At 37.0% G+C, this 57,671-nt stretch carries 52 protein-coding genes, 1 pseudogene and 1 riboswitch (2 of these 54 cut by a window edge); of the genes and pseudogenes, 25 read left to right on the top strand and 28 right to left on the bottom strand.

Annotated elements, in window-relative coordinates:
- Positions 1-48, top strand: the 3' portion of a protein-coding gene (hldE, locus tag ACYIAJ_RS03190) for a bifunctional D-glycero-beta-D-manno-heptose-7-phosphate kinase/D-glycero-beta-D-manno-heptose 1-phosphate adenylyltransferase HldE (protein ID WP_483559608.1). 1,377 nt of this gene lie to the left of the window's left edge; the window shows 48 of its 1,425 coding nt (coding positions 1,378-1,425); its start codon lies beyond the left edge, outside the window; it ends in the stop codon at positions 46-48.
- Between the two features lie 289 nt (positions 49-337).
- Positions 338-1,690: a glutathione-disulfide reductase gene (gene gorA / locus ACYIAJ_RS03185; protein ID WP_483559606.1), complete on the top strand. Its 1,353-nt coding sequence runs from the start codon at positions 338-340 to the stop codon at positions 1,688-1,690.
- A gap of 89 nt (positions 1,691-1,779) precedes the next feature.
- On the opposite strand, the gene ACYIAJ_RS03180 is transcribed toward gorA, so the two are convergent.
- Entirely contained in the window at positions 1,780-3,141 is a 1,362-nt protein-coding gene (locus ACYIAJ_RS03180) for an MFS transporter (RefSeq protein WP_483559605.1), read from the bottom strand.
- A 237-nt stretch (positions 3,142-3,378) separates the two neighbouring features.
- On the opposite strand from ACYIAJ_RS03180, the gene ACYIAJ_RS03175 reads away from it, so the two are divergent.
- The 3 genes from ACYIAJ_RS03175 to mnmE all read left to right on the top strand — a co-directional run bounded on the left by ACYIAJ_RS03175 (position 3,379) and on the right by mnmE (position 6,057).
- Positions 3,379-3,951 carry a DNA-3-methyladenine glycosylase I gene (locus ACYIAJ_RS03175; RefSeq protein WP_483559603.1) on the top strand — a complete coding sequence of 191 codons (573 nt, stop codon included), beginning with the start codon at positions 3,379-3,381 and terminating at the stop codon, positions 3,949-3,951.
- On the top strand, positions 3,952-4,551 hold the full coding sequence (locus tag ACYIAJ_RS03170; RefSeq protein ID WP_483559601.1) for a YdcF family protein: 600 nt from the start codon (positions 3,952-3,954) through the stop codon (positions 4,549-4,551).
- A 144-nt stretch (positions 4,552-4,695) separates the two neighbouring features.
- Positions 4,696-6,057 (top strand): tRNA uridine-5-carboxymethylaminomethyl(34) synthesis GTPase MnmE, encoded by a 1,362-nt coding sequence (gene mnmE / locus ACYIAJ_RS03165; protein WP_483559599.1) that lies wholly within the window; start codon positions 4,696-4,698, stop codon positions 6,055-6,057.
- A 373-nt stretch (positions 6,058-6,430) separates the two neighbouring features.
- On the opposite strand, the gene ACYIAJ_RS03160 is transcribed toward mnmE, so the two are convergent.
- Positions 6,431-7,462, bottom strand: coding sequence for an AI-2E family transporter (locus tag ACYIAJ_RS03160; protein WP_483559597.1), 1,032 nt, complete (start codon positions 7,460-7,462; stop codon positions 6,431-6,433).
- Positions 7,463-7,994: 532 nt separating this feature from the next.
- Between ACYIAJ_RS03160 and ACYIAJ_RS03155 the strand changes: the two genes are divergently transcribed.
- From ACYIAJ_RS03155 to ACYIAJ_RS03145, 3 genes are all read left to right on the top strand, one after another.
- Positions 7,995-9,581, top strand: coding sequence for a hypothetical protein (locus tag ACYIAJ_RS03155; protein ID WP_483564333.1), 1,587 nt, complete (start codon positions 7,995-7,997; stop codon positions 9,579-9,581).
- 812 nt (positions 9,582-10,393) lie between these two features.
- Positions 10,394-11,032, top strand: a complete 639-nt coding sequence (locus ACYIAJ_RS03150; protein ID WP_483564332.1) for a hypothetical protein — start codon at positions 10,394-10,396, stop codon at positions 11,030-11,032.
- A 21-nt stretch (positions 11,033-11,053) separates the two neighbouring features.
- Positions 11,054-12,064: a hypothetical protein gene (locus ACYIAJ_RS03145; RefSeq protein WP_483564331.1), complete on the top strand. Its 1,011-nt coding sequence runs from the start codon at positions 11,054-11,056 to the stop codon at positions 12,062-12,064.
- Positions 12,065-12,958: 894 nt separating this feature from the next.
- Here the strand turns inward: ACYIAJ_RS03145 and ACYIAJ_RS03140 are convergent.
- Complete coding sequence (locus ACYIAJ_RS03140; protein ID WP_483564330.1) at positions 12,959-13,900, bottom strand: hypothetical protein; 942 nt, start codon at positions 13,898-13,900, stop codon at positions 12,959-12,961.
- A 128-nt stretch (positions 13,901-14,028) separates the two neighbouring features.
- Here ACYIAJ_RS03140 and ACYIAJ_RS03135 point away from each other — a divergent pair, with 128 nt between their 5' ends.
- Both ACYIAJ_RS03135 and ACYIAJ_RS03130 read left to right on the top strand, forming a co-directional pair.
- Entirely contained in the window at positions 14,029-14,232 is a 204-nt protein-coding gene (locus ACYIAJ_RS03135) for a heavy-metal-associated domain-containing protein (RefSeq protein ID WP_483559590.1), read from the top strand.
- Positions 14,233-14,410: 178 nt separating this feature from the next.
- Positions 14,411-14,869: an STY0301 family protein gene (locus ACYIAJ_RS03130; protein WP_483559589.1), complete on the top strand. Its 459-nt coding sequence runs from the start codon at positions 14,411-14,413 to the stop codon at positions 14,867-14,869.
- A gap of 72 nt (positions 14,870-14,941) precedes the next feature.
- Here the strand turns inward: ACYIAJ_RS03130 and thiD are convergent, their stop codons facing one another.
- From thiD to ACYIAJ_RS03065, 13 genes are all read right to left on the bottom strand, one after another.
- The gene (gene thiD / locus ACYIAJ_RS03125; RefSeq protein WP_483559588.1) at positions 14,942-15,736 is read right to left on the bottom strand and encodes a bifunctional hydroxymethylpyrimidine kinase/phosphomethylpyrimidine kinase; all 795 of its coding nucleotides are present in this window, start codon (positions 15,734-15,736) and stop codon (positions 14,942-14,944) included.
- An 11-nt stretch (positions 15,737-15,747) separates the two neighbouring features.
- A complete protein-coding gene (gene thiE / locus ACYIAJ_RS03120) occupies positions 15,748-16,389 on the bottom strand; it encodes a thiamine phosphate synthase (protein WP_483559586.1) in 642 nt (213 codons plus the stop codon).
- Positions 16,390-16,398: 9 nt separating this feature from the next.
- The gene (gene thiM / locus ACYIAJ_RS03115; RefSeq protein WP_483559584.1) at positions 16,399-17,187 is read right to left on the bottom strand and encodes a hydroxyethylthiazole kinase; all 789 of its coding nucleotides are present in this window, start codon (positions 17,185-17,187) and stop codon (positions 16,399-16,401) included.
- A gap of 54 nt (positions 17,188-17,241) precedes the next feature.
- Positions 17,242-17,343: riboswitch (TPP riboswitch) on the bottom strand.
- A gap of 39 nt (positions 17,344-17,382) precedes the next feature.
- Positions 17,383-18,744, bottom strand: coding sequence for a Trk system potassium transporter TrkA (gene trkA / locus ACYIAJ_RS03110; protein WP_483559583.1), 1,362 nt, complete (start codon positions 18,742-18,744; stop codon positions 17,383-17,385).
- Between the two features lie 108 nt (positions 18,745-18,852).
- Positions 18,853-19,848, bottom strand: a complete 996-nt coding sequence (trpS, locus tag ACYIAJ_RS03105; RefSeq protein ID WP_483559581.1) for a tryptophan--tRNA ligase — start codon at positions 19,846-19,848, stop codon at positions 18,853-18,855.
- 23 nt (positions 19,849-19,871) lie between these two features.
- Entirely contained in the window at positions 19,872-20,567 is a 696-nt protein-coding gene (locus tag ACYIAJ_RS03100) for a phosphoglycolate phosphatase (RefSeq protein WP_483559579.1), read from the bottom strand.
- Positions 20,560-21,237: a ribulose-phosphate 3-epimerase gene (gene rpe, locus ACYIAJ_RS03095; protein WP_483559577.1), complete on the bottom strand. Its 678-nt coding sequence runs from the start codon at positions 21,235-21,237 to the stop codon at positions 20,560-20,562. Before rpe ends, ACYIAJ_RS03100 begins: the two co-directional genes overlap by 8 nt.
- Before the next feature lie 38 nt (positions 21,238-21,275).
- Positions 21,276-22,097 carry a Dam family site-specific DNA-(adenine-N6)-methyltransferase gene (locus ACYIAJ_RS03090; RefSeq protein WP_483559575.1) on the bottom strand — a complete coding sequence of 274 codons (822 nt, stop codon included), beginning with the start codon at positions 22,095-22,097 and terminating at the stop codon, positions 21,276-21,278.
- Between the two features lie 48 nt (positions 22,098-22,145).
- Entirely contained in the window at positions 22,146-22,985 is an 840-nt protein-coding gene (locus ACYIAJ_RS03085) for an SPOR domain-containing protein (RefSeq protein ID WP_483559574.1), read from the bottom strand.
- A gap of 70 nt (positions 22,986-23,055) precedes the next feature.
- Positions 23,056-23,577, bottom strand: a complete 522-nt coding sequence (gene aroK, locus ACYIAJ_RS03080; RefSeq protein WP_091346226.1) for a shikimate kinase AroK — start codon at positions 23,575-23,577, stop codon at positions 23,056-23,058.
- A gap of 186 nt (positions 23,578-23,763) precedes the next feature.
- Positions 23,764-24,726, bottom strand: coding sequence for an arabinose-5-phosphate isomerase GutQ (gutQ, locus tag ACYIAJ_RS03075; RefSeq protein ID WP_483559572.1), 963 nt, complete (start codon positions 24,724-24,726; stop codon positions 23,764-23,766).
- Between the two features lie 166 nt (positions 24,727-24,892).
- On the bottom strand, positions 24,893-25,516 hold the full coding sequence (locus tag ACYIAJ_RS03070) for a LysE family translocator (protein WP_483559570.1): 624 nt from the start codon (positions 25,514-25,516) through the stop codon (positions 24,893-24,895).
- 8 nt (positions 25,517-25,524) lie between these two features.
- On the bottom strand, positions 25,525-26,967 hold the full coding sequence (locus tag ACYIAJ_RS03065) for an LTA synthase family protein (RefSeq protein ID WP_483559569.1): 1,443 nt from the start codon (positions 26,965-26,967) through the stop codon (positions 25,525-25,527).
- Positions 26,968-27,186: 219 nt separating this feature from the next.
- Here ACYIAJ_RS03065 and ACYIAJ_RS03060 point away from each other — a divergent pair, with 219 nt between their 5' ends.
- The 10 genes from ACYIAJ_RS03060 to ACYIAJ_RS03015 all read left to right on the top strand — a co-directional run bounded on the left by ACYIAJ_RS03060 (position 27,187) and on the right by ACYIAJ_RS03015 (position 36,743).
- Positions 27,187-27,819, top strand: coding sequence for a nitroreductase family protein (locus ACYIAJ_RS03060; RefSeq protein WP_483559567.1), 633 nt, complete (start codon positions 27,187-27,189; stop codon positions 27,817-27,819).
- A gap of 15 nt (positions 27,820-27,834) precedes the next feature.
- A complete protein-coding gene (locus tag ACYIAJ_RS03055) occupies positions 27,835-29,037 on the top strand; it encodes an FTR1 family iron permease (protein WP_483564329.1) in 1,203 nt (400 codons plus the stop codon).
- A 122-nt stretch (positions 29,038-29,159) separates the two neighbouring features.
- On the top strand, positions 29,160-29,723 hold the full coding sequence (locus tag ACYIAJ_RS03050) for an iron transporter (protein ID WP_091346214.1): 564 nt from the start codon (positions 29,160-29,162) through the stop codon (positions 29,721-29,723).
- A gap of 102 nt (positions 29,724-29,825) precedes the next feature.
- Positions 29,826-31,085, top strand: coding sequence for a Fe-S-containing protein (locus tag ACYIAJ_RS03045; protein WP_483559563.1), 1,260 nt, complete (start codon positions 29,826-29,828; stop codon positions 31,083-31,085).
- A gap of 22 nt (positions 31,086-31,107) precedes the next feature.
- Positions 31,108-32,394, top strand: a complete 1,287-nt coding sequence (locus ACYIAJ_RS03040) for an ABC transporter permease (protein WP_483559562.1) — start codon at positions 31,108-31,110, stop codon at positions 32,392-32,394.
- Between the two features lie 17 nt (positions 32,395-32,411).
- Positions 32,412-33,554, top strand: a complete 1,143-nt coding sequence (locus ACYIAJ_RS03035; RefSeq protein ID WP_483564328.1) for an ABC transporter permease — start codon at positions 32,412-32,414, stop codon at positions 33,552-33,554.
- 10 nt (positions 33,555-33,564) lie between these two features.
- Positions 33,565-34,224, top strand: coding sequence for an ABC transporter ATP-binding protein (locus ACYIAJ_RS03030; protein WP_483564327.1), 660 nt, complete (start codon positions 33,565-33,567; stop codon positions 34,222-34,224).
- Positions 34,225-34,244: 20 nt separating this feature from the next.
- The gene (locus ACYIAJ_RS03025; protein WP_483564326.1) at positions 34,245-34,778 is read left to right on the top strand and encodes a DUF4418 family protein; all 534 of its coding nucleotides are present in this window, start codon (positions 34,245-34,247) and stop codon (positions 34,776-34,778) included.
- Between the two features lie 85 nt (positions 34,779-34,863).
- Complete coding sequence (locus ACYIAJ_RS03020; RefSeq protein ID WP_483564325.1) at positions 34,864-36,075, top strand: ABC transporter permease; 1,212 nt, start codon at positions 34,864-34,866, stop codon at positions 36,073-36,075.
- Positions 36,076-36,077: 2 nt separating this feature from the next.
- Complete coding sequence (locus ACYIAJ_RS03015) at positions 36,078-36,743, top strand: ABC transporter ATP-binding protein (protein WP_483559553.1); 666 nt, start codon at positions 36,078-36,080, stop codon at positions 36,741-36,743.
- A gap of 24 nt (positions 36,744-36,767) precedes the next feature.
- Here the strand turns inward: ACYIAJ_RS03015 and ACYIAJ_RS03010 are convergent, their stop codons facing one another.
- Positions 36,768-37,349: a Maf family protein gene (locus tag ACYIAJ_RS03010; RefSeq protein WP_483564324.1), complete on the bottom strand. Its 582-nt coding sequence runs from the start codon at positions 37,347-37,349 to the stop codon at positions 36,768-36,770.
- A gap of 1 nt (position 37,350) precedes the next feature.
- Entirely contained in the window at positions 37,351-37,755 is a 405-nt protein-coding gene (locus tag ACYIAJ_RS03005) for a GNAT family N-acetyltransferase (RefSeq protein ID WP_483559549.1), read from the bottom strand.
- Between the two features lie 128 nt (positions 37,756-37,883).
- Here ACYIAJ_RS03005 and ACYIAJ_RS03000 point away from each other — a divergent pair, with 128 nt between their 5' ends.
- Positions 37,884-38,312 carry a universal stress protein gene (locus ACYIAJ_RS03000; protein WP_174786922.1) on the top strand — a complete coding sequence of 143 codons (429 nt, stop codon included), beginning with the start codon at positions 37,884-37,886 and terminating at the stop codon, positions 38,310-38,312.
- Positions 38,313-38,551: 239 nt separating this feature from the next.
- Here the strand turns inward: ACYIAJ_RS03000 and ACYIAJ_RS02995 are convergent, their stop codons facing one another.
- Together ACYIAJ_RS02995 and rlmKL are read right to left on the bottom strand one after the other, a co-directional pair.
- Complete coding sequence (locus ACYIAJ_RS02995; protein ID WP_483564323.1) at positions 38,552-39,628, bottom strand: hypothetical protein; 1,077 nt, start codon at positions 39,626-39,628, stop codon at positions 38,552-38,554.
- Positions 39,629-39,880: 252 nt separating this feature from the next.
- Entirely contained in the window at positions 39,881-42,001 is a 2,121-nt protein-coding gene (gene rlmKL / locus ACYIAJ_RS02990) for a bifunctional 23S rRNA (guanine(2069)-N(7))-methyltransferase RlmK/23S rRNA (guanine(2445)-N(2))-methyltransferase RlmL (RefSeq protein ID WP_483564322.1), read from the bottom strand.
- 197 nt (positions 42,002-42,198) lie between these two features.
- On the opposite strand from rlmKL, the gene ACYIAJ_RS02985 reads away from it, so the two are divergent.
- Positions 42,199-42,951, top strand: a complete 753-nt coding sequence (locus ACYIAJ_RS02985) for a hypothetical protein (RefSeq protein ID WP_483564321.1) — start codon at positions 42,199-42,201, stop codon at positions 42,949-42,951.
- Between the two features lie 564 nt (positions 42,952-43,515).
- On the opposite strand, the gene ACYIAJ_RS02980 is transcribed toward ACYIAJ_RS02985, so the two are convergent.
- The 6 genes from ACYIAJ_RS02980 to glmU all read right to left on the bottom strand — a co-directional run bounded on the left by ACYIAJ_RS02980 (position 43,516) and on the right by glmU (position 51,616).
- Entirely contained in the window at positions 43,516-43,851 is a 336-nt protein-coding gene (locus ACYIAJ_RS02980; RefSeq protein ID WP_483564320.1) for a hypothetical protein, read from the bottom strand.
- Positions 43,852-44,325: 474 nt separating this feature from the next.
- The gene (locus tag ACYIAJ_RS02975) at positions 44,326-44,877 is read right to left on the bottom strand and encodes an MltR family transcriptional regulator (protein WP_483564319.1); all 552 of its coding nucleotides are present in this window, start codon (positions 44,875-44,877) and stop codon (positions 44,326-44,328) included.
- A 6-nt stretch (positions 44,878-44,883) separates the two neighbouring features.
- A complete protein-coding gene (locus ACYIAJ_RS02970; RefSeq protein ID WP_483564318.1) occupies positions 44,884-46,047 on the bottom strand; it encodes a mannitol-1-phosphate 5-dehydrogenase in 1,164 nt (387 codons plus the stop codon).
- Between the two features lie 74 nt (positions 46,048-46,121).
- A complete protein-coding gene (locus tag ACYIAJ_RS02965; RefSeq protein ID WP_483564317.1) occupies positions 46,122-47,999 on the bottom strand; it encodes a PTS mannitol transporter subunit IICBA in 1,878 nt (625 codons plus the stop codon).
- Between the two features lie 395 nt (positions 48,000-48,394).
- A complete protein-coding gene (gene glmS, locus ACYIAJ_RS02960) occupies positions 48,395-50,227 on the bottom strand; it encodes a glutamine--fructose-6-phosphate transaminase (isomerizing) (RefSeq protein ID WP_483564316.1) in 1,833 nt (610 codons plus the stop codon).
- A 3-nt stretch (positions 50,228-50,230) separates the two neighbouring features.
- A complete protein-coding gene (gene glmU / locus ACYIAJ_RS02955; protein ID WP_483559538.1) occupies positions 50,231-51,616 on the bottom strand; it encodes a bifunctional UDP-N-acetylglucosamine diphosphorylase/glucosamine-1-phosphate N-acetyltransferase GlmU in 1,386 nt (461 codons plus the stop codon).
- Between the two features lie 142 nt (positions 51,617-51,758).
- On the opposite strand from glmU, the gene hemG reads away from it, so the two are divergent.
- Entirely contained in the window at positions 51,759-52,292 is a 534-nt protein-coding gene (hemG, locus tag ACYIAJ_RS02950) for a menaquinone-dependent protoporphyrinogen IX dehydrogenase (RefSeq protein ID WP_483559536.1), read from the top strand.
- A 165-nt stretch (positions 52,293-52,457) separates the two neighbouring features.
- Positions 52,458-54,284: a ribosome-dependent GTPase TypA gene (gene typA, locus ACYIAJ_RS02945; protein WP_483559534.1), complete on the top strand. Its 1,827-nt coding sequence runs from the start codon at positions 52,458-52,460 to the stop codon at positions 54,282-54,284.
- 37 nt (positions 54,285-54,321) lie between these two features.
- On the opposite strand, the pseudogene ACYIAJ_RS02940 reads toward typA, so the two are convergent.
- Together ACYIAJ_RS02940 and ACYIAJ_RS02935 are read right to left on the bottom strand one after the other, a co-directional pair.
- Positions 54,322-54,708: pseudogene (locus ACYIAJ_RS02940) on the bottom strand (RnfABCDGE type electron transport complex subunit B); the annotation flags it as partial.
- A gap of 26 nt (positions 54,709-54,734) precedes the next feature.
- A complete protein-coding gene (locus ACYIAJ_RS02935; protein ID WP_483559532.1) occupies positions 54,735-56,447 on the bottom strand; it encodes a formate--tetrahydrofolate ligase in 1,713 nt (570 codons plus the stop codon).
- Positions 56,448-56,587: 140 nt separating this feature from the next.
- Here ACYIAJ_RS02935 and sohB point away from each other — a divergent pair, with 140 nt between their 5' ends.
- A protein-coding gene (sohB, locus tag ACYIAJ_RS02930) for a protease SohB (RefSeq protein WP_483559530.1) crosses the window boundary here: on the top strand, positions 56,588-57,671 show its 5' portion. It continues 26 nt past the right edge of the window; 1,084 of the gene's 1,110 nt are visible here — the first part of the coding sequence; it begins with the start codon at positions 56,588-56,590; its stop codon lies beyond the right edge, outside the window.

Below are 57,671 nucleotides of genomic sequence, written 5' to 3'. Positions count from 1 at the left end.
GATGGCTGTTCCACGACTAATATTATTAATGCTATAAAAAATCGCTAAATCTTATTGTCAAGCAAATCGGTTACTCATTGGAATAACCGATTTGCTTTAGAACGGGAAAAAACAACTATTTATTTTCTTATTTTAATTACGCCTTAAGACAAACTTTAAAAAAATTATCAAAAAACACTCGCAATGTTGACCAAGTCTTTAATAAAAAAATTATTAACAGTTATTGAAAATTAATAGGTAATAGCTATTGTTAAATTTCAAAATTAATACTTTTTTTATTATGCGCTTTATGCAAAGCTAGTGACCAAATTCTGAAAAAGAGTATTAAGGATATTTTATGACCAAACATTATGATTATATTGCCATTGGTGGCGGTAGTGGTGGGATAGCATCGGTTAATCGAGCTGCATCCTATGGAAAAAAATGTGCCATTATTGAAGCAAAATTATTAGGTGGAACCTGTGTGAATGTTGGTTGTGTGCCTAAAAAAGTGATGTGGTATGGTGCACAAATTGCTGAAGCCATTAATCACTATGGTCCTGATTACGGTTTTGATACTACTATTAATCAATTCAGTTGGGATAAATTAATTGCTAGCCGAACTGCTTATATTGATAGAATCCATCAATCTTATGATCGGGTTCTGAATAATAACAACGTTGATGTGATTCATGGATATGCTAAGTTTGTTGATTCTCATACAGTTGAGGTAAATGGTGAACATTATAGTGCCGATCATATTCTGATAGCTGTGGGGGGCAAACCAACGATTCCGAATATCCCAGGTGCGCAATATGGTATCACATCTGATGGATTTTTTGCGCTAAAAGCCTTACCTAAGCGTGTGGCAGTTGTAGGCGCTGGTTATATTGCTTGCGAAATCGCAAGTGTATTACATGCACTTGGCGCACAAACTCATCAATTTGTTCGCAATGCCACGCCATTACGCACTTTTGATCCATTAATTGTTGAAACCTTAATGGAGGTGATAAAAACAGAAGGGCAACAACTTCATACTTTTGCAGTGCCAAAATCCGTTACTAAAAACAGTGATGAGTCATTAACTTTAACACTAGAAAATGGCGAAAGTTATACTGTCGATTGTTTAATTTGGGCAATTGGTCGTGAACCGGCTACAAATGACATGAATTTACAGGCAGCAGGAATTGAAATTGATAATAAAGGCTTTGTGGTCGTGGATAAATATCAAAATACCAATGTACCGGGCATTTATTCAGTCGGTGATGATACAGGTGCCATGGCATTAACACCGGTTGCGGTTGCCGCGGGTCGTCGCTTATCAGAAAGACTTTTTAACAATAAACCTGATGAACATTTAGATTATAATAACATTCCTACTGTTGTATTTACTCACCCCGCTATTGGTACAGTAGGCTTAACTGAGCCAGAGGCGATACAGCAATATGGTCAAGAAAACGTCAAAGTTTATAAATCCACCTTTACGGCCATGTACACTGCAGTTACACAACATCGTCAGCCATGTCGTATGAAGTTAGTGTGCGTCGGTAAAGATGAAAAAATTGTTGGTATTCATGGTATTGGTTATGGTATGGACGAAATGTTACAAGGCTTTGCTGTAGCACTAAAAATGGGGGCAACGAAAAAAGACTTTGATAACACTGTTGCGATTCACCCAACGGCTGCCGAAGAATTTGTAACTATGCGTTAAGCTTTAAGCGTTAAGTGAACCATTAAGACCTACCATTAAAAGCAGGACCACAGTGTCCTGCTTTTTTATGGATTATTTTGTTGATTGTCTTATGGATTAGATACACTGCTAGGTTCGCAACGCCAGCCATTTTTCGCTAATGGATAAAAACCAACGGCTATTGCAATTAATGCCACAAAAGAGATATAAATACCGGCACCTAGATAACTATATTCTCCTAATAAATGTTCAGGACTTAATAGATAAATCGTTAACGTTGGTGTAATAGCGCTAAATAGCGCATAAGCTAAATTATAAGAAAACGACAAACCTGAATAGCGGATTGCTGGTGGAAACGTTCTTGTTCCAATAATTGGTGTCATGGCGATAGAACCAATGAAAAGCCCAAAAACAGCCCAAATTAAATAAAGCTTAGTGAGCGACATATCAGGCGATAATGAACTATAAAAATAGAGACTAGAAACAGCAAGGCCTCCCCAACAAATCATCGAGGTTTTAGTTGAACCAAGCTTATCATCTAACCAACCAAAAATAATACAACCTAATGTTAAGGTTAAAGCGGCAATACAACCACCGATCCGCCAATCAAGGTTAGCAAAATGATATATACCGCCAACAATACGACCTGGGGTAATTAAAATCCCCACCATAATAGCGGTAGACAATGACCACGTTAACAATGCAACAATCACGCAGGCTGTTTTGTGTTTTTGTAGTACGGTAACAACTGGGATATTTTTTTCAATTGCCTTGCGCGCGGCTAATTCCTTGAAAATAGGTGTTTCTGATAAAAAACGGCGCAAATAAACCGAAATAACCCCAAAAATACCGCCAATAATAAACGGAATACGCCATGCGTAATCTAAAATATTTTGTGTCGTAAAACAAAGATCAATAATAATTGTGACAATAAACCCAAGTAAAATACCGCCAGTAATTCCTGATGTTAATGTGCCAACACCAAGTCCATAACGTTGTTTTGGCACATGCTCTGCAATAAATACCCAAGCACCTGGCATTTCGCCACCGATCGCTGCACCTTGCAACATGCGCATAATCAAAAGCAATAGTGGTGCAAAAATACCAATCATTTCGTAAGTGGGTAAAACTCCAATGATGAAGGTAGGTAGCGCCATCATTGCGACACTTAGGGTAAACATCTTTTTACGGCCGACTTTATCGCCAAAATGTGCCATAATAATACCACCCACAGGACGAACTAAATAACCAGCAGCAAAAATTCCCCACGCAAACAGATCTAACGTCAAAGGGGATAATGTATGAGGTAAAAATAGTGGTTTAACGATGGTATCTATATAAAGTGCATAAATAACAAAATCATAAAACTCGAGCGTACCACCTAAAGAAGACAAAACTAACGTTTTTAAGTCCTTACTATTTAATGGACGCGCAGGGGGTTGCCACTGTGTATTGATTTCAGACTGATTCATGAACTAACCTTATTCTTATTGTTAAATTGAGATAAAAAATCAAGAAAACTCGTCTTTTTTGACCTAACCTTATAAAGCACCTCCATTCTGCCACAAAAAAAAGCCTTTTTTTTCATCATAAAAAAATTTAATGAATGACATTAAACTGTATATTTGATTTATAATCTTAATATATTTATATTTTATTGGATAAAAGATATCACCATACCATGGTGGTTAATTCAAAAGGATGATTTAATGATAGACCCAAAAGTAAAGCGTTGCGGTTGGGTGACAAACGATCCGCTGTATATTGCTTATCATGACAACGAATGGGGCATTCCTCAATATGATAGCCTTAAGTTATTTGAAAAAATTTGCTTAGAAGGTCAACAAGCGGGTTTGTCTTGGATCACAGTACTAAAAAAACGGCAAGAATATCGCCGTTGTTTTTTTGATTTTAATCCTGAAAAAATTGTTCAATTGACTGAAAAAGACATTGAATTATTCATGGAAAACAAAGGACTAATACGTAACCGACTAAAGCTAAATAGCATAATCAAAAATGCCCAAGCGTATTTATTAATGCAAAAAAATAACGAAGATTTTTCACAATTTATTTGGTCTTTTGTTGATGGTAATCCAATTACTCATTACTACAAAGACAAAAGCGAACTTCCTGTTAGCACAGAAACCTCTGACAAAATGTCAAAAGCATTAAAAAAGAAAGGTTTTAGTTTTGTCGGTTCAACGATTTGTTATGCTTTTATGCAGTCCATGGGGTTAGTCAATGACCATTTTGAATATTGCTTTAAAAAGGAATTTAAGTGAATGAACATGATACAACTAATAAAGTATGCCGTTATTGCCATACTCGGTTATTTTATTGTCTGCAATGTGGTTATTTTTATCTATACCCAACAACCACCACAAGATAACGCTGACACCATGGTTATTTTAGGATCCCAAGTAGTGGGAACACCTGCGCAGGCACCCCTGACATTACAAACGCGTTTAGAAGTTGCGGTGACTTATCTACACAATAATCCCAACACAAAAGCCATAGTCTGTGGTGGACAAGGTAAAGACGAATCCGCAACCGAAGCTAGTGTAATGGCTGATTACTTAATCAAAAAAGGCATTGAATCATCAAGAGTTTATACAGAAGACAAATCAACTCGCACCGCTCAACAATTTCTTTATGCAAATGATATCTTACCTTTAGGCAAAACCGTCGTTGTCACTAATGATTTCCATTTACTGCGTTCAGTCATGTTGGCTAAACGTTCAGGATTCGAGCAAGTATCAGGTCTCTCTGCGCCGTTGAATTGGTCTAATTTTGATAAATATATTGCAATGATAAGAGAGCCATTAGCATTAGCAAACTCTTGGCTATTTGATCATCCTAAAGAACAACTTAAACAAGAATGATGGTTGCGATGAGATCAGATTTTTATCGATACACTGTTTTTAATTCAATCAGCTAATCAAAGTACCGCCATAAGCAACAGCTGTTTTTACTTGTTGTCCATGGTATCATGGCAACATTGCTGTTTAATTTAAAAATGAATAAAGATGAAATCTGATACTATTGTCGCGCAAGCAACGCCACCCGGTCGTGGAGGGGTAGGTATTTTACGTATTTCCGGCCCCAAAGCGCAAGCGGTTGCCCAAGCTGTATTGGGCAAATTGCCCAAACCGCGTTATGCCGATTATTTACCGTTTTTAGCATCGGATGGCACTACTCTAGATGAAGGTATTGCCTTATTTTTCCCTAATCCTCACTCATTTACTGGTGAAGATGTCCTTGAATTACAAGGTCACGGTGGGCCGATTATTTTAGACTTACTTTTAAAACGCATTCTTGAAATCCCCAATATCCGCATTGCTCGTCCGGGGGAGTTTTCGGAGCGTGCATTTTTAAATGATAAATTAGATCTTGCTCAAGCCGAAGCGATTGCTGATTTAATTGATGCTAGTTCTGAGCAAGCAGCAAAATCGGCAATCTCATCACTACAAGGCGTATTTTCCAAAAAAATACATGCGCTTGTTGAATCATTGATTCACTTAAGGATATTTACCGAAGCAGCGATTGATTTTCCTGAAGAAGAAATCGACTTTTTATCTGATGGCAAAATTGAGACCCAGCTAAATGAAGTTATTACACACTTAAACGAAGTCAGGCAAGAAGCCAAGCAAGGCACACTACTACGCGAAGGCATGAAAGTCGTCATCGCTGGGCGCCCAAATGCCGGTAAATCAAGCCTACTTAACGCACTGGCAGGACGTGATGCAGCCATTGTAACCGATATCGCGGGCACAACTCGAGACGTCTTGCGTGAACATATCCACATTGATGGCATGCCACTACATATTATCGACACAGCTGGACTACGCGAAGCGAGTGACGAAGTGGAAAGAATCGGCATTGAACGCGCTTGGCAAGAAATTGAACAAGCTGATCGCGTATTATTTATGGTTGACAGCACCACTACCAATGAAACCAATCCAGAAAAACTATGGCCAGAATTTATTGAACGTTTACCAAAACAGATGCCTGTCACTGTCATCCGCAATAAAGCTGATTTAACTGGCGAAGCACTAGGATACAGTGAAGTAAACGGCTACTCACTTATTCAACTTTCGGCACGAACAGGTGAAGGCGTTTCCTTACTACGTGAACATCTAAAACAGGTCATGGGCTTTACTAGTAGTATCGAAGGTGGGTTCTTGGCCCGACGTCGCCATCTACAAGCACTAGAAAAGGCTGCCCAGCACTTAAACAATGGTAAGCACCAACTTATCACATTCCATGCTGGCGAATTACTTGCCGAAGAACTGAGGCTAGCGCAAGAAGCCTTAAGTGAAATCACAGGGCAATTTACTTCTGATGATTTGTTAGGTCGCATATTTAGTTCGTTTTGCATAGGTAAGTAAACATACTTTATAAAAAGCGTTCAGAAAAGTAATTGATTTTATTAAATTTATTTTTTTAGTTGTTTTTTGGGCGGGGAACAACCGTTGTTACTTCGCTTAAAATAGTACGGTCAAAAGTTGAAAACTACTTTGTCATAAAAGTAAAAGAGGGTGTAATCATAAAAGTGATAAAAAAGCTATAGCCCCTACCAAGGTGCGGAAAGTGTGGAAGAAGGAGTAACAAGCTAGCCCATCGTATTACCAGCGCTATAAGTTGTGCTATAGCTGTATTCCATTGTTCAACATTTAGCTTGCTAATTGATCAATAATAAACAATTGATTCCTTAATAGCACAACTTATGATAATGGTAACTTGATGAATTAATGATTAAATTTAAATAATTCTTAGCTCTTTTAATGATAATTTAATAAATGCATAAAAAATAGGTGCAAAAATTAAACCAATAATGCCAAAAAGGGTCTCTAAAAAGAGCATCGCAATTAACAATTCACAGATACCGGCATGAATTTTTGTCCCGACTATTTTTGCATTAAGTACATATTCCATTTTATGAATTAAGATTAAATAAACAATAATCCCCATTGCGACGGTAAATGATACGGTAAATGCAACAAAAAAGATTAATCCATTAACAATCAAGTTACCAATAATTGGAATAAGACCAAAAACAAATGTGGCTAACACTAAACTTTTACTAAATGGCAAATGAATGCCAAATACAGGCAAAATAATAAATAGCAAAATAGCGGTCATCATCGTATTAAATAATGCGATCACAACTTGGGACATCGCTACATATTGAAATACTACAACTAACCGATTTAAGCTGGCTTTTAAGGATTTGGTTAATGCTCTTTGTGTAATTTGATTATGCTCAGTGTTGCGTTGATTTTCTTTGTAACCCAAAATTAATCCAATGATCATTCCCACAATTAATATAATTAAATCATGAAATACTTTTTTGATGATAGATTGTAGATAAAAGACATGATCTTTAAGGTAAATCATTATAGTTGATTTAACTTCGTCCAAATCATCAGGTAAATAATGGGTAATACTTGGCGGTAGACTGTTTATTACATTATTGACCACTAATTTCAAATTTATTAACGTTTCGGTTGGATGCTTGGCCATATCAACAAACCAAGCAAATAAATACCAAAAGCCGCCGATAAAAATGCCCATAATCAGTGTCGTGAGTACTAGTACCGAAACTAATTTTGATTGATGACTAAAACGTACCATTTTTCGTGATAAAAAATCATCTAATTTTTGTGTTAACGTATAGGTTAACAAGCCAGCTATCACTGCCGGCATTAAATGAACTTGCATTAAAATAATAAAAAAAACAGAAAACAAAACAAGGCAAAATAGACCTAATTTTTGATTATTACTTAGTGGCATAAAGAAAATTTTCCTTTAATAAAAAATTTATTTAATTAAAACACGATACGTGGTAACGGTAAAAAATTGACAGAATTATAGCAGATAGTTCATTGTTCGTCCTTTTTTGTTACTAATTAAACATGAACTGTTTATAATTTAGTTAAGGATTTTTAACAGGTTAAAGAAAACTCTTACACAACCTAGGTAAAATGCTAACAACTAACAAACTAGTAAAAACAAGAATAGCGTATCCTAATAACAGCCATCTAACTAACCAAAAATCGGTCAGAAAAGGTATTGATTTTATTGAAGTTTTTATGCGGTGTTTTTTTAGTCAAAAATCACTACTCAAAATCATTCCCACACAATCACGTCAACGCAGGTTAACTCAAACCTTGACAAAACTTTACAATTTTTTAACAAAAAAAGTAGCGCATTATTAATCAAGAGGTTATAATTTGATCGCTTACAAAGCAATGGAATGCTCATTAGTTGGGCAGCTGGTTATAAAAAACGAAATAAAAAAATTTTAATTGACAGGGTGATCGAAATGAGTTACCAGATATGGTATCTGGCCTGCCAAACCTGCGCCTTAAATCTTTTTCAGTTTTGCTGTAGTCAAAATCAGATACAGTTCTTATTTTTATCACCGAAGTCATTTCGCTTAGCGAAATCGGCAACTTTACCGGCAGGGTTATCGCCAAGGTCAAGGTGCTTACCTTTTCTATCTAAATTACCAAACTTATTTAGATTAATTGGATTCTCATTGTTCTTCGTGGCATTGTTGCTGTCATATACACAGAGTTCTGTGGCATGTTCACAGGCATTAACGGCGTGTACTTCAAGGACAATAGAGGGTAGTGCCCCGTATTTAACGTTTGATGGTGGCCAAACAAGGGCCACATCAACGGATAGTTTGTTGTCTATCAAATTGCAGGATGGTCAAGTTATCACGCCGTCTACTAATACATCAAGTGTATCAAATCCAATAAGATTACCTTATGTAGGGAATACTCTAAGTCATATAGACATGATAGTCCCATCATCGGTTAGTTCAGTGAGTATAAGTGATTTGGTCACTAGGTATAATTATTGGGGTGATGATGATGGTGATGGTCAGGGTACAAATGGAGTTACCGCATCGGGGAATATATCGGTATCATTTACGGATAATAATGGTAATACAGTAAGTCGTAGTGATGCATTAGATAAATGTAAGGCTCCTTATAAGGTAACCTTAAGAAGTACAGGGGGATATTTACAAACACGGTACGGAGTTCCTAATAGGACTGATTTTAGCGGTCAGACGGTGACATATTATATCAATCCGTATGACAGTAGTTCTGTTGTTTGTTACTTTGTGAGTCACGCAAGGCCGATTACTTCTTATGGCTCAGGCGATTCCGCCGGTCCAGCTAACATATGGGATTTTCATAATGGTTTTTTAACTCAGTCAAATGATTATTCATCTTACGACCGAAATTTTCCTACAACGGGTGCTGATGGGTTGTATTTTGAGTTAGAGATGCCTGCAGGAGTGGATGGAAGTCGGTTTACGTGGTCTCCTGTTACTCGTGGTGGAATAACAGCTACAGTCAACTGGACGTCAAGTGGGACGAAGGTAACATTAAGCGGTCCTAAGGCTAATAGTACTCAGATAAATTCAAGTAATCCTAGTCCGCTTACTCCGTTGCCATCTTTGCCACAGACCTTTGAGTTGGTGGGTAGGGATAGTAATGGTAATGAGGTGAAGTATGGATTTGTGTTAAAGCAGTGGTTCGTCAATCGGGTTAATAAACAGGATACACAGTCTAACCAAATATCTTGGTGTAGCAGTTTGGGTTATCGTTTGGCACGGGTAAGTGATTTAACTAACGCGAAGTGTGGTATATCTTCTTCATTCCCTTGTGTAAATGGTATAGATAGCGGCACGCCTAGTTCATCTGTTAATCGTTACATGCGTTACATAGGTGCTGGTTTTTTCGCGGAGTGGGGCTGCATGTCCCGCTACGCTGATACGGGCTTCGTCGGCGCCTATTGGACAAGCGACAACCGGTTCACTGCCAACTCGTACTACGGCAACGTTGACAGCTACAGTGTCAGCCGTCGCCATTACGCTGTTTGCATCGCACCTTAGCTTTTATATCTTATTCCTTAATTCTTAGGCCGCGGGGGCGGTATATGGTGCCTGAGAGGATAATCTAACAAAGAATAAAGCCCCTGCGTAAGTTGGGGCATTTTCCATTAGGGTTGCGCTGTTGCGGCGAAGCCACCATCGCGCCGCCCCCGCCAACGCTGAAAGCGTGGCCGGCAATTCTAGTGATTACGCTGTAGCCGGTTTAAATTTGTGGTCTATTTATAGTACAGCAAGGTTTCGGACGTTTTGACCTTGGGTGGACAAAATAGCTATCGTGACCACGTCCGAGCAAAGGGAATTAAAGCGAATTCCCTTTGCAATCCTACGCTTGGCTACAGAATGTGGCCTACGGCTACCCGACGCCGGCGCTCGGTCTTAACGCACCGGCTATTATCCGTTCCAGACGGAGAATAGCCTCGCCAAACATCCCTGTTTGGCGTGCTAACCTCGCTCTGTTGTCGGCACATTCTGATGCCGGAATAAGACAAACAACATAGCTTTAGGTAGTTTTTGTGTAAAAAACAATGCAATTACATCCAAAAAGTATCTATGTAATATATTTATTTTATTGAAATTTTACTTTTTGTATTAGCAAAAAAACACCACCCAAAGCCATTTTCCAAAACAAGACAACAAAAGCTCAATCTTACCTATTTAATAAAACTTTACAAAATTTCAACAAAAAAAGTAGCGTATTACTAATCAACAGGTTACGATTCAAGCCCCTTTTAAGCAAATAAATGCTCGTTAATTGAGTAAATGGTTTTTAAAAATTAAATAAAAACATTAAGTTAATTGACATGGTGATCGAAATGTGTTATTATGAGTATCATAGTTGGTCTGGTCTGGTCTGGTCTGGTCTGGTCTGGTCTGGTCTGGTCTGGTCTGGTCTGGTCTGGTCTGGTCTGGTCTGGTCTGGTCTGGTCTGGTCTGGTCTGGTCTGGTCTGGTCTGGTCTGGTCTGGTCTGGTCTGGTCTGGTCTGGTCTGTCAAACCTACGCCCTAAATTTTTTTCATTTTCAGTGTAGTCGAAATCAGACTCATTTCTTATTTTTATCATCAAAATTTTTGAAGTTCTCTAGGTTGTCTAAATTACCTAAATTCGCGTTGCTTTTTGTGTCGTTGTTGTTATTGTCGTATTCGCAAGATTCGCAGGCATTAGCAGCGTATACATCAAAGGTAATTGAGGGTAATGCGCCGTATTTAACGTTTGATGGAGGTCGTACAAAGACAGTAGATACAGATAGTTTATTGTTTATCACATTGTCTGATGGTACAACTGTTACACCATCAACTAATACATCAAGTGTAGCAAATCCGATAAGGTTACCTAATGCAGGGAATCGCTTAGGTGATATAGGTATGTTAATCCCATCATCAGCTAATTCAGTGAGTTTAAATGATTTAGTAAATACATATCATTATTGGGGTGACGATGATGGAGATGGATAGGGTGTAAATGGCGTTACAGCATTGGGAAGTATATCGGTATCATTTACGGATAAAGATGGTAGCGCCGTTAGTCGTAGTGATGGATTAAGTATATGTAGTGCGCCTTATAGGGTAAGGTTAGAAAGTTCTGGTGGAACTTTAACAACACAGTATGGGGTGCCAAGGAGTAGTAATTTCAGTGGCGCGACGGTAGATTATTATATTAATCCGAACTCACCGCAGCCAGTTATTTGTTCAGTCAGGCCGAATCTAAAATTTGGTACAGACGACTACGCAGGTCCATCTAATATATGGAATCCTACTAAGGGCTTTTTAGTTCAGTCAACGAGTTCATCATCTTACGACCGAAATTTTCCTACAACGGGCGCTGATGGGTTGTATTTTGATTTGCTCATAGATGGAGTTGATGCAAGTCAGTTGAGTTGGTCAGTTATCACGAGTGGTGATATAACGGCAACAGTGAGTTGGACAAGGCCACGTTCTGGTACATTCACATCCCCAAGAGGAAAGACCATACAAGCTGATGAATGGATTATAGATAAATCCAGTTATGTAACACGGATAACATTAAGAGGTCCTAGTGCAGATAGCACTCAAATGCAGTCAGCTGATCCTAGTCCGCTTATAAAGCCATCTTTGCCGCAGACATTTGAATTGGTGGGAAGGGATAGTCGTGGTAATAAGGTGAGCTATGGATTTGTGTTGAGGCAGTGGTTTGTCAATCGGGGTAGTGAATTCAAAAAATCTTCAACTCATAAAACATGGTGTAAGCGGTTGGGGTATAGCATGCCAAAGGCAAGGGATTTAAGCAATTCGGTACGTGGTGTCAGCCGGTACAAGCGCTACATAGGAGCAGGGCTTTTCACGGAGTGGGGCTACATGAAAGGTTACTCTGATGCGGGCTTCGTCGGCTCATTCTACTTTGCGGACGGTTACTCAACTGTCGACTCGAGCACCGGCATCATCGGTAAAGACGATAGCAACATGATAAACATAAGGCGCAGCGGCTATGGTATTTGCACCGCACCTTAGCTTTTGTTTCTTAATCCTGGGCCACGGGGGCGGTTATGGTGCAGATAGAGGACAATCTAACAAAGAATAACGTCCCCGCGTAAGTTGGGGCATTTTCCCTTAGGGTTGCGCTGTTGGAGCGAAGCCACAATCGCAGCTCCCTCCACCGCCAACGCTAAAAGCGCGGCTGGCAATCCTAGTGATTATGCTGTGGTGGTTTAAATTTGTAGTCTATTTATAGTAAGGCAAGGTTTCGGACGTTTTGACCTTTAGTGAACAAAATAGCTACAGTGACCACGTCCGAGCAAAGGGAATTAAAGCGAATTCCCTTTGCAATCCCACGCTTTGGCTACAGAATGTGGCCTGCGGCTGCCCGACGCCGGCGCTCGGTCTTAACGCACCGTTTGTGGTATTACTGGTATCATCCTGATACTCGCCTCTTCAAGGCCATCTTCGCTATGCTCAGATGTTCAAATTTGTTCCAGACAAATTTGTCAGACGCAGCACAAACTCGCCAAACATCCTTGTTTGGCGTGCTAACCTCGCTCTGTTGTCGGCACATTCTGACGCCGGAATAAGACAAATAACATAATCTTAGGTGTTTTGGGTGAATTTTTTTGTTAAAAAGCAATGTAATTACATCTAAAAAGTGGTCAGGAAAGGTATTGATTTTATTGAAGTTTTTTATTTTGCTGTTTTTAAGCTAAATCAATCACTTACACAACCTAAGTAAAGGTTGGCATACAACAAATCAACAAAATCACGAATAGAGCGTTTTAATAACATTCATTTAATCACCAAAAAATTGTTCAGAAAAGATATTGATTTTATTAGATTTTTAATTTAACAATCTTTACCCAAAACAAAAAAAAGGCTGCAAAGCAGCCTCTTTCCAGTAAAATAATACCACCAATACTATTTAATTACATAAAAGTTCACATCACGAGTATTTCTGAGAGCATCAACAAATTGCCTCAATTCTTTTCTATAAGTTTTCTCAGGATCGTTTTCTTCTGTACATTTGTCTTCTGCACCATAGCTTTTAGCCATTGCATCATTTGATGCCAAATTGTCGTATGGTTTTGTAAAATCAATACCTTTTAATGTCATAAGATGATTCCAATCATTTAACAGACCTTCCATATATTGGCGACCGGCTTCGCATTTTATGTTATTTAAGTCAATCTTAGGAATAACATATTGGCTTATCTCGCTGAACTTTTTAGGGTTGTAAGGGAAGCTAATGTCTTCTTGTTCATCTTCTTTTAAGAATTCAATAAAGTCGCTTTCACGATATAATTTTCTAAAACGTTGTTGATAAGATTGGTTTTTCTTTAATCTTAGGTCTTGAGTTATTTCTTTTGGGAAAGGCTGATCATAAGAATAATCCCAATGATATTGGCTGTATTCAATAAATACATCATTGATTAATTTTGCTGGCATCTCTATTTCTTGCTCTTTACCATCAATAATGGCTGGGATGTTATTTATTTCTCTGTTTTCTCTTAAGATCTTTTCGTATTGTTCATCATTCATCTCAGAGGTTGAATAGATGACTGTGTATAAGTAATAGTTACTTTGTGTTGGGTTAATAAGACCTAATTCGCCAAATTGAGCCGGTTTTACGACAAAATTGAAGTCGTCATTATTATACGATAAGGTATGTTTGCCATATTCAAATGTATAATTAACACCTGATTTGGCTGGAATCGTTAATTCTTTACCGTCAATAGTGACTTTTATTTCGTTAGCAGTAGGATTGTCAATCCAACGTTGGATACTAGATTGGCTAGCCCCAAAACAACCCACAAGAGTTAAGCTTAAAGTTAATAATAAACAATATGTTATTTTCTTCATCATAATAATTTGTTATAAGTGTTGATTGAAATATGATGCTATCATATTATGGATAAAATTGTAGTAATTTTAGTTTTTTTTATGTAAATTTTTATTAAGACTATAACCAGTAAAATTAGCGAGAATTTATGAAATTAATCGTCAATAATATGAGTTGTCAACATTGTGTTAAAGCAATTACAAAAGCGATCAATGATATCGATCCAAAGGCAAAGGTGACTGTTGATTTAACTAAACGCGAGGTCGATATTGAAAATAGTTCTATTTCGCAAGAATCTGCCATCACTGCTGTTAATGAGGCTGGTTATGAGTTTGTTGGGATTGCGTACTGACTACCTCTATATTTAATGGCACTAGGTTCTTTTGGGGCATCTTTGTTGATGCTACCTTGTTGAAATTTCACTTCAAAACAGAAATAACAAAACTTTGATGAAGGTATCGGCATATTTTGGGGAATGCTAGAATGCTTTTATCTGTTTATTAATAAGCTATTGTTAGAAGGATATAACTATGAAAGGTAAAATATTGAGTGTTACTGTGGCTATTATGGCTTGGTTTTGTGCGGTGTTTTTTGTTAATGCTTATCAGATTGAGTGCCCACAAAATATCAAGGTTAAAGAAGAAGTTGAAAACATGCCTGATGGGTGGGAGGTTTCTGACGATATAAATAGTTTGACTGTATCGTTTAGCAGCATGATTGTTTATTACGATAATCCTTCTAGAATGGGGGCTTTAAAACCAGCAAAAGGAACGGTTGATGGTAAGAAACATGAGTTAATATGGGAAGTTAATCACTATACGGACGCTGAACCTTATTATGTTGTTTGCTCTTATAATGTAAGAAGAATTGAGTTAATAAAAAAAATTGATTTATCAATGAAAAGTTGTTGGGCTGACTATTCTAAAAATGAACAAGGAAAAAAAGGGACACTTACCTGTAGCACAAGTGAAGCAAAGAATCTGCATTAGTTAACGTATGGGATTGGTTGTTATATACAATAGTTGACAACTTAAATCCCATTTAGTTTGTTTATTGTGCGATTACCACCAACGGTAAAAATGGTGTGTTGGTCCAATTCCTTTCCCTATATTTAAATCGTTAGCATGACTAATTGCGCCGTGTAGATAATTTTTGGCTTGGGCTATCGTGTCTGGTAAGCTGTTTTTAGGTAATAATGCGGCAATCGCTGCGGATAATGTGCAGCCTGTACCGTGGGTGTTTTTTGTTTGAATGCGTGGGGCGGTTATTTTAACTGTGTTATTTTGAGTGATTAAATAATCAGGGCTTTCATTGCTGGGCAAATGTCCTCCTTTCATTAATACCGCTTTACAGCCTAACTTGAGTAATTCATGCCCTTGCTTTTGCATATCATCTTCGTTTTTTGCTTCGTCACAATCAAGTAGTGCGGCGGCTTCTGGTAGATTGGGAGTGATGATGGTTGCTAGGGGGAGTAAAAGTTCGCGAATGGCTGTGATGGCGTCAGGTTTTAGTAGCGAATGTCCCCCTTTGGCGACCATGACGGTGTCTAAGACGATGATCGGGATTGGATTGGTTTTTAGCAGGTGGTGGACGGTTGTGACAATCTCTTTATTCATGAGCATTCCCATTTTTACGCTATCAATTTGAATATCTTGATAAAGCGTATTAAATTGGGCTTCAATAAATTCGGGCGAGATCGCTAATACCGCATCAACCCCTTGTGTGCTTTGTGCCGTTAGAGCCGTGATGACCGACATGCCATAGGCGCCGAGTGCAGAAAAGGTTTTTAGATCGGCTTGAATACCTGCGCCACCGCTAGGATCAGATCCTGCAATGGTTAATGCAATTGTTGTCATGATACTATTTCCTATTTAGCTTGCTTGATTTTGTTAATAAGCGATAACGTTGCTTGTTGAATATCTTTTTTGCCACAAATAGCCGAAACCACCGCAACACCGTCAATGCCTGTTTGGATAACATTAGTTACATTATTTTCATCAATGCCACCAATGGCAACAGCAGGGCGCTGCTTTAGTTCTACTAATTTGGTTAACTGTTCGGTTCCCAGTGCTGCCGTTGCATCTTTTTTTGTTGTTGTTGGAAAGATAGGGCCAATACCAAGATAATCAATTAGTTGCCAAGGAGTGGTATCAAGTTGTTGGCGATTAGATATCGAAAGCCCTAACCATTTATCTTTGCCGATGAGTTGGCGAGTGACATCGGCAGGTAAATCACTTTGTCCAATATGTACGCCATCGGCATTAACTGCTAAAGCAATATCCACATGATCATTTATAAATAGTGGGACAGGTGTATCACTTAGCGTTTCTTTCAATGCTAATGCTGCTTGATACCAATCTTTACCTGCCAGTTCTTTTTCTGATCTTAACTGTATAGCGGTTACGCCGTTTTTGACAGCAATTTTTGTTGTATTGACCATACCACTAATACCACCACAGAGTAGTGGATCGAGCACTAAATAAAGGGTTAAATCCAATTGTTTTTTCATCTTCTATCCTTATTCAAGTGATGGATTAAATAGTGAGAGTTGATCTAATAGAGATACTGCAAAGGTGCCTAATCCTTGCTGTTTATTAGCAAGTTCTGAGGCTTTTTTCATCATAAAACATGCTGAGGCGGTAGCAGATAAAATGTCAGGTGAATTGGCTATAAAAGCTGCTACCATGGCGGATAATGAACATCCTGTTCCCGTCACTTTAGTTAAAGCAATATCGCCCCCAGTTATGCTATATACGTTGTTACCGTTAGTGACATAGTCGATATCACCTGTCATTGCAACGATTGTTTGATATTTTTGCGCAAGCTCTTTGGCGGCGTTTAAAGCTGATTGGGGTGAGTCTTGACCGTCAGGTCCTTTTGCCAATGAGTTTTGACCGTTTAGCGCTAATATTTCTGAGGCATTACCACGAATTACCGTTGGTTTTAACGACAATAATTGATATGCAAATTCAGTACGATAATTAAGCGCAGGTCCTACAGCGACAGGATCGAGTACCCATGGGGTTTGTGTTTGCTGAGCTTTAGCTGCTGCTAATAACATACTTGTGGCTATGCTGCTGTGAATGGTGCCAATATTAATCAGTAAACTATCGGCAATGGTAACAAATTCAGCAACTTCTTGCTCTGCAATAACCATTGCCGGTGATGCGCCAATAGCAAGTAGTATATTAGCGGTAAAATTTTGGACTACATCATTAGTTATGCAATGCACTAGTGGGCGTTGTTGTTTAACGTGGTGGATAAAAGCGGTTGCTTGGTTGGTTGGAAATAATTTGACTGCTGGCATATTTATTTCTTCCTTATTATCTTTGCATGTTGGGAAGAATTTGCCAATTTTGTGACTTGATGGCTTAGACTTCCCTACGCTGGCATAATCCAGATCAGGTTCAACGGGTAAAATCTCAGTTTTTTGTTGAAACAAAAAACACCCCGAGTCAAAATTTATTTGTTTATTATGAACTGACTATCTATTTTTAACAAGTTATTGTAATAATTTTTCAATGTCCGTAATTGCCTTTCTATCTGGTAAGAAGATGATAAGGTGATCGTTTTCTTCAATAGTTAGATCGGTATTGACAATAATGACATCCTCACCACGGACTACAGCCCCAATGGTTACACCTGAAGGTATTTTTAAGCTGTTAATGTTTTTGCCGACGAGTCTCGATGTTTCACTATTACCATTGGCAACAATTTCGACAATCTCGGATTCACCTTGTCTTAATGAAACGACTTTAACAACGCCTGTTTGTCTTACATGGCTTAGTAGCTCTGAAATTGTGGCATGTTGTGGTGAAATTGCAATATCAATCACACTATCATTAATCAGTTCAAGGTAGGCTTGGCGTTGAATCAATACAATTACTTTTTTAGCCCCCATCCTTTTGGCTAGCATGGATGACATGATATTGGACTCATCATCACTGGTGACAGCAATAAACAGATCAGTAAGTTCAACTTGTTCTTGTGAGAGCAATTCCTGATCCGATGATTCACCGTGCAGAACTGTGGTATTAGTAAGTTGTTCAGCAATTAATTCGGCACGTTCGGCATTGCGTTCGATTAATTTGACTTGATAGTCGTTTTCTAAACGCTTTGCTAAAGTGACAGCCACGCCACCACCACCACTAATGATGATTCGTTTATAGGGCTTTTCTAGGCGTTGTAACTCACTAGTCACCGCTTTGATATTAACTGGTGGGGTAATGAAATAAACCATATCACCGGCTTCAATTAGGGTTGATGCTAGTGGACGTATAAAGCGATTTTTGCGATAAATTGCGACAACTCGTGCTTCAACATGGGGTAAATGCTCTTTAAGCCCAGAAAGTTCACTACCAACTAAAGCACCACCATAATAGGCAGTAACTGCCACCAAACAGACGCGATTGTCATAAAAAGAGGCAAATTGTAGTGAACCTGGATATTGTACTAATTGACTAATATGATTAGTGATAAGGTTTTCTGGGGCAATAATATGATCGATGTTTATACAATTTTTATTGAAGCAGGAGTGATTTTCATCATTGTATTCAGGTTCTCTGATACGTGCTACTTTTTGTGGAATGTGAAACATCACATGCCCAATCTGGCAGGCTATCATGTTGATTTCGTCAGAGTTAGTAACGGCAACAAGCATATCGGCTGATTCAGCGCCTGCGTCTTTTAGGACTTGTGGATAAGATGATTTTCCACAAATCACTTGTAAATCAAAACGTTCTTGTAGTGATTGCAATTTATCATGGTTTTCATCAACCACTGTGACATCGTTTTGTTTTTCGGTAACGAGATATTCAGCAAGCGCACTACCTGTTTGTCCTGCACCGAGAATAATAATTTTCATAACTAACCCGTATATTTACATGGCTTTAATTATTGCCAATTTACTTAATTTATTAAAGCCATTGCATACTGTTTTATTTTTAGTAATAATCCGCTATTGATTTGGTAACTATACAAAACCGATTGCATCATAGACCTTTTTCAATGTTGGTTCGGCCTTTGAGCGTGCTTTTTCGGCACCTTCTTGCATGATTGAAAATAAGTAACTTTCGTCATCACGATATTCATGATATTTGGTTTGCAAGGTGGTTAACATATCAATCACTTGAGTTGCTACTTCGGTTTTTAAATGACCATACATTTTACCTTCAAACTCTTTTTCAAGTTCGGCAATTGGTTTACCTGTGACACCTGTCAAAATATCAAGCAGGTTTGAAACACCAGCTTTATTTTTTATGTCGTAACGTACCACTGGTGGTTCGTCAGAATCGGTCATTGCTCGTTTGATTTTCTTTTCGATCTCTTTAGGGTTTTCAAGTAAGCCGATGACGTTATTGCGATTCTCGTCTGATTTTGACATTTTTTTAGTCGGCTCTTGTAGTGACATAACGCGGGCGCCCACTTTGGCAATAAATGGTTCAGGAACAGTAAATATATCGCCATAAAGTGCATTAAAGCGCATAGCAATATCACGCGATAATTCAAGATGTTGTTTTTGATCGTCGCCCACAGGTACTAAGTTGGCTTGATAAAGCAAAATATCGGCAGCCATCAGCACTGGGTAATCAAATAAACCGGCATTGATGTTTTCAGAATGACGAGACGATTTATCTTTAAATTGAGTCATACGACTGAGTTCGCCAAAATAGGTGTAACAATTTAATGCCCAGCCTAATTCGGCATGTGCTGGGACGTGTGATTGTACAAAAATAGTGCTCTTTTGGGGATCAATACCACAAGCTAAATAAAGCGCTAGTGTATCTAACGTGGCTTTGCGTAATTTGTTGGGATCTTGGCGTACAGTGATCGCATGTTGATTGACGATACAATAAACGCAATCATATTCACCTTGCAGAGCCACCCAATTTTTTAACGCACCTAAATAGTTGCCAAGTGTTAATTCTCCTGAAGGCTGAGCGCCACTAAATACAATCGGTTTACTCATAATTTGTTCCTAATTTATGCTAATTATTTTTTTGCATCAGCTTTTGGCTGAGGTAATAATGTTAATATCTCTTTAAAATCATCCAATAAAAAATCAGGATTGCTAGTAGCAATCGAAACGCCATAGTTATAGCCATAGCTTAAGGCAACGGTTGGGCAATTGGCATTTTGTGCTGCAGTAATATCGTTTTTAGAATCACCAACAAATAAGAGCTGATCGCTAAACAATCCAAAGGTTGCCATAACTTGATATAAAGGTGCTGGGTGTGGCTTTAATTTAATGACATCACCCCCACCAAGCACTAATGAAAAGTACTCTTTTATACCTAAAGAAGTCAGCAAGGCCGGCAAAAATTGTGCTGGCTTATTGGTAACTAATGCCAGTGGGTATTGGTTGTCGTGCAGTGTTTTTAAGGTTGCTTTGACGTGAGGGAATAACTTGGTTTCGGCATCCATTACTTTATTATAATGTTGATTGAAAAGGGTTTTCGCTTTCGAAAAAAGTTCGCCAGAAGGTGTGGTGCCAATTGCATTAAATACCCGTTCTAACATGATATCAATACCATTACCTACAAAGTTTTTGATCTGTTCGTTGCTGATTGTCGGTAGGGTTAAGTCGGCCAACATTTTTTGTGCCGCTAGTGCAAGCCCCGGTACGCTATCAACGAGGGTACCGTCTAAATCAAAGGCGATTGCTTGAATGTCATTTAGTTTATGCATGTGTCACTCCTGCTAACTCTTTACGCATTGCATCGATAACCGCTTTATAATTCGGTTGGTTAAATATGGCAGATCCAGCAACAAACATGTCTGCGCCGGCTTTGGCTATTTCTGCAATATTTTCGACTTTTACTCCGCCATCAACTTCTAAACGAATATCACGTCCAGATTCCATAATACGCTGTTTTACTTGTTGTATTTTTTTGATTGTAGAAGATATAAATGATTGTCCACCAAAACCAGGATTAACGCTCATGAGTAAAATGATGTCAATTTTTTCCATGATATAATCTAGACAATCAAGTGGCGTGGCAGGGTTAAGTACAATACCGGCAGTGCAGCCGTGATCTTTAATTAACTGTAATGACCGATCCAAATGAACAGTAGCTTCTGGGTGGATTGATATGTTGGTTGCGCCTGCTTTGGCAAATGCAGTGATGAGTTCTTCAACCGGTGATACCATTAAATGAACGTCAATAGGCGCGGAAATACCGTAGTCTCGCAGTGCTTTACAAAACATGGCTCCCATTGTTAGGTTTGGTACAAAATGGTTATCCATGACATCAAAATGGATAACATCCGCCCCTGCATCAAGCACTTTTTGAGTGTCTTCACCAAGACGAGCAAAATTGGCTGATAATATTGATGGCGCAATAATGTATTTTTTCATAACCTACCTCTAATAACTTTCATTATAGTTAAGCCTGTTTATGGCTTTTTATATAATGCTAAAATCTCATCGATTTTTTTGCGACCTTCACCTGCGCAACTAATTGAGCGTCGCATTTCTGCTCGATATAACTGGCTTGCTTTGCTGTAAAGAGTCATTGTGTAATCAGTATAATGATTAGACACTAGCACTGGTATATTTTTTTTATATGCCATGGTTTCGGCTAATTTTGATAAGTTTTTATGCTCTTCAAATCCAAATATATTTGAATAGTAAGCTGTAAAACCCGCTGATTCATTTGGGGATATATAGGGCGGATCACAATAAATTACTGAATTTTTTTTTGCCTGCTTCATTACTTCGTAATAAGGTGCACAAACAAACTGGGCTCTTTGTGCTTTTTCTGCAAAAAAGTAGAGTTCTTTTTCAGGAAAATAAATGGTTTTATAACGTCCAAATGGTACATTAAATAGCCCGCTATTGTTATAACGACATAGGCCGTTATAACAATGTCGATTTAAATAGACAAATAAAAGTGATCTAAAATATTGGTCTTGACTACCATTAAATACATCACGCAGCTGGTAAAATGCATCAGGTTGATTATTTTGAGCAACAAATAGCAATTTCAGATCACGGATAAATTGATCGGGACTTGATTTTAATAATTTAAATAATGAAATTAAGTCATGATTGATATCCGCTAAAATATAACTTTTGTAGTTGGTATTTAAAAATACGGAACCAGCACCGACAAAAGGTTCAATCAGTTGATCGCCTTCTGGTAGATACCGTTTAATTGTGTCTACAAGCTCATATTTTCCTCCAGCCCATTTTAAAAAGGCTCGTCGCTTCTTCAACGGATACTCCTGTTTGTTTTTGCTCGGATAAATAAACGATATCCTTGATTATTTTGCTGCTTTTTCTTTATTAATCGTTGCACCAGATTTAACCCATGGTTTGTCTTTTTGTAGTGCACTTGGTAAAGACTTGATTGCTTTATGTGCCTCATCTACTGATGAATAGTTGCCTTTAATTAAAATATACCATTTTTCATTATTACGTTTAGTTTCATAAACTTGGTAATTAGTTATCTTATGTTGGTTAACAAATTTTTTTACCCCATCAGCTGATTTAGATGCAGTAAGCTGTATGCTATAACTGTTATCTCTTAGCTTTAAATTATTTGTCGTAATTACATTTTTATCAGTTTGATGATGAGATGTTTTTCTATTAATATTGCTTTTATTTTCTCTAGTTTTGGCTGGATTTGCTTTAATATTATTCGAATTGGCAACACCATTTGTATTGGATGGTGGTATAACCGGATTTGTGGGTGCCTCTGGTCTATCTTTTGGATTGCCATTTGAGTTTAAATTATTGTTTGCATCATTAGGTATTTCGGAGCTTTGCTTGTTACCTTGTGTGTTTAGCTCAGCATTTTGTTCTGAGCTGGTTTGTTCCGTATTCATGGACATGTCATCTTGCCCATTTGTAACAGGATCATTTGGTACTTGCGATTCTTCAACACCATTAATCTCTGGTGGCGTTAATGGTGTTGGTTCAGTTTTGTTTGAAGAGCGAAACAAAATTAAACTAAACAATAATAGAATAATAACAACTGCCAGACCAAGAAGAATTCGCTTTTTCTTAAAACAGTCTTGTAGCAATTTTGGTAATTTTGATGAGAGTATAGTGCCTTTATTAGGTTGTTCAGATATATAACGATCTTCTCTATCTACACGCATTTCTACTCCTTAACCTATTAGTAGGTTTATTGCCTTGCTATAACTTACCATCATAAGTGAAAATGATGGTTTAAATTTGCTCTATTTGATCAATGATATAACCAGCAACACCTTTGGCACTTTGTTCATCAGTTTTAATTGTAATATCGGCAATTTCTTCGTAAAGTGGTTCGCGTTTATCGGCTAGCTCTTCATAAAGTTCACGTGGGGTATTACTACCTTGTAATAATGGGCGACGTTTATCTTTTTGTGTTCTTGCCATTTGCTTTTCAATCGTTGTTTCAAGGTAGACAACAATTCCACGAGCGGATAATCGATTGCGTGTTTCTTTAGATAAGACAGAACCTCCACCCGTTGCAAGAACAACGCCTTGTTTTTCTGTCAATTCATTAATGACTTTTTCTTCTCTGGCACGGAATCCTTCTTCCCCTTCTAGATCAAAAATCCATGCGATATCAGCGCCAGTACGTTTTTCAATCTCTTGATCCGAGTCAAAAAAATCCATGCCTAACTGTTGTGCAATTTGTCGGCCTATTGTGCTTTTTCCTGCCCCCATTGGGCCAATTAGAAAGATATTTCGCTTTTCTGCCATTGTAGTTTCATCATCTATTAATTTTGGTTAAAATATACAACACAATATCAATTCGCTATAACTTTATAGTGTCATTCGCGTTATCACTGTGTAACTTTTCTTGGATCTCCGTCTAACGACAAAAATTTAGGTCGGTAATTATCTCAATAGATAGCACCTTTTGGCAATAGGTATTTATCAATAGTTTTAGCTAATACCCGCTTGATGCAAATCATGGATGTTTAACGCGCCTACTAATTCACCTTCGCTATTAACAACGGGAGCAGCGGTAATGTTATGATCATTAAATGATTTTAGTGCTTCAACCGCTTTCCAATTTTCAGGGATGCGATGCCCTGGGCTGGTCATAACGTCCATAATGCTATCTTGTAATGTACCATTTTTTAATAATAATCGACGTAAATCACCATCGGTAAATACACCAATTATTTTATTGTTATCTTGGCAAATTGCAACTAAACCTACACCTGTTCGACTTAATTCTAGCATGGCATCTAATACAGTTGCAGTTTGTGATATTTTAGGAATTCGATCGCCGGTTCGCATTACATCTCTCACATGATTAAGTAATTTGGCTCCTAAGCTACCAGCAGGGTGAGAGCGTGCAAAATCTTCCTCTTTAAAGCCCCGTGCGCGCATGACAGCGATCGCAAGAGCATCACCCATTAATAATGTGTTGGTTGAACTTGACGTTGGCGCAAGTCCCATTGGGCAAGCTTCCTTTTCAATTGAAATATCAAGAATGGCTTGAGCTGATTTAGCCAGTGGCGAATCTAATCCTCCTGTAATAGCAATAACGGGTACATTCATTTCGGCAAGAATAGGTAAAATTAAATTAAATTCCTTGGCTCGTCCTGAATAAGAAATTAAAACGGCTACATCGTTTGGTGTAACCATCCCTAAATCGCCATGTAAGGCCTCCGATGGATGCATAAAAAAAGCTGGACTACCTGTACTTGCTAATGAAGCGGCAATTTTTTTACCTATATGCCCAGACTTTCCAATACCTGAAACAACCACTTTACCGTTGGTGCTTAAAATAAGCTGACATGCGTTAACAAAATCGTTACCTAGCCGATCTGGTAATTTTTGCGCTTCGTGTATCTCTAATTCAAGAAGCTCTCGACCATATTGTAATAATTTATTCATTTCAATTAGCCTATCGAATGAAAATAAGTGTTCAGTGAATTTATAACCGTTAACAAAGGAAAAACGATGATAAAAGCTCAATTGCTACCAGTTTAACAATTAACGGTTGAATATTCAAAAAAGTGTGTGTTTTTTTAACAATATCTACCTATTATCTTTTAATAATCTAAAATCCTAAAGCGACTTTTATTCCCAAAGTTATTAAAATGATACCCAGTAATTTATCAATGATAAATTGAATTTTAAAATAACGGCGTTGTACGCTTTGTGTTTGAAAAATCAACACAACAAAAGGCCACCAAAAAATAGCCTCAATCCAAATAATCAAGGCAACGATGAGCTTATCGAATGTTGATGATTCTGCATTAAGTACTTGAGTAAAGGTAGCTAAAAAAAATAACGTTGCTTTAGGATTAAGTAAATTACATAAAAAACCTTGCATAAAGGCTGATTTTTCTGAAATTGATTGTTTGGTCTGTTGTTTACCTATATAGGTCGTATTTGGTTTTGAGGCAATTAGTGCCTTTATACCAAGCCATATTAGGTAAGCAGCACCCGCATAACGTAAAGCATTATAAAGTAGTGGTGTGGTGGTGATAAGCACTGCAATGCCTGCAACACAATAGCTCATATGAACTAAGATGGCTGTGATGACACCTAAACAGGTGAGTAAAGCCACTTTACGGTTATAACTCAAGCTGTTTTTTAACACCAAAAAGAAATCAGGTCCAGGCGATATCATACCTAAAAAACTAATCGTAGAGACTAAAATTAATGTTTCAACCGTCATTTTATAGCCTATTTGAATTGTTGTGCTGAATTATTGATCGTTGCAATGTTGGATTTATTTTGTTCAATAAATTGTTTTTTATCAAAATTAGGCTCGGTTAAATAGTCTGTCAAAAATTTGGCGTTACTTTCAACTTGTGCACCGTTTAAAATTAAACGTGGCAAATCTATTTGATAAATGGTTTGATCAGGCGTTTTTTGTAGATCTTGTGTACGTGCATTTGTTAATAAATAAAGTTTGCGCTCTTTTTTTGAAAGGCGATTGATTGTTGGTGTGCCAGAACCCATCATTAAGTGATCGGGAAAAATGTAAAATACCGTGTTTTCCAATAATCCTTTATCTTTTAATTGTTGGATAAAAAGCCCTAAGTTATGATCTAACGAAGCTGCAACAAACGACATATTATCCGTCTTTGGTGAAATAACCGATCGCATTCTTTCATCATCAAAACCATTTGGTGCATGAGTTGAAACAGTCGAAACAAACAAAGCAAAGGGTTTGTTTGCTTGGCGCATTTTGCTAATTTGTTTTTGCGCAACATCAAAAATATCTTTGTCATACAACCCAAAAGGTGCTGGTGGATATTGCCCAACATAGTTTTTTTCGGAAATAACTTGCATACCAAACAGCTCAGCAGTATGACCAATGCCAGCAAAATCAGGGCTGGCCATTACATAACGGGTTTGATACCCAGCCTGTTTAAGCACATCCCCCAAACTGACTAAGTTCGTTTTATCTGCACGCATTAATGGCGATGTAGTGTAGCCGCCAATTAAAAAAGGCATACCAGTCATATAAGTATACATCGATGCGGTAGTCCAAGTGCTGCCTGGGCTCATTGGCATATTAGCAAAAAAGGTATAATCTTGACGCAGTTGTCGCAAATTTGGCGTAATGTCTTCAACATCAAAGAAGCCTTGTTCAAATGATTCTAAAGATAGCACAATAATATTTTTACCATGATGACTAATAAGTTGATTTTTATTGATATAGTTAGTCATGTTGAGTGATTGTAACGCTTGATCAAATGGTTTACGAGGTGCGCTAGTTACCTGATAGATTTCGTATAAACGGCTGAATGGGCCATTGTGATAACTAATTGATACAATTGCTACAACGGCTAATAACAAACGAACAATTAAAGGGCATTTGCGTTTGCACCAATTTGCTAGTTTTGATAGCAAAAAGATAAGGGTAAAAAAGACGACAATAACCAAAGCAGCTTGTAATTTAAAAATAAATAGCCCTTCAATGATGTCATTAACGTTTAAATTTACATAAAACTGATAATCAATAAAGCCACCACTAAAGTAGATAGAAGTGAGCTCCATTACGATAAAGACCGTGAATAACGTTATACTTAAAAATTGCCACTTTTTTTGTTTAAAAAACGAGGCAAAAACAATTGTGATAATAAAAAGTGGTAAAACAATCAGTGTCGATAATGGCATAAAATGTGTTGCTCAATTTATTCAAGAATCAATTTTGCTTAAGTATATACTTAATGCGCAAAAAAATAAAAATATCGGCTAATTCAATATCACAAAATACCAATAATAAATAGTGTTACCAAAGGTAAAAATGATAATTGTTACTATTTGATGTTGATAATTGATGTTATTCGCAATAAGATATCCCCCATTCCATTTATTAGAATGTCAGGGGTTACTATGCCGTGTTTTATACGGAAAATCATCGCCTTTTTATCTTTATTTTGCTTTTCTTTTTGTTATGCCGATATTACATTACCGACACCACAAACTAAAGATGGCATGGGTTTGTTTGAAAGTTTGAAAAAACGATCTTCAACGCCAGGCGGCGGTTTTCCTGCTGGTCAAGTTACTGATGATGAGCTTTCGACTGTGCTTTGGGCGGCAAGTGGTTTAAATCGAGGCAAAAACGGTTGGACTGTGCCAATGGCTAATGGTAATCCTCCTTACGTACGAATTTATGTTGCCGGTGAAAAGGGTACTTTTTTATATGAGTGGGAAGGACATTATTTAAAAGAAATTAATAATAAAGATATTCGTGCTGACATTGGTTTACAAAATTTTACTAAGCGAGCGGCTTATTCGTTGATTTTTGTGTCAGATGCGAGTGCATTTACGGATATCAATCCAGAACAAATTGCTAACTTTAGTTACACAGCTGTTGGCGCAATGAGTCAAAATGCCTATCTAGCTGCGACAGCGTTGAAATTAAGCGCCCGTTATATTCATTCCATTAAATCAGACGTCATAATCCAAGAACTAGAGTTACCTGAAGGCAGTAAACCACTTGGTATGCTTTTATTAGGAAAATAAGAGGTAATAACGGGAATGAAAAGATTTATTACACTTGCTTTGCTCCTTATTGCAAGCTTAATGGCCTTTGTACCATCGTCTTATGCGGTAGAAAAAAAATATGAAAGTTGGAATGCCATTATTAGTGAAATGGATGTCATTTTAAATGACGCTTATGATATCTATTTTATGAAAGACGTTGAGCGTGCCAAAGCTCGTGTTAATAATGCTTATTTTGGCTTTTATGAAAAGCACGGGGTAGAGCGTGCTGTTATGTCTTATATTTCGGGTAAGCGTGGCACTGATACTGAATATCAATTTGCTAAAATTAAGCGGTTGATGAGTGATGGTGCGCCAAATAAAGCTGTTCGTGTTGAGATAGATACAATTTTAAAAATGTTGCATGAAGACGCTAACGAATTGGATGGCAAAAAAGAGAGTGGTTGGGGCGTTTTTTTTGCTTCATTTATTATTATTTTCCGAGAAGGTTTAGAAGCGATTTTAGTCATTGCAGCAATTTCAGCTTATCTTGTTCGTTCTGGGAATATGCCAATGGTGAAAGTAGTTTATATGAGTTCACTTGTTGCTGTTTTTGCCAGTGTACTTGCTGCGATAGCACTTCGCTCTGCAATTACAATCAGTGGTGCTAATCAAGAAATTATTGAAGGTTCGGCAATGTTACTTGCAACAGTGGTGTTGTTTTTTATTAGTAACTGGATGTTTTCTAAAGCCGAAGCTGAAGCATGGAAGAGTTATGTCCAAGGTAAAGTGCAAACAGCAATTTCATCAGGAAGTCGTTTTGCATTAGGTTTTGCCGCCTTTTTAGCCGTCTTTCGAGAAGGTGCTGAAACGATCTTATTTTATCAAGCCATGCTAGTTGATGCTCAAGATCATATGGATAAGGTTTGGTATGGATTAGCGGTTGGAACGATTGTGCTGGCAGTGATTTTTATGGTGATTCGTTTTGGCTCAATGAAATTGCCTATTAAACCATTCTTTATTGGTACTAGTATATTAATGTATGTTATGGCAATTGCTTTTGCTGGTGGTGGAGTGAAAGAGTTGCAAGAGGCTGATATTATTTCGGTTACTCCTGTTGATTTTGTTCATTCTGTTGAGATTTTAGGTATTTATCCAACACTAGAGACATTAATTCCACAAGTAATTATGGTGTTTATTGTGGCGTTTGCAGTTATATATTACACATTTAAGCGTAGTCATAAAAATTATAAGAGTTAATAATATAATCCATTTAAAAGAATGGCTTGGAGTGTGAACGGACTCACCACCAATAAATATAGAGACAAGCCTTTAGGAATATTCGTTAAAAAGTCGTTAAAAAGAAAGTGAAGGAGTTTTCAATGAAAAAATTAGTATTATCGGCGGGTATTGCTTCAATACTTGCGTTATCTTCATTTGCTCACGCAGCAGCGCCAGCGCCAGGTGAACAAAAAGGTTTTGAAGAGTTCCCAATTGGTGATGAAGTTACTGTTGGTCCATTACATATTGGCGCAGTTTACTTCCAACCTGTTGATATGGAACCGGCTGGAATGGGTGGGTTGCCAGCTTCAAAATCAGATATGCATATTGAAGCTGATATCTCTGCTGCAGAAGGTAACAAATTAGGTTATGGCGTTGGTGATTTTGTCCCTTATTTGACCGTTAAGTATAAAATACAAAAAGAAGGTAGCGATAAAGCGATCGAAGGTAACTTTATGCCAATGAACGCATCGGATGGCCCTCACTATGGTAATAATATTAAACTTGATGGTGCAGGTAAATATAAAGTCACGTTTACGATTGAAAATCCTGAAAAACAAGGTTATTTATTACACGTTGATAAAGAAACAGGGGTAGAAGGTCGCTTCTGGACTAAACCGATTGAAGTTTCTTGGGACTTTGATTATATTCCACGTGCATGGTAATTGTGTTTTAAACACTAAATATAATTATATTTAATAATTAATAGTCAGTTATTGGTGAGCATTATGCTCACCAATAAAATTTGTAATCACTAGGCAATGAATATGCTTCAATATCTTATCAATATTACCGATAATACTTTCGTTCCGGCCATGATGATGGCGCTACTTAGTGCAGTAGTTGTGAAATCGACACCTAATCATAGTAAAAAAATTATTTTATTCGGTTTTATAGTGGGATTTGTTGCTGCATTAGTTTATGCCGTTTTAAAACGCAACACGGGTTTTGCTGTTCGTGAATTTTATGATCTCGGAGTAATTATACCTTGGGTTATTATTGCTATACCAGTTGTAATAGGTATTTTTTTACAAAAACTTACTGATAATTGCATTGGACGCATTGGCAATGCTGTATTGATACTACTATTTGTAGTAGGTATTGGTTCGATCAGTGCACAATATTTACCTAATTTAATGCTTTACCCGTTTGAATTTGCAGTTGGTATGGATTCTATCTTTAATCATGACTACTTATTTAAGTGGATAGGTTATGGGTTTGCTCTGTTGGTTATTTTGTTAACGGGGTTGTTTGTTTATCGTGCTTGTGATCGATTGTCGACTAAATTTGTTTTTACCATTACTGCATTTTCAATTATTATTTTTGCTATTCAAAATAGCATTAATATTTTACAAATTTTAATTGTTAGACGTTTTATTTCAGCACAGCCTTGGATGATGAAGTTGGTTATTTTCATCCTTGGACATGTTAACTTTTTTATCTTTATTTTTATGGCTATTGTGCTTTGTTTAGCCATTGCTTTATACATCAAGTCTAAAACAACCTCGTTAGTGGGTAGTAATCCAGCTCAAATTCGTAAACTAAAAGCGCAATTGCACAGCAATAGAAGAAGTGCCTTAATGATTATGGCTGGTACGGCAATCACTGCTTATACTGTAACGCGTGCGCGTTATATTTTTGATAAAGGGGTAGAGCTTACACCAGCAGAGCCAGTGACCCCTAATACCCATGGCTTAATTGTTATTCCCCTTGATCAGGTGAACGATGGTAATTTACATCGTTATGGTTATAAAACAACGGATGGTACTTTAGTCCGCTTTATTATTATCAAAAAAAGCGAAAATGCTTATGGTGTTGGATTTGATGCTTGTGATATTTGTGGTGCAAGTGGTTACTACCAACGCGGTAATCAAGTGGTATGTAGTTTGTGTGATGTAGTCATGAATATTGCAACGATTGGATTTTCGGGGGGGTGTAACCCTGTCCCACTTAAATACGAAATTATTGACGGCAATATGGTGATTCGTCCTGCGAATCTTGAAGCAGAAAAAAGTCGTTTCAAATAAAGCGTATTAAAAGGAATAGGTTATGTTTCGCAGAATGTTATTTAGTGTATTAGTTCACCAAAAAAAGAAACTCTTTCTTATTGCCTTAACGGTTGCTTTGGGTGTTTCGCTTGCCACAGCCATGTTAAATGTGATGTTTGACGTAGGGGATAAAGTGAACCAAGAGTTAAAAGCCTATGGCGCTAATCTCAATATCGTTCCTCGTGGTAGTTCTGTAATTAGTGAAATGTATCAACTTGATAACAATGATAAAGGGCAAGCTGTACAGTATATTAAGCAAGATGAACTTGTTAAAATTAAGATGATATTTTGGGCCTATAACATCGTTGATTTTGCGCCTTTTCTAACAACTCAAGCGACCTTTAATGATAAGCCAATTACGGTGGTGGGTACTTGGTTTAATAAACATCTTAACATACCAACCGGTGATCAGGTTGATACGGGCATGTTAGCCATGAAATCGTGGTGGACAATTGACGGTAAGCCAATGACCGATGACAATTTGCAAGGTGTGATGGTAGGTGAAACTATTGCGAAACAGTGGAATTTAAAGCTAGGTGATACGATAGATATTATCTCAATGCAAAACAACAAAAAGCTTACTCTGACAGTGAATAATATTTTTCATAGCGGGGGTGTAGAAGATGCTCAAATTTATGTATCGTTACCAGTTGCACAAGATCTTGCTAATAAAAAAGGGCTGGTTGAGCGTGTTGAGGTGAGTGCATTAACCACCCCCGAAAACGAATTAGCGCGCAAAGCGGCGCAAGATCCGAATAGCTTATCTAGAACCGAGTGGGACACATGGTATTGTACCGCTTATATTAGTTCAATAGCTTATCAAATTGAAGAATTAATGCCTGATGTTAGAGTCAAAGCTATTATGCAAGTGGCTGAATCTGAAGGTGCAATATTACAAAAAACACAATTATTAATGTTATTGCTGACTATCTTATCGTTGATTTGTTCGGCATTGGCGATTTCAAATTTGGTGACAGCTAATGTTATTGAGCGTAGTACCGAAATTGGCTTATTAAAAGCGCTTGGCGCAACCAATACAGCGGTTGCGATGTTAATATTAACTGAGATCTTAATTATTGCCTTACTTGGTGGTTTTTTTGGTTACTTTATTGGGCTTGGCTTTGCGCAAATCATTGGTCATACCGTATTCGGATCATTTGTTCAGCCTAAAATGATCATTGTGCCTTTAGTCCTAATTATGGTTAGCTTGATCACCTTGTTAGGTAGCTTACCGGCATTGCGTATTATGATGTTTTTACGCCCAACAAATGTGCTGCATGGTCGATAAGGTGAAAGGTCACTATCATGATGAATAAAAATAGACGCTTTATTATTAAAACGGTGTTTAGTTCACTTATCCGCCGCCGTTCTCGCATAGCTATTGCTTTGCTTGGTGTTGCAATTGGAGCAACAGTGCTCCTTGGTATGATTACGCTTTGTTATGATATACCACGGCAAATGGGGCAAGAGTTCCGTTCTTATGGTGCTAATCTTCTATTGTTACCCGCTAATAATCAGCCAACGGTGGCAATGACGGATGTTAATAATGCGGTGAGTTTTTTGCCAAAAGATAAATTACTTGGCGTGACCCCGTTTCGTTATGAGTCAATTCGCAGTAATCAGCACCCTTATACTATTGTGGGAACAGACTTTAAGCAAGTAACTAAAACCAGTCCTTATTGGCATATTGAAGGTACGTTGCCACAAAATCCACATGAAATAATGATTGGTACCGATATTGCTAATTTTGCTAAGTTAACCATTGGTAGCTCTATGACCATTTCGGGTAAATCTAAACAAGACTCACGTTTTGATGAGGACCTGAAAGTCACCGGCATTGTCAAAACAGGGCGCTCTGAAGATGGTTTTATTTTTATTGACTTACATGATTTAGAACAGTTATTTGAAGAAAGTGAACAAGCCGAAGTGGTCGAAGTGAGTATTACGGCGACTGAACTTGAGTTACAGCAGTATATTGAGATACTCAAACAACAATCTAGCACAATCGATCCACATTTGATTAAATGGGTGACAAAATCTGAAACCCTGGTACTTGGTAAATTATCATCGTTACTTTATTTAGTCACTTTTGTGGTATTAATATTAACTATGATTTGTGTGGCCACCACCATGATGACTGTGGTCATGGAACGCCGCAAAGAGATTGGTCTTAAAAAAGCAATTGGAGCAACTAACCAAAGTATCGCAAAAGAGTTTTTAGCCGAAGGATTAGTTTTAGGTATCGTTGGTGGCATGATTGGTGCTATTTGTGGATTTATTTTTGCGCAAATCATCAGTACCAATGTGTTTGGTCGTTCAATTATTATTGAGTTTTATCTAATCCCAGTCACCATTATTATTTCGGCGATAGTCACGGTGATTGCGTGTTTAATTCCGGTAAAACGTGCACTTGAGGTCGAACCAGCTTTAGTTTTACGTGGTGAATAGGATATAAAGTATGAATATACTCGAAGTAAAAAATGTGTCTAAGATTTATGATTCACTGCATGCATTGTCTGAGGTGAATTTAACGGTTGAGGAAGGGAATTGGTTATCAATCATGGGACCATCTGGTAGCGGTAAAACGACTTTGATGAATATCATTGGTTGTATGGATAAACCTTCACTTGGTTCGGTTATTCTCGATGGACAAGATATTACCCAGCTTTCTTTATCCCAATTGACAGAAATTCGCCGAGATAAGATAGGCCTGATTTTTCAACAATTCCACCTAGTACCGTATTTAACAGCATTAGAAAATGTTATGGTCGCCCAGTATTATCATAGTATGGTCGACGAAAAAGAAGCCATGCAAGCACTTGAGCGGGTAGGGCTTGCCGCCCGTGCTAAGCACTTACCACGGCAGTTATCGGGGGGAGAACAGCAGCGAGTTTGTATTGCTAGGGCATTAATTAATTATCCTAAGTTAATTTTAGCCGATGAACCAACTGGTAATTTAGATGAAAGCAATGAAGCGATGGTTATGAACTTACTACATCAACTGCACGAAGAAGGCAGTACAATAATTGTGGTTACTCACTCACCAGAAGTATCAAAACATGCTCAAATCACAGTAGTACTGGAGCACGGCAAAGTCGCGCGTATCATTAATAATTAACCAACAAAAGGTTGTCATATATGAAAAACCGTATTATTTCGTCAAGTATCTTTATTGTCCTTGGTGTATTAATTATTTTATTTCCATTGTATATCTTACCTGTTTGCCCATCGCCTGAAAACGCTGTGATGCCAGTTGATACAATGAGTCATACCATGAATGATGCAATGGATGGCGCGGTAAGTAATGCTATGGATAGTGCGAGTAGCGAGCTTGCTCATAGCGGACACATGCATGCCGCTGGTGCAGGAAAAATCATGAAGTGTTTTTGGACAGCAAGAGCTGAAATCGGTGTCGGCTGTTTAGTCATTGCTATTGGCGTATTACTACTGATTAGTCGTACTGTTTTTGTTCGAATGGGATTAAGCATGGCTCTTGCCTGTATTTCTTTATTAGCTATGGCTATTCCAACCATTTTAATTGGTGTCTGCTCAAACGAGATGATGCGATGCAATATGGGCTCTAAACCAGCTTTGGTGTTATTATCTTGCTTATTATTTATTGTAGCCGTAGTTAACACTTATTACTTAAATAAAAAGACTAAAAATCGATAGCTAATTGTTAGCAAACATCAACCATATTCATCTTTGCCTGATATAGGCAAAGATAGCCTTTTAATAAGACAAGTAGGAAGTCATCATGCAAGAAAAACCGCTCACCATGGCAAATTTAGCGTGGCGAAACATTCAGCGACGACCATTTCGAAGTTGTTGTTTGATTATTATCATTATGCTTTTTTCTGCAACGCTATTTGGTGGTAGCGTGCTGATGAAAAATCTTAGTCTTGGTATTTCGGGCATGGCTAACCGATTGGGTGCTGATATTCTTATTGTACCTTATGGTTATGAAAAAAATATGGAAGTTGCTCTATTGCGTGGTGAACCAAGTAGCTTTTATTTAAAAGTCGATTTGATTGATAAAATAAAAGATATCAAAGGCATTGATGCTATTTCACCCCAGCTATTTATAGCTTCATTAAATGCGGGATGTTGCACAACAAAAGTACAGTTAATCGGGTTTGAACAGCAGAGCGACTTTGTGATAAAACCTTGGCTACAATCGCAACTGACACAACCGTTAACCGACAATCAAGTGGTTGTGGGTTCCAAAATTAACTCACAAGTAGGGGATGAAATCATATTTTTTAATCATCCCTTCAAAATTGCCGCTAAAATGGATAGTACAGGGATGGGATTTGATACCTCTGTCTTTATGACTATGTCTGCAGCACAATCATTAATGAAAAATGCAAAATTAATTGAAGGGGATGTTGACCATTTTGCTGATTATGCCTCGTCGATTTTTATTAAGGTCAATTCAGATTATCAACCTAAAGATATTGTTAATCAAATTATGCCCAGATATGCCATGGGCTATAATATCGATTTTGTTATGACCAAAGGAATGCTAAGCAATATCGCTAAATGGTTAACAGGCTTTTCAACCATTGTCTATAGCTTATCGGCTATTTTTTGGGTGTTAGCCATTATTGTGATTTTTGTGATATTTTCTTCAACCTTAAATGAACGCAAGCGTGAAATTAGTTTATTACGAATACTGGGCGCTTCACGTCGAGATTTAGTTAACATGTTGTTGCGTGAATCGTTAATTATCAGTGCATTAGGTGGAATTGCAGGCATTGTCATTGCGGCAGTATTACTTTATGCATTTAGTTTATTAATCTGCCAATCTATTGGTTTGCCATGTATGAATATTTCGCTATTTGATGCAGTGTTGTATGCAATTGTTGTTTTTATTCTGACGCTAATTATTGGTCCTTTATCAAGCATTTATGGTGCCTTATCAATGACTAAATTTGATACTTATAGTACTCTCAGAGAGGGCGAATAATAATGTTACTGAATGTTAAAAATCTACGTAAAGATTACACAAGAGGGCAACAAACCTTTTCTGCGGTGAATAATGTTAGTTTTTCAATGACAAAAGATGACTTTATTTGCATTATGGGTAAATCGGGCAGTGGGAAAACCACGTTACTTAATATGATTGCAGGTTTACTGACGCCAACACAAGGCAAAATCACTATTAATGATACTAATTTGTTTGAGCTTAATGATCAGCAAGTTTCTGCCTTTCGCAATCAGCATATTGGTTATATTCCTCAAGGTAGCAGTTTGTTGCCTAATTTAACGGCAATTGATAATATTCGACTGCCTTTTTATTTAACTAAGCGAGAAAACCAAAATCCCTTAAATGAAGCCAAGAGTTTGCTTGAAAAAGCCAACATCAGCCACTTACAAGATGCGTATCCAGCTAATATGTCTGGTGGTGAAATGCGCCGTATTGCGATATTGCGAGCGCTGATTTGTAAACCACAAATAATTATTGCCGATGAGCCAACAAGTGATCTTGATGAAGAGAGTGCAACCGAGATTATGCAATTACTTACTCAAATTCATCAACAAGGTACAGCGTTATTGATTGTTACTCATGATCATGATGTTGCCCATTATAGTCAAAAAGTTATGAAAATGTCAGCAGGGCGATTTATTGATTAATGGGTTTATTTATTAGCTGAATTGTTATATTAAAAGTGGATTACAGCCCATTTCGATCATAATTTTATTGAGTTTTAGTAATGGCAATCCAACCAATGAATTAATATCATCGCCTTCTAGTTTATCAAACAGGGTAATGCCCAGTTCGTCACATTTAAAACTGCCTGCGCATTGTAGTGGCATCTCTTTAGCAATATAAGCATCAATTTCCGCATCGTTTAATGAACGAAAGGTCACTTTAAATGGTTCGCAAATGGTGGTTTGTTGTTGAGTTTTGGTATTAATTACTGTCATACCAGTATAAAAATAGAAGGCTTTACCGCTGCTTTGTCGAAGCTGTTTGCGGGCATTATCAACCGTATGCGGTTTGCAAACAATATTACCGTCTAATACGCCGACTTGATCCGATCCTATAATTAAGCTATTTGGGTAGTCTGTCACTAATGACTGCGCTTTAAGCTTAGCTAGCCGAACCACCAATTGCTGAGCTGATTCGCCGACTAGCGGTGTTTCATCGCATACAGGTGGCACACACTCAAAAGGGATAGCTAATTTTTCGAGCACCTTTTTACGTGATGGTGAAGTCGAGGCTAATATGATTCTCATTTTAATTATCTCTTAAAATCCAAGCTGAAAGATGCGCATTAAAACCGATATGGGCATAATAATCAACTGCCTGTGGTGCAGCTAGTAGAGTAATTGAACATGATTTGTCAGTATTGTTTTTCACTTCTTTAATTAATTGCTTTCCGATGCCTTGTCGTTGATAATTTTCATCCACCGCGAGATCTGCCAAATAGGTGATATAAACAAAATCCGTTAAACAACGCGCAATGCCAATCAATTTATCATCATGCCAAGCAGTTACCACCAAATTCGCATTATCTAACATAGCTTGAAAGCGTACGGTATCGGTAAGTGGACGACGTTTGCCTAATGAACAATGACGATAAAGGGTGGTGGCTTGTTCTAGTGTCGGTTTGACATCAGAACGATAAATAATGCAATTCATGTTGATCTCCATCATAAAACGAATAAAAATAATTAAGGATTACATTTAAAATTAGTATCATACTAGCTAGGTAAAACCTGTTTTAGTTTCGCTGAATATATAATCTATAACAAAGCAAGGAGGGAGTTATGTACAAAAAAATTTTAGTTCCTATCGATGTGCTTGAAGATGAATTAACTAAAAAAGTCATTCCACATGTAGAGTGCTTAGCCAGATTGTCTAATGCTGAAGTCATCTTTTTTCATGCCTTGCCTGTTTCATCGGCTATTATCAATGCTTACTCTTTTGGATTTGATGAATTTAAAGATCATGCAACAGTACAAACGGAACAATACCTTCATCAATTAATGGATTCGATTAATTTACCGCATGAACATTTATCTTTTTCTATCGCATTTGGTCATCCAAGAGATGAAATCCTTGCATTAGCTGACGAAATCAAACCAGACTTAATAATTTTAGGCTCGCGTCGTCCCAATATCTCAACGCATCTTTTAGGATCGAATGCGTCAGGAGTGGTGCGTGGAGCTAAAACGGCGGTGCTTGTGATTCGGTAGGTTTAGCATTATATGTTAAGTATGTCTTTTTAGAAGGCACCGTTGTAATTTACTTTTGATCAGTATAGTTAGGTAAGCAGGAGGAATTTAATGTAAAAATTCCCCCTGATAAATAATTTGAGCTTTTAATTTTAGTCACTTAATGTGTAATTTATAAAAGATGCAAAATCAATTACTTCTATCTTTTTTGTCGATATTGATGATAGGACAAAATTAAGCTTTAACTTGGTAAGTTAACGCTAATCATCTTCTTCATCCTTATCTTTTTCTAAGCTTACTAATGATCGTTTAAAGTACTTGGTTAATAATTCATTGATCTTTATCATATCTTTTAATTGAACAATATTTTTTCTTGTTATTTTTTGGCTGATGTCTTGCAGATCTCCATAAAATACTATTTTTGCACTTTTTTTGTCATTAAGCCATTTTATATAATCTGTCATCTTTTTATCCAAATCGAAACGATACTTTTCAATTACTTCTTGCTTGGTGAAAAGCAACTCATATATTGTAAGCTCTTCATTAGAGTTGATAGTGTAAAAACGCGTATTAATAGAAGAATATGTTGCTTTATTTTGATTGATAGTAAACTTTTTAATCAAAGCCTTAGTGCCTTTATATGTAATATCTACTGTGGGATAAACCTCTAGATTTTTATTAATAAGTATGTCAATTTTTATAGGTGATGTTGAATTGTCCATTGAAAATAAATATTGATTGTAATAACCTGTTGTAAAAGATAGTTGGTGTTTTTTCATATAGTGAATTAATAATTTTAAATCATCTGGGTTTGTGATTTTTTTGCTTAAATTGAGAAAATCATTGAGATATTCTTTTTGTATTTGTAACCCATTTGAAAAAGTAACTTCATAAATATTATCTTTTGTGACAGTTACTGTTTTAACCACAACATCATTTAGATTAGGAATTTTTATTTTTTTCAAATCCTGTACATTTTTCTCTATTTTGCTGTATCGATCTGGTCGAATTAGGTATTTTAGCCCATTAAATTCAATTTCTTTTGAAGAACACAGTTCTTTTAAATAAAAAATTTCACCATTTTCTAGATTAAATTTATAGAATACACAATCATTTGCTACAAAGCTATCAAGGAAGACAGCTTTCATTGCACTATATTTATCTGCTGGCAAGGATATTTTTGTATCTGTAAGTGGATCTGTGTAGAAATGCGAGTATTCGCCAGTTTTTATAACATTGGGATCGTATTTGTTGAGTATAAATTCATCGGCTAATGATGTGCTCGAAATAAAATTTGACAATAACATCAACGCCAAGTAAAAAATTGTTCTTTTCATTCATATCCTTATAAATAATTGTTGGTAATATGTGAGTTATGTTGTACTAGCAATAATAGAGTCGCAAAGATAGTTTAATAAATTAGACTAGTTGTGTTTTATTTATTTGTATTTATTATAATAAAGTATTTTCTAATAAAAAATTATTGAAATAAAGCTATTAAAAAATCAGTTAGAAAAAGTATTGATTTTATTTGATTTTTTTTGTTTGTCTTTTTTTGTGTAAATTAACCGCCTTATTGGCGGTTTTGTTTATTGATGCTTTATAATAAAACAGCAGTGAATTTGTTTATTGCGCTTAAAATCAAGCGATAGCGTTTTATTGGTAATTTCTTGATAGGTTAAACCTAGGTTTTGCATACCAACACTATCCATTTTAAAACCACGCTTATTATTCGAAAAGATAATTGTTCCATTAGGACGTAATAAGCGTTTTAAATCGGTCATCAATTTTAGGTGATCACGCTGAACATCAAAGGTTTCGTGCATGCGTTTCGAGTTTGAAAATGTAGGCGGATCGATAAAAATTAAATCGAATTGCTCATCAGCCTGAGATAAATAGAGCAAACAGTCTGCCTGAATTAATCGATGTTTTTTACCCGTTAAACCGTTTTGTTTTAAATTGCGATCAGCCCATTCCAAATAGGTGCGTGACATATCGACCGTGGTGGTTGATTTTGCTCCACCAAGTCCGGCATAAACTGTTGCGCTACCTGTATAGGCAAATAGATTTAAAAAGTCCTTGCCGGCACTCATTTCACCAATCATTTTTCGTGCTAAGCGATGATCTAAAAACAAGCCGGTATCTAAATAATCGGTCACATTAACCCAAAATGCGGTTTTGCGTTGATTAATTGGGTATTCATGTACTAAAAAATAGTCCTGTTTTTGCCCAAGCTTTTGGTATTGCTGTTTACCTTTTTGCTTTTCACGCGTTTTTAATACTAGCTGATCGGCGGTAAGTTCAAGTACTGACATGGTTGCATTGATAATATCAAAAAGTCGCTGGCGCGTTTTTTGTGGATCAATATTTTTAGGTGCGGCATATTCTTGCATTACTATTTTATCTTTATAACGATCGATAGCAACGTTGTATTCAGGCAAATCCGCATCATAAAGTCGATAGCATTCTAGCTGTTCTTGAGCAGCCCATTTTTCTAACTTTTGCTTATTTTTGCGTAATCGATTAGCAAAGTCTGTAGCTGGCAACGTTGGATTATTGATTGGATGTTCAGTGTTACGCTGAGCAATGACATAATTTTTTTGTATACAGTCCAGTGGACCATTTTTGGCTTTGAATTGTCTGTCTGCTCGCATTTGTAAGCAATCTAATAATTGTGGTGCGCCGCTAAATAGCGATAATTTCCACCCACCAAAATTTTGTTTAATTTGTTGACCGAGTGCGGTATGCAAAGCAATCAGTGCTGGCTCGCTTTCTAAGCGTTCGCCATAAGGTGGATTGCTAATAATCATACCGGTTGTTTGTGCTAGTAGTGGATTACTTAATTGTGTTACATCTTGCACTGAAAACGTAATTAAATCGCCCACGCCTGCTTGGATGGCATTTTGTTTGGCTCGTTCAAGTACTGCTGAGTTATTATCGTAACCAATAAAAGGGGTATTGGATTTGCAAACATTTTGTTTAGCTGAAAATAATAGCTCATTCCATAAAGTTGGATTAAAGCCTTTCCAAGCAAAAAATCCCCATTGTTTGCGTTGTAATCCCGGTGGGATTTTTGATGCAATCATAGCGGCTTCAATCAGTAGCGTGCCCGAACCACACATTGGGTCAAGTAATGGTTCATCACTTTGCCAACCTGAACGCATAATAATGGCAGCAGCAAGGGTCTCTTTTAATGGTGCTTGCCCCGTTTGCTGGCGATAACCACGCTCATGTAAGCTATTACCACTTAAATCTAAAGACAGTGTGACATGGTTTTTATTTAAATAAGCATGAAGCCGAATATCTGGGTCTTGCTTTGCTACATTGGGTCGTTGGTTGGTATGACGTAAAAAATGATCGACAATAGCATCTTTGATCTTAAGCGCACCATATTGGCTATTACGAATAAGCTCATTAACGCCAACAAAGTTAATCACAAAAGCGTTATCGACAGCAAAAATATCAGTCCATTTAATATTGAACACGCAAGAATACAGATCTAAATCGCTATAGATATCAAATTCGGCTATTGGCAATAAAATACGCGATGCTAAACGTGACCATAATAGTGATTGATATAAAGTTGTTTCGTTGGCATCAAAATAGACACCGCCTTGCGTAATCTTACAATTGGTTGAACCAATTTGTTCTAACTCTTTTTTTAATAACTCTTCAAGCCCGCGAGATGTGCTGGCAAATAGCGTTTTCATGCATAATCCACTTTACAATAAAATTGCTGGCATTATACCGACTAATTGCAATAGTGGGAAATAAAGGCTAAATTTAGTCAGAAGAATTAGAACGTAGCTCAAATATAAAAATTTTTTTAATCAATTTATTGTATAATTAAATATGATTCGCTACCGTACTTTAATATGAAAATAATGGATATAGGAAACTAATAAGTATGAAAAACTTAGTATCAGTAATATTAGGCATTTTTATTTGTGGTTACTCATATGCTGAAGTAGATACTAAAGTGTATAACAATTATCTTTCATTATACATTCCAGAAATAGCACCACATTCCAAACTAATAAAACATCAAGATATTTATACATCTATTGATTATTCAAATGCAATGAGATTTATAGACGGAAAATTAGTTATAGAATCAAATAATAGAGGTTTAATTATTTTTAGTGGTAGCGAAAAATACAAATCAACACTGTTTTATGATTATGTTAAAAATATTATTGTATGGAATATGAATGATAAACCTTTTACTCAAATTAAATTAACTCTTGATAAAGATGAAAATATTATTGAATCTTCTTCATTAAATAGTTTTAATTTCCATTATCAGTATAATTATGATGAACAAAAAAGATTGGTAATGTCCATGGGAAATGGGGCAAATGTTAATGCAAAAACCCAATTTTTCTATACAAACAATAATATGTTGAAATCTATTTCTGAGGAAAAAAAGATCCTTAAAGCTTTTTATAATAGAAAAATAGAGTTTATTTATGATGATAATAATAAACTGAAGAAAACAATACAAACTCATTATTTAGATGAAAATAACTCAAAAATAGATAAGACAATAATGTGTTATTTCACCGATCATAATGAAAATGGAGATTGGACAAAAAGCCATTGTATTAAAGATGGAAATATTGATTTAGGTGATATAACAAGAATAATAGAATACTGGTGATAAATAAAATTAAAAAGTTAACATCCCCCCCCAAAAAAATGAACGCCATGATTTAAATGATATGTCCAGTAGTATTAATCAAACAAGGATAACTCATTATGAAAAACGATTCACTGAAGAACAAATCATAAAATGGTCTCGTAAATAAATTTGTGTATTTACCTATTTTTGAATCACTCTTTTCGCCTTGAATAATTTTTTATTTAGATTTTTTCTGTTTTATATAAGATTTAGGTTTTTCTAACCATGATAAAGGAAAGAATGAATAAAAGAGAAAAAACGCAAATGCAGAAAAAACTAATGGTTTATATTCAGAGGAATAACTAATGATAGTTTTGTGAGCGCAAAGAATAAAAATATGAGTAAATCCAATAATAACACACAAAAATAACATTATTCGCCTTTCCCATCTTAAACGCTTATTTTCCATATAATCTACTCTACTATATCCCCTATAACGAATAGTAACAAAAATAGGTAGAATAGAAACAAGATAAAATAAAATATAAATCAAAATCAAAATAACCACGTTTAACACTTTCTCCTTTTACCTTGAATAATTTTTTATTTAAATTTTTTCTTTTTTATGTAAGATTTAGGACTCTCTAACCATGATATAGGAAAGAGTGTATAAACAATAAGAAATATGTATGCTGAAACTAAAATAGGCTCATAGCCTAAAATAGAATTATCTAGGCTTTCTAATTTACTTTTTAGTTCACCTGCAACTATTATTTGAAAAATTAAAGCGATATAATTAAAAATTAGCGCTCCTCGTTTTTTCCAATTCAATTGCTTATTATATTGGTAATCGCTTATTGTATATTTTCTAAATCGATAAGAAATAATAATAGGCAAAAGAGATAAAAAATAATATGCAATATAGATTAATATAATCATATGTGCTATTCCTTTTCTTAAATATGATAATCGTAATATTTTAAATATTCAGCACCATCTATATGCTAACATAACTAACCTCTACTCTTTTGCTGTACTATTTTAAAGGGGATAGTTACAGTCTGAGATTTTATGATTTGTGATATAATGTTCTCTCTATTTAAAACATGCAAAAAAGCATTGTAATCTATCTTTTACTTCTTAAAAAGAATCCAGTGAAAAATATTTTATTTTTTAGCTTTCAAGATGTAAAAACTAAAAAAATCAATAATTTAAGTCGAGATGCCGAGTGTGCTAGCAACGAGTCTCAAATATATCTTTAATGAAGAAAAAAACAAAAAATAAAACGGTCTTAACCGAAGAGCAGTAATAAAAAACCTATATTTCTTTTGTATATCGCATGCAGCAATAGCTATTTTTACTTTAATTTATTTTAAGTCAAAATAATCGAACATTTAGCAAAAGAGTTGGCCATTATGGAAAGTAGTTGATATGTTCTTTATTTATAATACGTAACGTCAGTTCGGTAATAGCAATAATTAACGCTGAGCGAATCATTTGTTGATAGCGGTTTTGGTACATGGAAGATTTTAACGTATCGACAATGCCAGATTGTTTGGCTTTTTCGTGTTGCGATTCCCAGCTTGGTGGTAACACCATATCATGTAATAAACTAATAGGTCCCAAAATTTCATCATCTAAATAAGTATATTGCCTGTCGTCTTGTTCTAGCTCGTCCAAAATAGCAATCAGCAATTCTATATCTTCGTAATCTTCACGAGAAATAATCCCCAACACATAAAGCAGTTTTAAGCAAACAGAAGTATCATTGAGTGGTCCATTTTTACCGACCAATGACGGAATGACAAATTTAATAGCGTGTGGTTCTTTTCGAAAGACTTTAAGAATTAATTTGTTGACATTATCATTGATTAATTTTATGGCAACGGCTAGCAAGCTGTGAATATCAGCTTGCTGGTTGAGTTTTTCTAATATCGCATCTTCTTGTAATATCGATTCTGGCATTAGGTGTTATGTAAATTGACGATTTTGCATTGTAGTATAAATTTCTTCAATTTGCTTAACAATAGAATTGTTAACATCAATCCCAGCGATTTGACAAAAAGCGTGTTTAACTCCTTTTTCAGTAATGAGTTTTGCCAGTTCAACTGCTTGCTCATCATCACTATTACGATAGTTGAGAGCGGCTGCGATACCGATTAGTAAGTTAGTATTTTTAACTTGATACTCAAAAGTACCAAGCAATGGCTTAATTAAACGATCGCCAGCGCCTAATTTACGCATTGGTTGCCGACCAACACGTGAAGTATCATCATGTAAATACGGGTTTTCAAAGCGGTTTAAGATTTTTTCGATATAAGCCATGTGTTTTTGTTCATCAAAATTGTAACGTTTGATAAGTACTAAGCCGCTTTCTTCCATTGCTCCACGAACAATTAACCGAATTTTTTCGTTTAAAATTGCATCGCGAATGGTGCCAATACCATGATAGAAACCTAAATAAGCCGTAATCGCATGACCTGTATTTAAGGTAAATAGTTTTCGCTCAACAAAAGCCATTAAATTGTCAACAGGCTGCATACCTGTAATGGTTGGAATCGGCCCTACAAACTGCGTTTCATCAACAATCCATTCAGAAAAAGTCTCTACAGTGACTTCTAAAATATCGCCTGTTTTTGATGTTGCAGGTGGTACAATGCGATCCACCGCAGAATCGACAAAACCGATATGGGCATTTGTCCATTGATGAAGCTCTTTTGGTAGTGATTTGAAGATTTCTTGTTTAAATTGGCTAGTACCACGAACCATATTTTCACAAGCAATAATATTCAGTGGCTTGGTGTTGCCTTGTTGATGTCTTGCAATAATCCCTTGCGCAACACTTGAAGCAATGCGCGCTAAAATTTGCGGACCCACGGCGGTGGTGATTAAATCAACTTTGGTAATATAATCGATCACTTCATTAGAGGTGCTGTTAATTCCATCGACATTTTTGACTATTTCAGTGGTGGATTGTTCGCCAACAACATTGACGGGGTACTCACGGCGCTTAGCGATTGCAGTGATGATTTGTTCATTGATATCGGCAAATGTGACCTGTATGCCAGCATCTGATAGTAATTTTCCAATAAAACCTCGCCCAATGTTACCTGCGCCAAAATGTAATGCTTGCATTATAATAATCCTTAATTAAATTTAAAAAGTGGTAATGGTTTCCCACTTGTTAAGTGGGAACGATAATTGTGATATTAACTTAAAATAGCAAGTACCTCTTCAATACTTGTTGTGTTAACCAGTTTGGTAATAATGGCTTGATCATCAAGAGCATTAGTGAGTTTTGCAATGACATCAAGGTGTTCATTATTACGTGCAGCAATACCTATTATAATTTTCGCTTTGTCGTTGTCTTCTTCGCCAAATTGAACACCAGCTGGATATTGGCAAAATACGATGCCGGTTTTAATAACGTCGTTTTTTGATTCAATAGTACCATGTGGAACAGCTATTGATTCTCCTAAATAAGTGGACGTTAATTTTTCACGCGCTAACATTGCTTCAATGTAGGCAGGGGTAACATAACCATTATCGACCAATTTTTGCCCGGCAAAACGAATGGCTTCTTCTTTGTTTTTAGCGGTTAGCCCTAAAAAAATGTTTTGTTCTGATAATTTAAATAGGGGTGCATTATCAGTGGATTGGTTGCTGCTAGGTATCGTTTCACTTGCTAAACTACTCGTTTGAGAACTTAAAAGATCCGCAACTAATTGGCTATATAATTGACTGTCTAAAAAGTTGGTTAATGATATGTGATGTGCGTTTGGAGCGTGTTGTTTGGCTTGATCGGTTAAGTCTTTATGCGTGATAACTATGTCAACATCATTAGGAAGGTTATTGATTGCTAAATTAGTGACAAAAATATCGAGATTGGCATCTTGTACTTTTTTGCGTAACACACCTGCTCCCATAGCACTAGAGCCCATTCCTGCATCACAAGCCACAATGATTTTTTTCACTTTAGCTAAGTCAAGTATTCCATTTGTAATACCTTTTGATTCGTTTTTCATTGCAGAAACATTCGATTTTGCATCTTCAAGACTTTTGTCTGTTTCTTTGGTTGTTTTTAATAAAATCGCAGAAACGATAAAAGTAACCGTAGTTGCAGCAATGACAGAAAAAATTACGCCAAGCATAGATGATTTTGGTGTGACGGCAAGAACGGCGATGATTGAACCTGGTGATGCGGGTGAACCTAATCCTGCTCCAAATAATGTTAAAGTAAATACCCCTGTCATTCCACCTAAAATAACCGCAATAATAAGACGTGGATTCATTAATACATAGGGGAAGTAAATTTCATGGATCCCACCAAAGAAGTGAATGATTGCTGCGCCACTGGCTGAACTTTTTGCTGATCCTTTACCAAAAAACATATAAGCGAGTAATAAACCTAAGCCAGGGCCAGGGTTGGCTTCGATTAAAAAGAAAATAGATTGAGAATGTTCAGCCGCTTGTTGAATACCCAATGGTGAGAATATACCGTGGTTAATGGCATTATTTAAGAAAAGGATCTTAGCGGGTTCAATAATGATCGATGTTAAAGGTAATAAATTATGCTCAACTAAGAAATTAACGGCAATAGTTAATTTACCAGATGCAATAACGACAGCAGGACCAATTGCGAAAAAAGCAAGCAACGCAAGTAGCATACCGATAATACCCGCTGAGAAATTATTGACTAACATTTCAAAACCGCTTTTGATTTTACCGTCTACGGCTTTATCAAATTGCTTTATTACCCAGCCAGCAAGTGGGCCGACTATCATTGCTCCTAAGAACATGGGAATATCTGAACCAACAATGACTCCCATTGTTGTGATTGCACCAACCACTGCACCTCGTTCACCGTGAACTAATTTACCACCAGTATAACCAATCAATAGTGGTAATAGGTAGGTAATCATAGGTCCAACTAGCTTGGCAATCGTTTCATTTGGATACCAGCCTGTTGGAATAAAAATAGCGGTAATAAATCCCCAAGCAATAAACGCACCGATATTTGGCATTACCATATTACTTAAGAATCGCCCAAAATTTTGGACTTTCAATTTGATGTTTGAGGTTGTCATAATATTCATCTTTCCTTATTGATTGGTATAATCTTTATGCAGTTATTGTAGAGGGATTTTGTTATTCGATTCATCAAAAAAAATTGATAAGTGTGATGAATATCACATTGTTAAAACCATTCGATTTTTTATTTTTGTGATTAAGATCACATTTACTTGGTATAAAAAGCAAAGTTTTAAGTCCAATAGACTAAAACGTATGTTTTCCTGAAACCTTTTTACAAAATAAGTGAACTTTGCCAAACTCGTTAACAAAGCCTTGCGCAATGATAAAAAATCACAGGAAAACTTATTACAGTAAAAATTTTAGTATTCGTTGATGTTATGTGAGAACTTTAGTTTTGATTACGATCTCAAAACCATACCGTCAGTTCCCACATTTAATCTAGCGGGCTTTACTCCACGGTAACCGATTTTGCTAAATTACGAGGCTGATCAACATCAGTGCCTTTGAGCAAAGCAACATGATACGCCAGTAGTTGGGTGGGCACGGTGTAGTAGATTGGTGCGGTAAGTTCTTCAATATGGGGTAGATTGATGATGTGCATGGTGTCATCACCGACAAACCCGGCATCTTGCTCGGCAAAGACATACAGTTGACCGCCACGCGCTCGCACTTCTTCGATATTGGATTTTAGTTTTTCTAGCATTTCGTTAGTTGGTGCCATCACAATCACTGGCATATCTGCATCAATTAATGCAAGAGGGCCATGTTTGAGTTCACCTGCAGCATAAGCTTCGGCGTGGATGTAAGAGATTTCTTTGAGTTTTAACGAAGCTTCCATAGCAATTGGATATTCATCGCCCCTTCCTAAGAATAACGCATGATGTTTATCAACAAATTGCTCTGCTAATTTTTTAATTTGTGGTTCAGACATAAGCACTTGTTCAATGCGGTTTGGCAAGGTTTGTAAGGCGTGGACAATTGCTTGCTCGGTGCTTTGTGCCATATTATTTAAACGTCCTAATTTTGCAACTAGTAGCAATAAAACCGTTAATTGTGTGGTAAAGGCTTTAGTTGATGCAACACCAATTTCAACCCCTGCTTTGGTTAATAAAACGAAATCGGCTTCACGCACGAGTGTGGATGCCGCTACATTACAGATGGCAAGGGTACTTAAGTAATGGTTTTCTTTCGCCAATCGCAAGGCAGCGAGTGTATCTGCGGTTTCGCCTGATTGTGAAAGGGTAATAAATAGACTGTTTTTGCGACGAGCAGGTTTGCGGTAACGAAATTCTGAGGCAATTTCGACATCGCATGGTATACCTGCTAAGGCTTCAAACCAGTAGCGCGCCACCATACCGGCATTATAAGCGGTGCCACAGGCAACAATTTGCACATGCTCAACCTGCTTTAGTATATTTTTTGCATTATCGCCCAGTTCTGATAAATCCACTTTACCATGCGCCATACGACCTTCAAGGGTATTTTTAATCGCATTAGGCTGTTCGTAGATCTCTTTTTGCATATAGTGACTATAGCCTGCTTTGCTACCCGCATCATATTTTGCATCAGATTCTATACATGGCCTTGTTACTTCATGATGATTCTTGTCTAAGATTGTCACTGTTCGGTGTGTGATAAGTGCGGTATCACCTTCTTCCAAATAGATAAATTGGCGGGTGACAGGTAATAGCGCTAATTGATCTGATGCGATAAAGTTTTCTCCTACGCCACAACCAATAACTAAAGGACTGCCAGAGCGCGTTGCAACTAATATCTCTGGGTTGCGCGTGTCCATAATGACTGTGCCATAAGCGCCTCGTAGTTGCGGGATAGCTTTTTGCACGGCGTCAAATAAGGAGCAATCTTCGGTTGATATAATGTCATGAATTAAGTGGGCAATAACCTCGGTATCGGTTTCTGAACGGAATTGGTAGCCTTTGGCGATCAGCTTTTCACGCAATGGTTCAAAATTTTCAATAATTCCATTATGCACGACAGCGATAAAGCCAGATACATGTGGGTGGGCGTTATGTTCAACTGGTTCACCATGGGTTGCCCATCGAGTATGCGCAATTCCGGTAGTTCCTTGTAGTGGATGTTTTGCAATGGCATCTTTTAGTGCTTGCACTTTGCCAACACGGCGAACGCGTTGCAGTTCGCCGTCTGGTGAAATAATTGCCAGTCCTGCTGAGTCATAACCACGATATTCTAATCGTTTTAGACCTTCCAATAATATTTCAGCAACATCACGTTTGGCGATAGCCCCCACGATTCCACACATAGTTTATTCCTCGTTAGTTAACTTTGTAGGTCGTTTCCAACCAGCAAGTTGTTTTTGTTTAACTCGACTTACGACCAATTCGTTATCATTTACATTATTGGTAACGGTTGTGCCTGCTGCAATGGTTGCGCCTTTACCCACTTTTACTGGTGCAATCAATTGTGTGTCAGAACCGACAAACACATCATCTTCAATAATAGTTTTAAATTTATTGGCGCCATCATAATTACAAGTGATAGTGCCTGCACCAATGTTGACATTACTGCCAATTTCGCTGTCGCCAAGGTAGCTTAAGTGCCCAGCTTTGGTGGCTTTGCCCAGATGTGCTTTTTTTAATTCAACAAAATTGCCGACATGGGCTTGTTCGTCAAGTTGTGAGCCAGGTCGTAGGCGAGCAAAGGGGCCGATAGTACACTGTTTAGCGATAGTTGAATCTTCAATAATGCTATACGGACTGATATTTGAGTTATCATCAATCGTGCAATTTTTTAAGATACAGCCCGCACCAATAATTACGTTATTACCTAGTGTGACATTGCCTTCAATAATTACATTACAATCAATAGTGACATCTTTACCGTGCGAGAGTGTGCCTCGTAAGTCAAAGCGATTTGGATCAAGCAATGTCACACCAGCGAGTAATAAGTGTTGAGCTTGTTGATATTGATATTGCCGTTCTAATGTTGCCAATTGCAGGCGATTATTGACGCCTTCAACTTCAAATGGTTGTACTGGGTGCGAGGTTAATATGTCATAACCATCTTGGTGTGCAAAAGCAATAATGTCGGTTAAGTAAAACTCTTGTTGCGCATTATTGTTGGTTAAACGAGATAACCAATTTTTCAATAATTTACCAGTAACGAGCATGATACCGGTGTTAATTTCATTGATTTTTTGTTGCTCAGGAGTAGCATCTTTTTGTTCCACAATGGCAACGACTTTGCCATTGTGACGTTCAATGCGTCCATATCCAGTTGGATTATCAAGTATTACCGTCAATAACGCGATGCCTTGTTTTGGTTTGCTAGTAATTAAAGTTTGTAGCGTTTGAACCGATATAAGGGGTGTGTCACCATATAAAATTAAGATATCTTCATCATCTTGAATATAAGGGATAGCTTGTTGAACAGCATGGCCAGTACCGAGTTGTTCAGCTTGGTAAACCAGCTGCACATGTTGATTCTTGAGTGTTTCTTCAAGTTGTTCTTTGCCATGGCCATAAACAATATTGATGCGATTAGTATTAAGTTGTTGAACTGTATCAATAACATGTTGTAACATCGGCTTGGCGCCGATTTTATGTAAAACTTTAGGTAGGTTGGAATACATCCGTGTGCCTTTTCCTGCCGCCAAAATAATTGCACTCAGTTTTGGAGGTGAAATTGCCATAATCAGTTCCGGTCTGGTTAAATTAGCCTAATACTATAATCAAAGTTTTTAATGAAATCATCCCCAATCTTTTAATTTTTATCATAAAAAAAGTAATGTTGATATTTACCAATGAGTTTAACAAAAAGAAGGAGGCAATGTTATGAATTCCGTGATGAAAGTTTTATTACTCTATACTACACATGAAAATCAGACATTTAAGATTATGCAACGCATAAAAACGCAACTTAATGGTAAATGTGATTGCGATGTTATTGAACTGCTACCCGATACTAAAATCGATCTAACTCAATACCAAGCAGCTTTATTGGGTTGTTCGATTCGTTATGGGTTTTATAGCAAAGTAATGAAAGCGTTTATTGATAAGCATTATCAGCAATTAAATAAGATGAAGTCTGGATTTTTTGGGGTAAATTTGGTGGCGAGAAAACCGAATAAAAATACGCCAGAAACGAATTTATACACTAAAAAATTCTTAGCTAAAATAGCATGGAAGCCAACTTTTACTGCGGTTTTTGCCGGTGCGCTGTATTATCCACAATATAATTGGTTTGATCGCAATATGATCCGCTTTATTATGTGGTTAGGAAAAGGGGACACTGACGTAACAAAGCCGATGATTGAATATACTGATTGGACAAAGGTAGATGAGTTTGCCGAACAATTTTATACTTAAACACATAGTATTATGAAATCTCTTTATAAGTAAATCGATATTTTCTTAAAGTTATCAAGTGCTCAAGTTCTTTTAAATAAACTTTGTGATATAGATCAACATTTCTATTAAAAAGGTGTACAATACTGCGCCTATAGAATCTGTCTTCTAAGTGGAATTTTAATTGTGATTGAAAATTTAAGAAATATTGCCATTATTGCTCACGTTGACCATGGTAAAACGACTTTGGTTGATAAGTTATTAAAACAGTCAGGTACGTTAGATAATCTACGTGGTGACGATAACGAACGTATCATGGACTCTAATGCGCTTGAAAAAGAGCGTGGTATTACCATTTTAGCTAAAAATACCGCTATTGATTGGAATGGTTACCGAATTAATATCGTTGACACCCCAGGACATGCTGATTTTGGTGGTGAAGTTGAACGTGTTATGTCTATGGTTGATTCTGTGCTATTGCTCGTTGATGCAATGGATGGACCAATGCCACAAACGCGTTTTGTAACGCAAAAAGCATTTGCTTATGGTTTAAAACCGATTGTAGTTATCAATAAAGTTGATCGTCCAGGTGCACGTCCTGATTGGGTTGTTGATCAAGTGTTCGATCTGTTTGTTAATTTAGGGGCTACTGATGAACAGTTAGATTTCCCTATCGTTTATGCTTCAGCATTAATGGGGATCGCAGGTTTAGAGCATGAAAATATGGCTGAAGATATGACGCCATTATTTGAAGCAATTGTTAAATATGTTGAGCCTCCAAAAGTAGATTTAGACGGACCATTCCAAATGCAAATTTCTCAACTTGATTATAATAATTATGTTGGTGTTATTGGTATTGGCCGTATTAAACGTGGTCGCGTTAAACCAAATCAACAAGTAACTATCGTTGATAGTGAAGGTAATAAACGGACTGGCAAAGTAGGGCAAGTTCTTGGCCATTTAGGACTACAACGCTATGAAGCTGAAGTTGCCGAAGCTGGCGATATTATTGCATTAACAGGTCTTGGTGAACTCGGTATCTCCGATACAATTTGTGATAATAGCTGCGTTGAAGCATTACCTGCATTAACCGTTGATGAACCAACTGTAACCATGTTCTTTAATGTCAATAGCTCACCATTTGCTGGTAAAGAGGGTAAATATGTCACTTCTCGTCAAATTCTTGAGCGTTTAAATAAAGAGCTTGTCCATAATGTTGCTCTTCGTGTCGAAGAAACGCCAGATCCCGATGCCTTTAGAGTCTCTGGTCGTGGTGAATTGCATTTGTCAGTACTCATCGAAAATATGCGCCGCGAAGGTTATGAGCTAGGGGTTTCTCGTCCTAAAGTTATCTTTAGAGAAATTGATGGTAAAAAACAAGAACCATTCGAACAAGTTACGCTTGATATTGAAGAACAACATCAAGGTTCAGTGATGGAAGCACTTGGTTTACGTAAAGGTGACTTAACAAATATGCTACCAGATGGTAAAGGTCGCGTACGTTTAGATTATGTCATTCCAAGTCGTGGGCTTATTGGTTTTAGAACTGAATTTATGACCATGACCTCAGGCACCGGTTTGCTTTATTCTACCTTTAGTCATTACGATGATGTTCGTCCAGGCGAAATTGGTCAACGTAATAATGGCGTAATGATTTCAAATGGTACTGGTAAAGCATTAGCTTATGCGCTATATGGCTTACAAGATCGTGGTAAATTATTCCTAGGTCATGGTGCTGAAGTTTATGAAGGTCAAATTATTGGTATTCATACTCGCTCAAACGATTTAACCGTTAACTGTCTAACCGGTAAAAAATTAACCAATATGCGAGCATCGGGTACCGATGAAGCAACAACACTTTCACCACCAATAAAAATGTCATTAGAACAAGCATTAGAGTTTATTGATGATGATGAATTAGTGGAAGTGACACCATTATCTATCCGTTTACGTAAACGTCATTTAACTGAAAATGACCGTAAACGTGCGTTTAGAAGTGGTAATAAAGACTAATTAGTATTAGTGCTATCGTAATACGAAAACCTCGCTATTAAGCGAGGTTTTTTTTGGCTTTTACTCTGGCAATGGCGTCAGCTATTGACTGTTTACGATCGGTGGGGGTGCTGATCTTGTTTGTCGTCGGCATGGTGCGTGGAAACAAAATTGTTGGTGGCACTAACTGATTATGGCCTAATCGCTGTTGCTTTTTCTGAGTTAGCGCTAACTCTTCTGATTCATTCAATACGCGGCCTAACGTACTTAATGTAATACAGTCTGTTGGGCAAGTATTGATACAATTACTACACGAAGTACATAACTGTGGCAGTATTGTGTGCAATACTTGTTTGCTACCGACAATGGCATCAGTTGGGCAAACACGGATGCACTTGCCACAGCCAATACAGTTTTCTTCGTCAATAAATGCTTTATATTGTTGTTGGGTTTGCATAATCACTTCTTGCATTAACTTAAACCTACAATATTACCATCTTTGTCAATATCAATTTGTCTATAAGCTGGATTGGTGCCTAGTCCTGGCATGGTCATTACATTACCAGCATAAACACGAATAAAACCAGCACCAGCAGATATCGCTAAGTGACTAATATCAACATCAAAATCGGTAGGGACATTTTTTAGATTGGCATCAGCACTAATTGACATGGGGGTTTTAGCAATACAAAGAGGCAAATGATCGAGTTTTAATGCTTCGATCTCTTTGATATTTTCCAGTGCTTGTGCTGATAAATTAGCTTTGTTGGCACCGTATTTTTTTACCATAGTTTGGATTTTATCAGCAAGTGACATGTTGTCAGGATAAGGTAATTTGATCTCACTTGGCATATCACATGCTTTGATAACATGCTCAGCCAGTTTTTCTGCGCCTTTACCGCCTTGAGTGAAAACTTCACTCACTTCACAAGCAAACGCCCCATGCTCAATGGCATATTTTTGTAAAAAGGCTAGTTCTTCTTCACTGTCGTGTGGAAAGCGGTTAATAGCAACAATCACTTGTAGCCCATAACTTTTAGCATTGTTGATATGCCACGCTAAATTAGCCGCACCAATTTCAAGCAGCTCCACATTAGAGTCTGAGATTTCTTTTGGAATCGCTTGTCCGGGTTTGATATTATATTTACCGCTGTTAGATTTTAAGCTACGAACCGTTGCAACAAGCACTACACACGAGGCTTTTATTCCTGCTTGGCGATATTTAATATTAAAGAATTTTTCCATGCCCATATCTGAGCCAAAACCAGCTTCGGTTACGACATAATCGGCAAGTTGTAAAGCAATGCGATCGGCAATGACTGATGAGTTGCCATGGGCAATATTAGCAAAAGGCCCTGCATGAATAAGTACCGGCGTATTTTCAACTGTTTGCATCAGGTTTGGATTAATCGCATTTTTAAGTAACACTGTCATAGCGCCCGCAACTTCAAGTTGTTCTGCAGTAATCGCTTCGCCTTGAGTATTATAAGCTAAAATAATGCGCCCAATACGCGCTCGCATATCGTGTAAATCTGAGGCTAATGCTAAAATTGCCATAAGTTCTGACGCTGCGGTAATCTCAAAGCCATCTTGACGTGTAATACCATTAACACCACCACCGACACCAACAGTAATCTTACGAAGTGCACGATCATTATGATCCATCACGCGTTTCCACACAATGCGATTTACATCGATATTAAGACGCGGCAAGCCCGTTTGTGCGGTAAATTCATCGCCCAATCGTTCTTCATGATAAAGGCGCGAATCTAATGCGGCTGATGCCAAATCATGGGCGGCGGTAATAGCGTGAATATCACCAGTTAAATGTAGATTTAAAGTTTCCATTGGTAATACTTCGGCTTGACCACCGCCAGCAGCACCACCTTTTACACCAAATACAGGGCCTAAACTTGGTTGACGGATACAAGCAATGGCTGTTTTACCAATATAATTTAAGCCTTCACTTAGCCCGATAGTATTCACCGTTTTACCCTCACCAAGTGGAGTTGGCGTGATAGCGGTAACTAACACCAATTTGCCGTTAGGTTTGCTTTGGTTGGCTTTAAGAATGGATAAATCGATTTTTGCCACGTGTTTGCCATAAGGCAGGACAAATTCTTCTGGAATGTTGCATTGTTTAGCGATTTCAGTAATTGGGCGTAAAGGCATATTAGTTCTCATCTAACAATAAATTGGACTATCAGTATAAATAATTTAAATAGCCGAATAAAGCGACAATTTTATCTTTATTGATTTTAGGCACAAGTCACAATTATCTTGTTATAATAACTCAATACATTCAATAAAAGGAAAATAGTTAAATGAATTGGTTTTCTGAGTATTCACTTTTTTTAGCTGAAACAGCAACAGTTGTTATTGCAATTTTAGCGATACTTATTTTTATATTAAGCCAACGCCGTAAGTCGGCAACAGTGGCAGGGCGTTTGTCAGTTAAAGACATTAGTCAAGAATATGAGCAAGTTAAAGATGATATGTTAATGTCAAGTATGGACGAACTAGAAGCTAAGCTGTTTATGAAAGATCTTAAAAAACAGAAAAAACTTGAAAAGAAACAAGCAAAATTAGCGGCTAAACAAAAAAAGAAACAAGTTAAAAAGCAAGAAAACTCTGACGAACAGTCAACGCTAGATAATACAACGCAGCTAGCAGAAAGTAATACAGACCAGCAAGCAAAACCAAAATTGTTTGTATTGTCTTTCAACGGCAGTATGGATGCGCATGAAGTTGAAGAATTACGTCAAGAAATTACCGCTGTATTGGCTGTTATTAAACCAGAGGATAAAGTTGTGGTTAAGCTTGAAAGCCCTGGCGGGGTAGTCCATGGCTATGGGCTTGCTGCATCCCAGCTATTACGGTTTAGACAGCGTGATATTCCTTTTACCGCAGTTGTTGATAAAGTTGCGGCAAGTGGTGGGTATATGATGGCATGTACCGCTAACAAAATTGTGGCAGCGCCATTTGCCATTGTGGGGTCTATTGGTGTGGTTGCACAAATTCCTAACTTTAATCGCTTACTTAAAAAACATGATGTGGATATTGAGTTACAAACAGCAGGTGCATATAAACGTACGTTAACCATGTTTGGCGAAAACACCGAAGAAGGTCGCCAAAAATTCAAACAGGAATTAGAAGAAACTCATATTTTATTTAAAGATTTTGTTAAAGAGTATCGTCCAAACGTGGATATCGAACAAGTTGCCACTGGCGAGCACTGGTTTGCAACGCAAGCCAAAGATAAAGGCTTAGTTGACGAAATTAGCACTAGTGATGACTTTATTTTATCTCACTTAAAAACACATAAAATTATCGCTGTTAGTTATCAACGTCGACAAAAATTATCAGAAAAAATTTCGAAAAATGTAATAAAGAGTTTTGAAAAAGTGT

The sequence above is a fragment of the Gilliamella sp. X-46 genome, from assembly GCF_057063525.1.
The sequence above is the reverse complement of the archived record's forward strand: the minus strand, read 5'-3'. Positions and strand labels throughout refer to the sequence as shown.

Excerpts from the sequence above, each read along its gene's own strand:
- gorA (WP_483559606.1), top strand. The coding sequence starts at position 338 with ATGACCAAACATTATGATTATATTGCCATTGGTGGCGGTAGTGGTGGG.
- ACYIAJ_RS03180 (WP_483559605.1), bottom strand. The coding sequence starts at position 3,141 with ATGAATCAGTCTGAAATCAATACACAGTGGCAACCCCCTGCGCGTCCA.
- ACYIAJ_RS03175 (WP_483559603.1), top strand. The coding sequence starts at position 3,379 with ATGATAGACCCAAAAGTAAAGCGTTGCGGTTGGGTGACAAACGATCCG.
- ACYIAJ_RS03170 (WP_483559601.1), top strand. The coding sequence starts at position 3,952 with ATGAACATGATACAACTAATAAAGTATGCCGTTATTGCCATACTCGGT.
- mnmE (WP_483559599.1), top strand. The coding sequence starts at position 4,696 with ATGAAATCTGATACTATTGTCGCGCAAGCAACGCCACCCGGTCGTGGA.
- ACYIAJ_RS03160 (WP_483559597.1), bottom strand. The coding sequence starts at position 7,462 with ATGCCACTAAGTAATAATCAAAAATTAGGTCTATTTTGCCTTGTTTTG.
- ACYIAJ_RS03155 (WP_483564333.1), top strand. The coding sequence starts at position 7,995 with ATGAGTTACCAGATATGGTATCTGGCCTGCCAAACCTGCGCCTTAAAT.
- ACYIAJ_RS03150 (WP_483564332.1), top strand. The coding sequence starts at position 10,394 with ATGTGTTATTATGAGTATCATAGTTGGTCTGGTCTGGTCTGGTCTGGT.
- ACYIAJ_RS03140 (WP_483564330.1), bottom strand. The coding sequence starts at position 13,900 with ATGAAGAAAATAACATATTGTTTATTATTAACTTTAAGCTTAACTCTT.
- ACYIAJ_RS03135 (WP_483559590.1), top strand. The coding sequence starts at position 14,029 with ATGAAATTAATCGTCAATAATATGAGTTGTCAACATTGTGTTAAAGCA.
- ACYIAJ_RS03130 (WP_483559589.1), top strand. The coding sequence starts at position 14,411 with ATGAAAGGTAAAATATTGAGTGTTACTGTGGCTATTATGGCTTGGTTT.
- thiD (WP_483559588.1), bottom strand. The coding sequence starts at position 15,736 with ATGACAACAATTGCATTAACCATTGCAGGATCTGATCCTAGCGGTGGC.
- thiE (WP_483559586.1), bottom strand. The coding sequence starts at position 16,389 with ATGAAAAAACAATTGGATTTAACCCTTTATTTAGTGCTCGATCCACTA.
- thiM (WP_483559584.1), bottom strand. The coding sequence starts at position 17,187 with ATGCCAGCAGTCAAATTATTTCCAACCAACCAAGCAACCGCTTTTATC.
- trkA (WP_483559583.1), bottom strand. The coding sequence starts at position 18,744 with ATGAAAATTATTATTCTCGGTGCAGGACAAACAGGTAGTGCGCTTGCT.
- trpS (WP_483559581.1), bottom strand. The coding sequence starts at position 19,848 with ATGAGTAAACCGATTGTATTTAGTGGCGCTCAGCCTTCAGGAGAATTA.
- ACYIAJ_RS03100 (WP_483559579.1), bottom strand. The coding sequence starts at position 20,567 with ATGCATAAACTAAATGACATTCAAGCAATCGCCTTTGATTTAGACGGT.
- rpe (WP_483559577.1), bottom strand. The coding sequence starts at position 21,237 with ATGAAAAAATACATTATTGCGCCATCAATATTATCAGCCAATTTTGCT.
- ACYIAJ_RS03085 (WP_483559574.1), bottom strand. The coding sequence starts at position 22,985 with ATGCGTGTAGATAGAGAAGATCGTTATATATCTGAACAACCTAATAAA.
- aroK (WP_091346226.1), bottom strand. The coding sequence starts at position 23,577 with ATGGCAGAAAAGCGAAATATCTTTCTAATTGGCCCAATGGGGGCAGGA.
- gutQ (WP_483559572.1), bottom strand. The coding sequence starts at position 24,726 with ATGAATAAATTATTACAATATGGTCGAGAGCTTCTTGAATTAGAGATA.
- ACYIAJ_RS03070 (WP_483559570.1), bottom strand. The coding sequence starts at position 25,516 with ATGACGGTTGAAACATTAATTTTAGTCTCTACGATTAGTTTTTTAGGT.
- ACYIAJ_RS03065 (WP_483559569.1), bottom strand. The coding sequence starts at position 26,967 with ATGCCATTATCGACACTGATTGTTTTACCACTTTTTATTATCACAATT.
- ACYIAJ_RS03060 (WP_483559567.1), top strand. The coding sequence starts at position 27,187 with ATGCCGTGTTTTATACGGAAAATCATCGCCTTTTTATCTTTATTTTGC.
- ACYIAJ_RS03055 (WP_483564329.1), top strand. The coding sequence starts at position 27,835 with ATGAAAAGATTTATTACACTTGCTTTGCTCCTTATTGCAAGCTTAATG.
- ACYIAJ_RS03050 (WP_091346214.1), top strand. The coding sequence starts at position 29,160 with ATGAAAAAATTAGTATTATCGGCGGGTATTGCTTCAATACTTGCGTTA.
- ACYIAJ_RS03045 (WP_483559563.1), top strand. The coding sequence starts at position 29,826 with ATGCTTCAATATCTTATCAATATTACCGATAATACTTTCGTTCCGGCC.
- ACYIAJ_RS03040 (WP_483559562.1), top strand. The coding sequence starts at position 31,108 with ATGTTTCGCAGAATGTTATTTAGTGTATTAGTTCACCAAAAAAAGAAA.
- ACYIAJ_RS03035 (WP_483564328.1), top strand. The coding sequence starts at position 32,412 with ATGATGAATAAAAATAGACGCTTTATTATTAAAACGGTGTTTAGTTCA.
- ACYIAJ_RS03030 (WP_483564327.1), top strand. The coding sequence starts at position 33,565 with ATGAATATACTCGAAGTAAAAAATGTGTCTAAGATTTATGATTCACTG.
- ACYIAJ_RS03025 (WP_483564326.1), top strand. The coding sequence starts at position 34,245 with ATGAAAAACCGTATTATTTCGTCAAGTATCTTTATTGTCCTTGGTGTA.
- ACYIAJ_RS03020 (WP_483564325.1), top strand. The coding sequence starts at position 34,864 with ATGCAAGAAAAACCGCTCACCATGGCAAATTTAGCGTGGCGAAACATT.
- ACYIAJ_RS03015 (WP_483559553.1), top strand. The coding sequence starts at position 36,078 with ATGTTACTGAATGTTAAAAATCTACGTAAAGATTACACAAGAGGGCAA.
- ACYIAJ_RS03010 (WP_483564324.1), bottom strand. The coding sequence starts at position 37,349 with ATGAGAATCATATTAGCCTCGACTTCACCATCACGTAAAAAGGTGCTC.
- ACYIAJ_RS03005 (WP_483559549.1), bottom strand. The coding sequence starts at position 37,755 with ATGAATTGCATTATTTATCGTTCTGATGTCAAACCGACACTAGAACAA.
- ACYIAJ_RS03000 (WP_174786922.1), top strand. The coding sequence starts at position 37,884 with ATGTACAAAAAAATTTTAGTTCCTATCGATGTGCTTGAAGATGAATTA.
- ACYIAJ_RS02995 (WP_483564323.1), bottom strand. The coding sequence starts at position 39,628 with ATGAAAAGAACAATTTTTTACTTGGCGTTGATGTTATTGTCAAATTTT.
- rlmKL (WP_483564322.1), bottom strand. The coding sequence starts at position 42,001 with ATGAAAACGCTATTTGCCAGCACATCTCGCGGGCTTGAAGAGTTATTA.
- ACYIAJ_RS02985 (WP_483564321.1), top strand. The coding sequence starts at position 42,199 with ATGAAAAACTTAGTATCAGTAATATTAGGCATTTTTATTTGTGGTTAC.
- ACYIAJ_RS02980 (WP_483564320.1), bottom strand. The coding sequence starts at position 43,851 with ATGATTATATTAATCTATATTGCATATTATTTTTTATCTCTTTTGCCT.
- ACYIAJ_RS02975 (WP_483564319.1), bottom strand. The coding sequence starts at position 44,877 with ATGCCAGAATCGATATTACAAGAAGATGCGATATTAGAAAAACTCAAC.
- ACYIAJ_RS02970 (WP_483564318.1), bottom strand. The coding sequence starts at position 46,047 with ATGCAAGCATTACATTTTGGCGCAGGTAACATTGGGCGAGGTTTTATT.
- ACYIAJ_RS02965 (WP_483564317.1), bottom strand. The coding sequence starts at position 47,999 with ATGACAACCTCAAACATCAAATTGAAAGTCCAAAATTTTGGGCGATTC.
- glmS (WP_483564316.1), bottom strand. The coding sequence starts at position 50,227 with ATGTGTGGAATCGTGGGGGCTATCGCCAAACGTGATGTTGCTGAAATA.
- glmU (WP_483559538.1), bottom strand. The coding sequence starts at position 51,616 with ATGGCAATTTCACCTCCAAAACTGAGTGCAATTATTTTGGCGGCAGGA.
- hemG (WP_483559536.1), top strand. The coding sequence starts at position 51,759 with ATGAATTCCGTGATGAAAGTTTTATTACTCTATACTACACATGAAAAT.
- ACYIAJ_RS02935 (WP_483559532.1), bottom strand. The coding sequence starts at position 56,447 with ATGAGAACTAATATGCCTTTACGCCCAATTACTGAAATCGCTAAACAA.